This is a genomic window from Aridibaculum aurantiacum, assembly GCF_017355875.1.
Classification (GTDB): domain Bacteria; phylum Bacteroidota; class Bacteroidia; order Chitinophagales; family Chitinophagaceae; genus Segetibacter; species Segetibacter aurantiacus.
The window spans coordinates 2,075,556-2,133,226 of record NZ_JAFEWC010000001.1 but is presented as its reverse complement, the minus strand read 5'-3'; the positions used below and the strand labels follow the sequence as shown (position 1 = coordinate 2,133,226).

Below are 57,671 nucleotides of genomic sequence, written 5' to 3'. Positions count from 1 at the left end.
TGCATATTTAAAAGAAACCACTGCGAGCATGGCAGTAACAGCCCAAATTATACAGAAGTGAATCAAGGGAGAAAATCCGCCTGAAACAGCAAGGGTACCGATGATTGCTCCGGCAAATCCACCTACGCTCCAAAGCCCATGAAAAGAAGCCATGATAGATCTGCCATACATGCGCTCTATACTTACTGCCTGTGTATTCATGGCAATATTCAATAGGTTAGAACTGGCTCCAAAAAAGAACAATCCTATAGCCAAAAGCCAAACAGATGAAGCTATCCCTAAAGGCACCAGCAACATCGGGTAAAGTATAGCGGCTATTATAAGTATTGTTCTGCTGCTAAATTTTGAAACAAGCCATCCTGAAATTGGCAGACTGATTAACAGCCCTGCCGGCAGTGCAAATAAAATTGCACCCAGCCCGGCTTCTGACAATTGCAGCTTTACCTGTATAGCAGGAATGCGGCTTGCCCAGGTAGAAAAAGTTAAACCGGCTACGAAAAAGTAAACACTAATGGCTATGCGGTATGCACGCATAGGCAACGGAAGTGCTATATCCATCATAATGATTTTATGGTTTCTAAGCATGTATAACTATAACATGCTTACCATAATTCCCGCTGCTAATGCATGCAAGAAAATGGTAGTTAATAATTGATTTTGAAGTACAGGAACAGCTATTGGTTCCCTTTGTTTCTCTTCATTTTCGACAATCTTCTCAAGGCTTTGATCTTAATTGGAAGCAAAGTGATAGATTGATAACATTCCAAGTTGTAGACGCCTGAATATATACTGTACATAATGATCCTTTTTTAGTTAAACAATTAAAGTCATATCCACATTAGCAAACAAATCGTGTTCTATCAATGACTATTGTTCATTAATTAATCATTAAGCAAGCGCTCGTTACGAGATGGAGAATTCCTGTTCTTTGTATGGCTTCATCACTTAATCGTAAAGTGATGAGGTGATTACCTGTTAGTGCAGGTACCGGGCATAGGGCAAACGCTCGGCAGTTTCATGTGTGGGTGTCGCAATGTCAGCAACTCCTGTGCTAATTGTCAAAAGATCAATAGCATATTTGTCAGGATTGATAATTTTCCTGCGCAATGTGCAGGTTGTGCAAACTCCCTGCCAAGAATATATATAATATCAAGAATAGAGAATTATTGCAGAATTTATTATATCCATGTTTAATGATCAAGATCCGTATGACTATGAAAATGAAATAACAATTCATAATCCCTTCCTGTGAATACTAAAACTAATGGATTGATATTAACAAAAGAAGCCTGTGACAAAGCACAGGCTCCAAGCTTTTTATTTCATATTAGAAGGAAATGTAGCTGCAGTTATTAAATGCCGCCGCCAAACTTCCCCTGGTTGTAATCTTCATAAGCCTGCATAATCTCTTCTTGTGTATTCATTACAAAAGGACCATAGGCCACAAATGGTTCATGAAAAGGAGTAGCATGACCAAAAAGTATCATAGCATCTTCCGTTGCTTTCAGCTCTATCACCTTTCCATCATGGCTAAACTCCACAATGTGATGCTTCTCTGTAGGCTCACCATTAACTTTTACTACTCCACGTACCACATATAAGAAGACAGTTTTACCAGCATCTATATTCAAGGTTAGTTTGCCGCCTTCAGAAAAATCTATACGTGTAAGATGAATATCGGTTAGTGGTTCTATAGCACCTTTTGTTCCTTCAAACTCCCCGGAAATAACCTGTGCCCGTACTTTACCATCATCCACAGTGGCTACAGGAATTTCGTTCTGCTGCAGGCCTGTATATTTAGGTGCGGTCATCTTGTGTGCGGCAGGTAAGTTCACCCACAACTGTAATATTTCTAAAGGCCCGCCTTTTTGTTTGAATTCATCCGAGGATATTTCTGCATGCACCAATCCGCTACCGGCGGTCATCCATTGCACGCCGCCTTCTTTTATAATACTACTGGCGCCACTACTATCCTTATGTGTAAGATCGCCTTCTATGATAAAGGTTACTGTTTCAAAACCACGATGCGGATGTGGGCCAAAAGGCAATCCATTGTTATTTGGTTTGTACTCCTGCCAACCATGATGATTTAAAAAAATAAAAGGATCAAGGTGGTTCATAGGTACATGTTCGGTAGGCATAGCGCGATAAGTAACCAGGTCGGCTATAGGCTCGTATACTGCTTTGTAATTTGCTTTAACGGTTTTCATTTTAATAACAAGTTTAAGTCTTGATTATTCACATTAATAACAGAAGAATTCCATTGATTAGTTAGCTACTGCATCACCAGTTTTACAACAAAAAGATAAATCACTTTTTTTCATTTGAAGAAAGGCTAGTGGTAAAGGATGCACAACTCCAACAACTGCTAAGATGAATAGTTTGGATGAATCAATGCTACCAGAGAAGTAAATTATACTTAAGTAGAACAACTAATAGCTTTAGCAACATTGAAAGTCAACATTGCATCATCAAACAGCCTCCGCTACTCCAGCTAAAGCTTCTTTTATACGGCCTAGCCCCTTCTCAATTTTCTCCAGGCTGTTAGCAAAGCTCAACCGTATACAGTTGCTCTCACCAAAAGCATAACCAGTAACAGTAGATACGTGTGCAGAAGTAAGCAGGAACATGCTCAGGTCCTCAGCATTTTTTATCAGGTTACCATTGATGGTCTTTCCGAACAATGAACTCACTTTGGGGAATACATAAAAAGCACCATCGGGTTCAGCACATTCAAAGCCTGGGATATCTTGAAGTAATTCAATAGTTCGATGCTTGCGTATTTCGAATTGTTTTACCATTTCCCAGGTAGTATCCAAACTGCTGGTAAGTGCAGTTATGGCAGCACGTTGTGTTACTGAATTTGTACCGCTGGTAAACTGCCCTTGCAATTTTTCGCAGGCTTTAATTATGTCTGAAGCACCTGCCATATATCCAAGCCTGTAGCCTGTCATTGCAAAGCCTTTGCTTAGCCCGTTGATAATGATAACACGCTCTTTCAATTCATCAAACTGTGCTATACTCTCGTGCCCTCCTACATAATTGATATACTCATATATCTCATCACTCATTATATATATATGAGGATACTTCATAAAAACATCAGCCAATGCTTTTAGTTCTTCTTTACTATAAACAGCGCCTGTAGGATTACACGGAGAAGAGAACATGAACAGCTTGGTAGCTGGCGTAATTGCTTCTTCCAGTTCAGCTGGAGTGATCTTATACCCATTTGCCATCTTCGTAGCTACAAAACTTACAGTCCCTCCTGCCAGCTTTACTATTTCAGAATATGTAACCCAATAAGGTGTTGGAATAATTACTTCATCACCGGCTTCAACCATGGCGAGCACCAGGTTTGCAATGCTTTGTTTGGCACCGGTAGATACCATTACATTCTCCGGCTTGTAGTCAAGATTATTATCACGTTTGAATTTTGTACAGATTGCTTCGCGCAGATCCATGAAACCAGCTACCGGTGTATAGTGACTCCAATTTTCATTGATGGCTTTTATAGCTGCTTCTTTTATATGTACGGGCGTATCAAAATCAGGTTCTCCCAAACTTAGATCTACTATATCCAATCCTTGCGACCTGAGTTCACGGCCTAGTTTAGCCATTCGCAGTGTTGCAGGTTCATTAAACTTTTCTAGCAGCGATGATAAATGCATAGCAATCAATATAGGTTAGCGACAAAAGTAGGGAAATAGCATTGACTTGCAGATGTTGCAGCCATCCCATATATGAATGACATATAATATTGAATAAGACCATTACTCCAACTTTTACCGGCGCATTTACTGAAATACCTAGGTAAAAGGCGGTAAAAAAGCATGTGAAAAAATTATAAGTTTATTTTAAGTACAGTCCCCTGAATTTTTTGAAAAGTGAAACTTAAAGCAGCAGTACATATTATATATGTAGCATACAAGTAGCAGGTAAAAAAAATACCTTCCTTATTATCAATGGCATAGCTATTTTGCTTGCTGCCAAAATGATAGTTTAAAGCGCTTTTCTTAATCAAATATTTTAGTGGAGAGATATTAAAACCAGCCTGTGAATAAGCCAATTTATCCACTTGTTATACCTTGATTAACTGCTGTTTAAACCAGCGTTATTGCCTCATTTTTTACTGTCATATTTTCATTTCCATTCCCCTATCTTTGCCGCTCTAAAAAATTTTGTAAACCCTTACACGTATGCAACTGAAAGGTTTGGTGAAGATTTTTGCGGTAGCATTGATCTTGATTTGTTTGTACCAACTAAGCTTTACATGGTTTGTCCGCAGCCATGAAAGTTCGATGGCTGAAAGAGCGGAAAAGTGGGTGAAAGCCATGTACCCACAATCCCCCGAGCAAAAATACCCTGGCAACAAAGAACTGCAGGCATTATATGCTGACACATTACTCCAGGCTAAGAAGTCCCGTCTTCAACGTTTGCTTGACAGTACAAAAAATGAAAAGATCGTTTTAGGAGTTGGTACCTATCAGTATGCAAAAGACCAGGAGTTAATGCTGGGTCTTGATCTGCAAGGTGGTATGAATGTGACGATGGAAGTTGGTTTGGATGGCTTGATCAAATCTCTTGCTAACAACACCAAAGATCCTGCATTCAATAAAGCAATTGAGGAAGCTGCACGTCGCAAAGCAAACAGTGGTGCAGATTTCATCAGCCTATTTGAAGACGAATACAAGAAAGCAAATCCAAATGGCAAACTAGCTTCTTTGTTTGCTATGGGTAGCAATCGTAGGATCACCTATGAAAGCACTGATGGAGAAGTTCTAAACTACATCCGCACTGAAGCAAAAAGCGCGGTTAACAATACCTATAACATCTTACGTACACGTATAGATAAATTTGGTGTTGCACAGCCTACTATTAATCTTGATGAGAACAAAGGTATCATCACCATTGAACTTGCTGGTGTTACCGATCCTGAAAGAGTTCGTAAATACCTTCAGTCTACTGCAAACCTGCAGTTCTTCGAAGTATATAATCTTGGTGAGATTGCAGAAAGCTACCAGAATGCAGAAAAAGCATTAGCAGCTTATTTAACTGGTACATCTGCTACTCCTGCTGCTGATACTACAGCTAACGCTCCAGTTGCAGCAAATACTGACACAGCCAGCAAAGGAACATTGAGTGCTTTGGATAGCAATACTGCAAAGGCAACACCTGCTGATGCAAAAAGTCAGGCTCCTATCTCATCTATTCTTGGAATATTACAACCTCAACAAGGCCAGGATGGACAGGTTCAATTTCCTGCTGCTCTTGGATATGTACGTGTTGTAGATACAGGTTTGCTTAGCAGCTACCTAAGAATGGACCTTGTAAGAAGCAAGTTTCCAAACAACCTGCAATTCATGTATGGTAAAGCAGAAGGAAATGATGCTAAAGCAAGAGAATTCCTGCCTCTTTACGCAGTAAAAACTGTTGATGGTAAAGCAAAATTAGAAGGTGAGAATGTTAGCGATGCATCACAAGATTATGATGAGCGTGGAAGAGTTGCTATCAAAATGAACATGGATGGCACAGGTACACGTATCTGGGCTAAAATGACAAGAGAGAATGTAGGTAAGCCTATTGCCATTGTTATGGATGAGATCGTTTACAGTGCTCCTTTTGTAAATGGTGAAATTCCTAATGGTAGCTCACAGATCACAGGTAGCTTTTCTGTAGTAGAAGCGCAAGACCTTGCACAAATACTAAAGAGTGGTAAACTTCCTGCGCCTGCTAAAATTGTACAAGAGCAAGTAGTAGGACCTACACTTGGCCAGGATGCGATCGAAGGTGGTGCATTAGCATTCCTTCTTGCTTTCACTGGAATCTTCGTTCTGATGCTGGTGTTCTATAGCACATCAGGATGGATTGCCAACATCGCCTTGTTCTTCAACTTACTATTTACAATAGGTATTCTAAGTGCACTGGGCGCTACCCTTACTGCACCTGGTATTGCTGGTCTTATCCTGACCATCGGTATCGCTGTAGATACTAACGTTATCATCTTTGAAAGGATTAAAGAAGAACTGGAAAAAGGACGCACTTACTCAGCTGCCGTAGCTGAAGGTTATAAAAAGTCATTAGCACCAGTATTAGATGCCAACGTCACTGGTTTGATCACTGCATGTATACTTTTCTACTATGGACTTGGGCCGGTACTAGGATTTGCTACCACGCAGATCATCGGTATCCTGCTTTCTATGTTCTGCGGAATATTGCTTTCAAGACTTGTTACTGACTGGTGGACAAACAAAAAGCGTCACTTCAATTACGATACAGCATTTAGCCGTAAACTCTTCAGGGAGACAAAGCTGAAATTTGTTGAGTACCGCAAGTACGCCTACATAATGTCAGCACTTGTACTGATCTTAGGTATCGGTACTTATTTCAATGGCTTTGACCAGGGTGTGGAATTCGTCGGTGGACGTAGCTACACTATCAAATTTGCAAAGCCACAGGATCTGAATACTGTAAGAAATAGCTTACAAACAACTTTCGGAGAGTTCCCTGTAGTGAAAACCATTGGCAACAACAGCCAGTTGAACATCACTACTTCTTATATGATCAAAGAGGGAGGTAATAATGTTGACTCACTGGTTGAATACAAACTTTACCAGGGTCTGCAGAGCTTTTTACCTGCCGGAACATCTTTCCAGGAATTCTCTAACAACTATAAGCAGAGCAGCCAGACAGTTCTTCCAACTATCTCTGATGACCTGAAAGCTGGTGCATTAAGAGCAACGATCATCGCTCTTTTTGCCATCTTCCTTTACATCTTTATCCGTTTCCGCGACTGGAGATACTCTTTGGGAGCGACACTTGCGCTATTCCACGATGCATTGGTTGTATTGATCATTTTCAGCTACTTCAGAAACATCGTTCCTTTCCCTCTTGAGATCGACCAGCACTTTATAGCTGCGTTGCTAACAGTGATTGGTTTCTCTATCAACGATACGGTGATCATCTTCGATCGTATTCGTGAAGAGAGTGGAATAATGAAAGGTGCTGACAGACCAACGATCATCAACAAAGCAGTGAACAGCACGCTAAGCCGTACGATCATGACTTCTGTGACCGTATTCTTAACCCTGTTATGCTTGTTCATTTTCGGTGGTGAAGTAACAAGAGGTTTTGCTTTTGCAATGATGATAGGTGTATTGGTAGGTATCTACTCTACAGTATTTGTGGCTGCACCAATCTTAGTTGATATGGGTAAGAAAAAACCACTTGGATCTTCATCTGTTGATGTTGCAGCTGGTACAAAACCATCTACAGCAACTACAGCTCGTCCAGCTAAAGTTTAATTATTTACTATAGTATTAGAAGCCTGCACCACCCGGTGCAGGCTTTTTGTTTATTACAAGCTTAGCGTTTCCTTCCATTTTGCTTGACCATTCCTTAACATGCTCCTTCGTAACTTTTGATGACTTGAAAAAGTATAAAAACGAAAGGAGCTATCATGAAAAACTTATTCAATAAACTGATCGTTGGAGCCTTCATCATTACGATGTTATCCGCTTGTGGTACATCATCGTTTATGATGGATGACTACGATGACTATAGCTACCGCCAAAACAGGCAGGTGAGCTACAATATGTTCTATGATCAACTAAGCCCTTATGGCAACTGGGTAAACTACCCGGGCTATGGTCAGGTTTGGATTGTGAATGAACTAGGTTTCAGACCTTATTATACCAACGGCCGTTGGGTCTACACCAACATGGGCTGGACGTGGGCATCAAACTACAACTGGGGATGGGCACCGTTCCATTATGGCCGTTGGGGACACGATCCACGTATGGGTTGGTTCTGGGTTCCCGGGTTAGAATGGGGTCCAGCATGGGTTAACTGGAGAGGTAACAACAGTTTCTATGGTTGGTCGCCGATGGCACCAAACAACTGGAACAGAGGCTACCATAACGACCCATGGGTGTTTGTAAATAGCCAGTATATCAACCACCATAATCTGTCGCAGTTTTATGTACCACAAACGCGTAACCAGCAATTATTAGGAAGTACAGATGTAGTAAGGCCGCCACGTACTGGTACAGGCTACCATCCCGGCCCAGACAGAACGGAGGTGGAAAGGCATACAAGGCAGCAGATAAGGCCGATAAGAATAACAGATGCTGACCGCGCAGATAGAAGCGAAATCTCTAATGATGAGATCAGGATTTACAGGCCAAAGGTCGAAAAGATCAAAGAGCCGGTAAATCAGCAGGCAGAGAGGCAGCCAACCCAACAAAGGCCAGGAAGAATTTATCTTGATAACCAAGAAGGAAGAAATCAAAGATTTCCAGGAAATAATCCTTCTATGGAAAGAAGAGAATTTCCGAATGAAAGGCCCACCAGGCAATTCCCTACAGAAAGACCAGTAAGGGAGCGGCAGCCACAACAGGAAAGGCCAATTGAAAGAAACAATTTTCCTATGGAAAGAAGAGTGCCTGTGGAGCGTGAAAATAACCACCAACCACAGCGACCAATCTATGAAAGACCGCGCCAGGAGAGTCCTTCTTTCGAACGTCCATCAAGACCTGCATTTGAAAGGCCAGCACCTGCAACAGGACCTTCTACTTTCGAAAGACCTTCAAGAGCTGAAGTTCCTGCAACTATGCCTGCAGCACAACCTTCGACCAATAGACCTATGAGGCAAAACAAAGAAGTGGAATAAACTTAATAATCAATCAAAAAAAAGGGCTGTCACCGATAAAGTGACAGCCCTTCTTTTTGATATGTTTATTTAGAAACTATACAGCAAAGCTAGATCCGCATCCGCAGGTCTTACTAGCATTAGGATTAGTGAAAGTAAATCCACGGCTATTCAAGCCATCCTGGAAATCTACTTCCATTCCCATTAAATAAATACCGTGTGACTTATTGATGATGCAAGGAATACCTTCTACTTCAAAAGTTTCATCAGAATCTTCCTTTTTATCAAAACCAAGAATATAACTCATACCACTACAACCGCCGCCTTTTACTCCCACACGCAAGTACTGTGTGTTATCAAATCCTGGTTCAGCCATCAGTCTTTTGATTTCTGCTATAGCACCGGCAGTTAGTGTAACCGGTACATTCATTACTTCTGCCATGTCTTTTTGTTTGATACAAAGTTACAGCTTCTACTTTTTGCTATCACTGCGTATAGTTGCGAATGAAGGAAAACGTTTTACATTTTCTGTTTCAGTTAACGAAAGCTATTCCTTTACATTTGTAAAAACTGATTGAATGGATAATACGAGCATCATTTTAAGTGGCGTAATTGCAATACTAGTAGCTACATTTCTTAGTTATCTTTTTTACCAACAAAGAAGAGGTGCTAAAGACGCAGAGGAAACTGCAAACATGAACGAAAGCAGCCGCGGATTGCGTTTGCAGGCATATGAAAGACTTACCTTATTGGTGGACCGAATAGCATTACCAAACCTGATAGCGCGTGTAAACCAACAAGGAGTTAGTGCCCGCGAGATGCAGATGCTGTTAACGCACCAGATAAAAGAAGAATTTGATTACAACATCACCCAGCAGATTTATGTAACTGCAGAAGCATGGAATGCGGTAAAAAACCTGAAAGAACAAAATATGCTGGTGGTGAATCAACTGGCGAGTGCACTACCACCACATGCTACCGGTTTAGATCTAAATAAATTGCTTCTTGAATATTTAATGAAAGACAGGAAAGGTCAATTGCACGAAGTAGTGAGCGAAGTGCTGAGCTACGAGGCTAAAAAAGTGATGTGATCTTTTTGAACTTACCTCTAACCATTTGCTATGAGCCATGATCAAAAGTTTACCGATAGCAATATTGGTATCAATACCGTATATACAGCCGAGGATGTAAAGGACCTGAGTCCTGAACTTCCCGGCTCATTTCCTTTTACCCGTGGTGTACAACCCGATATGTACCGCGGCCGCTTGTGGACCATGCGGCAATATGCTGGTTTTTCCACCGCTGAAGAAAGTAACAAGCGCTACCACTACCTCCTTTCGCAGGGCGTAAGTGGGTTAAGCGTTGCCTTCGATCTGCCTACACAAATTGGCTACGACAGCGACCACGCCCTCAGCGAAGGCGAAGTGGGTAAAGTAGGCGTTGCTATTGATAGCATAGAAGACATGCAGACGCTGTTTCAAGGTATACAACTACAGGATGTAAGCACGTCGATGACGATCAATGCTACAGGATACATCCTGCTGAGTTTTTATGTGGCACTGGCTAAACAGCAAGGTGCAGATCTAACCAAAGTCTCGGGTACTATACAAAATGATATTTTGAAAGAGTATGCGGCGCGTGGTACTTACATCTACCCTCCCAAGCCGAGCATGCGGATCATTACCGACATCTTTGAATGGTGCAGCCAGTCGCTACCAAAATGGAATACGATATCTATTTCCGGCTACCATATACGGGAAGCAGGCAGTACAGCGGTACAGGAAATAGCTTTTACATTAAGCAATGGAAAAGCATACGTACAGGCTGCTCTGGAAAAAGGCTTGGATATAAATGTTTTTGGTAAACGCCTCTCCTTCTTCTTCAATGCGCACAACAACCTGTTTGAAGAAGTAGCAAAATTCAGGGCTGCCCGGAGAATGTGGGCAACCATCATGAAAGAACTGGGTGCAACAGATCCTAAGGCAATGATGCTGCGCTTTCACACCCAAACCGGCGGCAGCACGCTTACAGCACAGCAGCCCATGAATAACATCAGCAGGGTGACTATACAAACACTTGCAGCTGTTTTAGGTGGTACGCAAAGCTTGCATACCAATGGCTACGACGAAGCGCTTAGCCTGCCTACAGAGGAGGCTGCGCGTATTGCATTGCGCACGCAGCAAATTGTTGGATTTGAAAGTGGCGTAGCAGATACTGCTGATCCTTTAGCGGGAAGTTATTTTGTAGAAACATTGACCAATGAAGTAGAAGCGAAAGCATGGGAACTGATAGCAACCATTGATGCTATGGGTGGCAGTGTAAGCGCCATAGAACAAGGATTTATACAGGATGAAATAGCACGCAGTGCATATACTTACCAAAAGCAAATTGAAGCCGGAGAAAAGATCATAGTAGGTGTAAACAAGTTCCAGGTAAAAGAAGAGAATAAAGTTGCTGGCTTTAAAATTGATGATAGCATAAGACAGGTTCAGGCGGCAAAACTGCAGGAGCTACGAGCCAGGCGTGATGCTACAAAGGCTAGCAATTGTTTGCACCAGCTTCGTGATGCAGCAGTACAAGGAAATAACATAATGCCAGTGGTGATAGATGCAGTAGAAAATTTTTGTACACTTGGTGAGATAGCAGATACTTTACGCGATGTTTTTGGAGAGTATAAATAGTTTCTATGAGGGTTGATAAGAATAAAGATTACAAGTTTGAAGAAGATCAATATCTATATAAATACATGGACCTGCACAGGCTCATGTATTTTCTTTTAACGGGTAAACTTTTCTTTTCTCCCCTTAGTTATTTTGATGATCCGCTGGAAGGCATTTCAGAAAATCTACTTTACCAAAAAAGACGATCAGCAGAAACCGGTGGAGGTGCGAATGACGAAAAGGATCAACTTGATACAAAGAACCTATACAATAATTACCTGCAGGAAGTGCAACAAACGCTTTTTGCCAGTTGCTGGTTTTTAGGTGTAAGAGAGTCGCAGGCTATGTGGGAAACCTATAGTAACAGCGATAGTGTTGCATTGCGATTCAAACCACATCACTTGTGCGATGTGATGATCAACAACTTCAGGAATATTGAAGACAGTGAATTTGAAGCTATGGTACATGGGCCTGTAGAATATTACAAAATCTCACCTTTCGATCCTGCAGATGAAGGATTGAAAAATTGTGGTCATAAGTATACCGGCTTCTTAAAAGATATCAGCTACAAGCATGAAGAAGAATTTCGTTTCCTGCTGATGCGCACAGAGGATACGCGCCACTGCGAGTTCTTCGAATTTTGTCCCGGTGCCTTGAAAGACCTGGAATTTGATGTTATCAGCCATCCCAACATGCAAGGCTGGAAGTACAACAATATCTACAATATACTGGAGACAAAAGGACTGGAAGATCGCCTGCTTAAAAGCCAGGTACCTACTCGGAGACAGATGCGGTAACTAAACCAGAATTTTGGGAGCACAAAAACGAAGAGATAATAAGAAAGGATAGCATCAAACGGCTATCCTTCCTAATATACAGTCACATCAATTTAATCATGCTCACTTGTTACTGTCTCATTAGACAGTTTGTATTTACTCCTCCAAAACCATTTGAACAATTCCATAACCACTAACAAGCTCATTGCTGTTGGTAGTAGCAGCAACCACTCATTAAGCGCAATAGGATCCAGTTGAAGTGCTGTATTCAAACCTGGAATGTACGATGCACAGATATGAACGATCTGCGCCAATATAATTCCGATTACCAGGATGTAGTTGTTTTTCACCGGCACTTTAAATGCTGACTTGATCTCAGACCTACAGTTCAAGGTCTGGAAGTTTTGCATCAATACCATCAACATTACTGTTAGTGTCCGTGCATGCACCTCTTCCATCTCTAAAGTATACAGCAGGTAATACCACACGCTAAAAGTAACAGCAGCCATCCACAGAGAAGAAACCACTACCTGGCTTATCATCAGTTTGTCAAAGATAGTCTCCTCAGGTTTACGCGGAGGACGTTGCATAACTGTGATATCACCTTTTTCGAATGCCAGACCTATGTCCTGTATACCATTGGTGACAAGGTTTAACCACAACAGTTGCACGGCTATAAAAGGCAGTGGTATGTTGAGGAAAATAGCAAGTGCAACAGTGATAAATGACGCAGCACCAGTAGATATTAATAAATAAATAATCTTACGAAGATTATCAAAAGTGAACCTACCCTCCTCTACACCAGCGGCTATGGAAGCAAAATTATCATCAGTAACAATGATGGAAGCGGCTTCTTTGGCAAGGTCGGTACCTGCACCCATGGCTACACCTATATGTGCGGATTTAAGCGCCGGGGCATCATTGGCTCCATCTCCCGTAACTGCCACAAAATGCCCTAGCGATTTCATTGCTTCTACAATGCGTTGCTTCTGCAATGGTGTCACCCGCGCACAAACATTTATATTCTTTACCTTTTCTGCAAACTCCTGTATAGACAGGTTTTCATATTCTGAAAGTTCGGCGCCTGTGGCTACCTGCTCTTTGGATTCTGCAATACCCATTTCCTGTGCTATAGCAAGTGCAGTAGACGGATGATCTCCTGTGATCATCATTACCTTGATACCTGCGTTTTTACATTCTTCTACCGCTTCCTTAGCCTCAGGCCTTAAGGGGTCCATCATCCCAATCAGTCCCAGCAAGTTTAGCTCCCCTACTTTCTCCAGCTCAGTATCCTGTACTTTACCACCAGCCATTGCCAATACCCTAAATCCTTCTTCAGCCAGTCGTTCGGAATGTTCTGAAATTTCATTAATGGCATCTGCTTTTATTTTCTTTTCTACAACTTCCATGGCTCCTTTCATGGCGAAGAAAAGCTCGTTGTTGTATTTATAAAATACAGCACTATACTTAATCTCCGATTCATAAGGTACCATCTTTACCACCTCTACCCCTTCCATGAAGTATTCCGGATCTTTTCCTGCTTTGAAAGCAATGGCACGCAATGCTACATCCACCGCATCACCTGAATGCTCCCATTCACCATCTCCTTTTTTACGCAGTACACCTTCATTAGAAAGTATGTTGGCTTGTATAAAACGATGTAGCTCTTCATTTATCTCTTGAATAGGAGCATCACCATCCAGTATCTCACCTTCACCATTATAACCCTGGCCGCTAACGGTGTACGATTTTCCTGAAGGCAGGTAGATCTTTTTGACCGATTGCTGGTCCATAGTAAGTGTACCCGTTTTATCAGAGGCAATAAGGGTACAACTTCCCAATCCTTCAACAGCAGGTAATTTACGGACAATTACGTTTCGTTTAGCCATGCGGCGCGTACCGATTGATAAAGCAACGGTCATGGCAACAGGCAAACCTTCAGGAATGGCAGCAACACCCAAAGCCACCATCATGAAGAATATCTCTGTTACAGGGCGTCCTTCCATATATCCAACGGCACCCAGTATTACACATGCCCCCAGTATTATAAAGCTGATCTTTTTAGAAAAGGAATCCATTCGATTAACCAGTGGCGGCTTCTCAGCTTCTGTTGTTTTAAGCGACTCAGCTATCTTTCCTATCTGCGTGTGTTCACCTGTTGATACTACTACGCCAGTGCCCCTACCTTTTTGAACTGCGGTAGCAGCAAATAGCATGTTGGTTCGATCACCAAGGGATATCTCATTACCGCCTTCTACTACATCTTTATGTTTTACAACTGCAATAGATTCTCCTGTAAGTAATGCTTCCTCTACACTCAGGTCTTGGGCTTCTAACACCCGCAGATCTGCTGGAATTTTATGACCAGATTCAAGGAGCACTATATCACCCGGAACCAACTCGTCCGCAACCACATTATGCACATCACCGTTTCTCTTTACCCGCGACTGTACCTTTACCATGTTGCGCAAGGCAGCTGCACTATTCTCAGCACGCCACTCCTGGTATGCCCCTAGCACCGCATTCAAACCAATAATACAAGCAATAAATATTGCATCTACATAATCACCAATTACAATAGAAATGATAGCTGCAATAATGAGAATGTAGATAAGCGGGTTTAAAAACTGGCTGATGAATATGAAGAACAACGATTTCCCTTTAGGCTCGGGAATTTTATTCAGTCCATATTTCTGCTGCCTTTGTTTTACTTCTTCATCAGTTAAACCCTTATCGGATACTTCCAGTTTTTTTAAAATCTCCTCTACAGAAAGTTGATGATATATATCCATATGCAGGTTTTAATTATCAGGTGAGAAGTGTTACAACAAAACTATTCCATCAACTTCCTCATTATCATGAGCATGATCAGCATCATGAGCAGCTAGATAAAGCTGCTTACCCATTGCCGAACTTTATAGATCACTCAATTCTTTAATGAATAGATGAAACTTTGGTAATAGATAATCAGTATTTTTATTTCCTCTCAACCTCTCCTTTAAAAAACTTGTTATTGGGAAGTGGCACTGGCTTTGTGCTAGTTACACCCACACATCTTGAATTAATAAACACGTTTAAAAGATGATACAAGAAGAAAATCAAAACCAGCCTGGCAATGGCCAAACTTCCAGTAATGGAAAAGAACAGGACACCACACTTACCACCCGCCAGGGACATCCTGTTACCGACAACCAGAACATCAGAACAGTGGGCAACCGCGGTCCTGCAACCATGGAGAACTACCACTTCCTGGAGAAAATGAGTCATTTTGATAGAGAGCGAATTCCAGAGAGAGTGGTGCATGCACGCGGTGCCGGCGCACATGGCGTGTTCGAAGCTTACGGTACCGTAGGTGGCGAACCTGCATCAAAATATACACGTGCTAAACTGTTCCAGGAGAAAGGCAAGCAGACACCTGTTTTCGTACGTTTCTCATCTGTAATTCATGGTGGACATTCACCTGAAACGCTACGCGATCCACGTGGTTTTGCAACTAAGTTTTATACAGAAGATGGCAACTGGGATCTTGTTGGTAACAACCTAAAGGTTTTCTTTATACGTGATGCAATGAAGTTTCCTGACCTGGTGCATGCATTTAAGCCAGACCCTGTTACTAATATACAAGATGGTGAAAGGATCTTCGACTTTATCAGCAATACACCTGAGGCTATGCACATGATCACTTTCTTATTTTCACCTTATGGCATTCCTGCTAACTACAGGCAAATGCAAGGTTCGGGTGTAAATACATACAAATGGGTAAATGCAGAAGGTGAAGCTGTTTTAGTGAAATACCATTGGGAGCCCGTGCAAGGAATAAAAAACCTGACACAGGAACAGGCGCAGGAGATACAGGGAAAAAATTTCAACCACGCTACACAAGATCTGTATGAAGCGATAGAACGTGGCGATCATCCGAAATGGGAGCTGCTGGTGCAGATCATGAGCGATGATGAACATCCTGAACTGGATTTTGATCCTTTGGATGACACTAAGCTTTGGCCTGAGGACCAGTTTCCATGGCTGCCGGTAGGTATGATGACGTTGAACCGAAATCCTGTAAATTATTTTGCCGAAGTAGAACAATCTGCTTTTGGTACAGGTGTATTGGTTGATGGACTTGATTTTTCGGATGATAAGATGTTGCAGGGACGCACATTCTCGTACAGCGATACACAGCGTTATCGTGTAGGTCCAAATTATTTACAACTACCTATCAATTCGCCACGTAGGCCTGTAGCTACCAACCAGCGTGATGGCCAGATGGCTTACCACCAGGACATTGCACCGGGGACCAATCCACATGTGAATTATGAACCTTCCACACTTGGTGGTTTAAAAGAAGCACCTAAACCAGGTAAGGATTATACGCCGCAGTACAATGCCAAACTGGTAAGGCAAAAGATAGATCGCCAGAACAACTTTAAGCAGGCAGGCGAACGTTACCGCATGTTTGAAGATTGGGAAAGAGATGACCTGATCAACAACCTGGTGAATACACTGGCGCCAGCTGCTAAACATATACAAGATAAAATGGTGGAGCTGTTTACGCAGTGCGATGAGGATTACGGTCGCCGTGTAAGAGAAGGATTGGCTAAAGCTAGTTCTGAAATGAGTAAAGGTCCTATTGGCAGCACTCAATCAGCCGAAGCAGTGAAGCAGGCAGAAGAACAGTCAACAGAATCGAAGCCATATTAAGTTGAAGTATATCATTAGTATTAGAAAAGAGCAGTTTGAACTGCTCTTTTCTTTTATCTGTTCTGCCAGTTATTGAAGAATAAGTTTTATTGGCGATACCTATCAGTGCTGCGATAGCATAAATCTTTCAAGGCATGCTATAGCTTGTTTTACAACAGGATCAGGTGAGGTTTGAGGTACCCAGTCATTATGTTCGCGCCTAACATCAAATGAAGAAATGGAATCATCTGCATCTTGTGGTTCAAAAGTATAAAGCTCATCATGAAAATTTACCCGGAATAAAACATCCTTTCCATTTACGGGTACAGTGATATCTGTTACATGTTCCATTTGATAGATTTTCAAATAGTTGATGCAAATATTTTACCACCTGGAAAATTGTTTTTGCTAACTATGTCCGCCTCACCAGGTTAATATGATGTTACAGCTCAATCCAGCTTGTCTTTCACTTTTTCATTAACCAGCTTCATCATTACCTGGTCTATATCCAGCATCACTTTTCCTGCTTCTACTCCTACAGGAAAAGTAGTTATGCCTTCTTCAGATGGTCCTGCTGTAACTGCACCAGATTTCACACTGAACTGTGAGCCATGCCACGGACATTGAACGGTTCCGCACATCAAACTTCCACCGGCTAATGAACCTCCCTTGTGTGGGCAGCGATCATCAAAGGCGACATAACCTTCCTCCGTCCGTGCCAGCACCACCCGTTTACCATTTACATGAAGCAGTTTCATTTGGTTGGGCTTCAGTCCATCTTCATTTGCTACAGCTACTTTTCCTTTCTCATTTTCAATTTTCAGTTCCGTCCATTTACCTGCTCCGGCATACCGAACATCTACCCCAACCTGGTTCCTGTACACAAGTGTACCGCCCATCCAACCAGCAGCCGTAAGTAAAACAACGCCCACAAGATCAATTACCAGCAGCAGGTACTGTGACATGTCCGGCAACTGCCGGTATAGCAGTGCAATCCCAAACACAATCATCATGGTGATATTGGTAAGAGCATGTTTGGTAGCGCGGTCTTTAGCTGAACTATTAGGTGGAACAGTATGTAAATAATCGATCAATCCAGGAACTGCAGCAAGCAAACCGCCACCAAGTCCTGCAATATTTAAATAAAAAGCAGTCTGCAACATTGCCGTTTTGCCAAGCAAAATAGAAAGCAAGTCGAATAAGAAAGTGCCTGCAAAAAATGCAATAGGAAAAACAACCAGTATCGGATGAATAGGATGAGATTTGATGTTTGCCTTACTCCGCATATAATTTTGATGCAATAGCAGCAAAACTTACGCCTTCGCAAAGCACTGTAATACCTTATTAACTAAAGAGGTATGCAATATCTTCTTCCGACAATGCTTTAATGAAGCCATCATCCTCTCCTACCAGTTCTTCTGCCAGCTTCTTTTTTCGCTGCTGCAGCTGTACGATCTTCTCCTCAATCGTGTCTTTGCAAATGATCTTGTATGCAAATACATTCTTAGTTTGACCAATGCGATGGGTTCGGTCAATCGCCTGCTGTTCTACAGCTGTATTCCACCATGGATCGAAAAGAAAAACATAATCAGCAGCAGTAAGTGTAAGACCACTGTTACCTGCTTTTAAACTAATGAGGAAAAGATTGGTGCTGTTACCTTCCTCCTGGAAAGCCTTCACCATTTCAGCACGTTTGGCCGGTGGTGTTTGCCCATCAAAATGATAATAAGAAATACCTTCTTTATCGGCTTCTTTAGCCAATAAGTCGAGCATGGTGCTGAACTGCGAAAACACCAGCGCCTTGTGGCTGCCAATGATATTCTTCAGTTCCCGCATCAGCACTTCTGTTTTGATGGATTCCTTGCAATCCTGCTGTTCTTCCTGCGGTAATAGCAGCGGTGAATTGCATACCTGCCTTAGTTTCATCATTCCCTGCAAAACCGCAAGCTTGCTTTTGTTCAAGCCTTCGTTCTTAATGTTCAGGAAGATGTTGCTCTTTATCTGGTCTTTTATTTCGTTATAGACCTCCTGCTGGCGCTGGTGCATTTTGCACCAAAGGATCATCTCGCTTTTCTCTGGAAGGTCTTTAGCTACCTGCTCTTTTGTACGTCGTAAAATGAAAGGTGCAGTTAGTTTTTGCAACGCCTGAATCTTCTCTTCATCGTGATAGCGATCTATGGCATCAGCATATTCTCTTTTAAAGAATTCGCGGCTGCCAAACATTCCCGGCAAAGAGAAATTCAGTTGAGCATACAGATCAAACGTATTGTTCACAACTGGTGTACCACTGAGTGCAATGCGTGTCACTGCATCCAGCGCATTTACCATAGTAGTTATCTGTGCCGAAGGATTTTTGATGTTGTGGCTCTCGTCTATCACAGCTACACCATACACCTTCTTTAAGAATAGATCTGAGTCTGCCCGCAATGTGCCATAGCTGGTAATGATCACCTGGTGATTTTGCTCAAGCAAATCATTGCTTCTGCCAGCACCATGAAATACAACCGATGAAATACCAGGTGTGAATTTTTGTAGTTCCTGTTGCCAATTATAAATAAGCGAAGAAGGACAAACAATGATATTTTCTGAATTAGGGTGGTGGTGAATATGATGTGCAAGAAAACATATGGTTTGAAGCGTTTTACCCAGTCCCATATCATCAGCCAGACAACCTCCTGCACCTGCTTCGGCTAATAAGGTAAGCCACTCAAACCCCTTCTGCTGGTAAGGACGAAGGCTGGCTTTTACAGACGCCGGAACTTCGTACACCTTTTCATCAGTTCGCTGCCATTGCTGCCATTTTTGCCACCAACCTTGTTTTATCAGCGGCTGAAGTACCTGCTCCTCGCCTTCTTTTTGTTCGCTACTCAGTGCAAGGAATTTTGCAACTTCAACCTCGTTCTTTTGCACTTTACCATGCTTTATAATGGCAGCATATTGCTGTAGCCATTCATCGCCCAAGATGCCAAGTGTTCCATCTTTCAGCATCACTGCTTTCTGACCACTTAGCAGCATCTTCTGTAGTACGTTCAGCGGTATTTCTTCTTTTCCAAAAGCCACACTTACCTGCAGCGTTGCCATATTTCCTTCTTCCTTTTTAACCACCATTTTTGTTTCTGGTTTAAAAGAAGAATACCTGAAATGATGAAGCAGATCCATTCCTGCGAGCTCGATGTTCAGGTCCAGGAGCTTATGAAAAGTTTTTAGAAACCACTGCTTCTTTTGAGCATCGGCAAAAGAAAGATAATAGTAGCCATTCCGCTGCTTGCTGAAGTTAGGATGCAACGAGGCAAGCATCTGGTGAAATTCCTCTTCCAGTTGCTTGTCACGTTTTATCACGTACTCCTCTCCTTCTACTACCGTTTCATACATTTCTTTATAAGGTCCATCTACCACAAAACCATCGTACAAGTATTGTGGCGTAAGCATCAGGAATGAGTTATTCAGCTCACTTAGCAGCACCCGTTTTACAGGTACTGTTTCTAATGCTTTTTTTATGAAATGATCATTACGGTTGACACTATAATCCAACTCAAGTCGGCTGAGAATATTCTGTGAGAAAGCCGTTACATCAGAGGCAAATTGGTTCCATTGCACGCCATCCAGCCATTCCAATGTCTGGTAATCCTTATACGACAGAAGAAAGTATTCATTACTGCTTTCAAGCAAAAACTGGTAACGGTTGAAGGAAGAAAGTGGGTAAATACATGCATTTAACTCTACAAATGCACGAAGCTCCAGGACGCCGCTATCCTTTACTACATCAAATGACAGTACAGGTTTGTACTTATTGAAAACACAAGGTGAAGTTTTGTATTTCTGCCCATCTTCAGTAGTTCGATGATACCATTTACTCAATTCCGCAAAAGGCTTCAGCGCCTGGAAAAGCTGGAATAAATGCCGCGTCATGGCGCTGCGGATCACTTGGTCCTTATCTATGCCGGCTTTTTGATTGTTTACCTTTTGCTTTATATTCTGCTTCGCGTAATCCAGGCTCATTGGCGAAAACTGCAATAGGTTCTGGTTGCACTCTTTGCCAAGGTTACTAAAAAACTTCTTGAGTTCGCCACTATCCAACTCATCCATGGTATACTCCACGCCTTTCGCAGATTTGATGATATGCAAAGAATTTAGCACCCTATAATCCGTCATGATCCGCTGCGGCGACAACAATAACACTACCTTTTTCTCTTCTTTCAATACCGGCATCTTCATTCACTTTTTGGAAGTTTGCAAACATAGGATTTGAGGTATGAACAGCAGGAGGATTTTACGTGGGTATGGAAAATTGACTTGGTTATGTTGATAAGTTGATTGGTTGATTGGTAGAACAGTGATTTGTGATTTGTGATTATTATACGCAGATTATCCCGTTGATGGTATTATACATCATCGACTATTTAAATTGTTAAACCATACTTTTTGACTTTGGACTTTTGAATTTTGAATTTTGACTTTCCTAACAACTAACGCAGAGGACTAACTACCTCCACCTCCAGCATGCTATTTTACCTTTTGTAAAATTTTAATTTCTTCCATACGAACAGTATCGTATATTGCTTACGAAACAAATCGTATTATGAGCAATAAACAAGTAAAACCTACCGAAGGTGAGTTAGAAATTTTGCAGGTATTATGGGAAAAAGGCAAGGCAACTGTGAGAGAGGTGCATGAAACCATCATCCAAACAAAAGAGGCCGGTTATACCACCACGCTCAAGCTGATGCAGATCATGTTTGAAAAAGGATTGGTGAAACGCGATGATTCCAGCAAGACACATATTTACCAGCCTAATGTAAGCAAGGAAAAGACACAGAACCAGTTTGTAGGCAAAATGATCAATACGCTCTTTGGCGGATCATCTTCTCAATTAGTGATGCAGGCGCTGGGTAACCAAACACCCAGCAAAGAGGAACTTGATGAAATTCAACAATTACTCGACAATCTGAAAAATCAGTAACATGATACAGGTCACCCAGTCTCCGTTTTTGCAGGCTTTGGGACACGCCATTATTAACAGCTTATGGCAATTTGCCCTCCTCTGGCTTTTGTACATCATCATAACCGGCATTAGCCGAATGAAATCGCATGGCAGGTTTGTAACTGCCATGCTTTTCCAGTTTAGTGGGTTCGCCTGGTTCCTGTTTACATTCATATTTTATTACCAGCAGTGCCTGCAGTACCCTTCTATGGCCATTTTGCCCGGCCATTTGCATGATGCAGTTGCATCCACTACCAACCTACGGCAGCAGTTGTTCCTGTTCATGGTGAAGGCAGAGCTTGTTCTTCCTTACCTATCGATTGCCTACCTATCACTGCTTTTATTTTTGTCGGTAAAATGGGTGCAGGCGTACAGGTACACCAACAGGATAAAAACAACAGGCCTTCAAAAAATAGATGTAGACTGGAGGCTGTTTGTACAGAAAGTGGCTGAGCAGATGGGCATTAAGAAGACTGTGAAGGTTTATCTTTCTACTCTTGTTTCCTCGCCACTTACCATCGGGTTTCTAAAGCCGGTGATCTTAATTCCTCTTGCCAGCATTAATCATCTTTCGCCTCAGCAAATGGAGGCTGTTCTGCTTCATGAGATTGCACACATAAAGCGGATGGATTACCTGCTGAACATACTGTTGTCAATTGTTGAAGCCATTCTTTTCTTTAACCCATTCATGCAGCTGATAAGCAAGCAGATAAAACGCGAAAGGGAAAATTGCTGCGACGACTGGGTACTGCAGTACGAGTACAATGCAGCCACATACGCCAAAGCGCTTCTGAAATTAGCAACCTGTCATACAAATACCCCTGCATTTGCCATGCACGCTATAGATGAAAAGCGAGTACTGCTGAACCGTGTAAAGCGTATGATAGAAAAGAACGAAAAAATTTTTAATTACCGCCACCAGTTGCTGGCGTTATTGCTCATGACAGGTATCCTCAGTTCCATAGCATGGCTTTCGCCTGACAAAGGAACAGGAGGCTCAATTGCCAGTTCATCCACTCCAACTACAGCTGAAATAGCTAAACCATTTGTAGCGAAAGTCTCCAATCCTTTGTTCAATCCTATGTTTTTCCTGGCTTCCACTTACGAACAACCGTTACAGTTAGCAGTTGCACCGCAACCTCAAGAGAAGAAAAAACAAAAAGCACTTAAAGTGATGCCTGAGCTGATTGCTCGTAATAAAGTTGAAAAAGACCAGGATATAGAACCACCGTTAGTAATAAATGCAGGTTTAACTGCAAAAAGGATCATCAATACTCCCAGCCGAGTTTATGTAGATACTACTTTTCGTAGCGAAATGAGACGCTTTTTGGCCGCTGCCTTTTGGAAAGAGCTGGAGAAAACAGAAAGGGAAATGAAGCAGGCTCAACTGATCATGGCAAAGCTGCAACAGGATAAAGTAGAGCAACTGCAACTTGCTGTACTAAATGATGTAGAAGAAGGATTGGAAGTAGTAAAACGAACCAAAGCAGAGTTACTTGAACTGTCGACAAAACTGAAACCCGGAAAGGAACAGGAAGAGATAAAACAACAGCTACGATCATTTGCAGTTCATTCTATAAACATGAAGAAGATAGCAGATGAATGGAATAAGGAACTTCGGCAGGTAAATAAGGACCTGCTGCTTGCCAAGACTGAATTTGAGAAACAGGTTCTGCTAAATAATAATTATGTAGTGCTTACTTCAGCTGATGCTTCAGAGGTCAGAGGTATGAGCAAAATGAACGTACGACCTGCCGTTGCTGCCGAAGGTTGTAGTGCACGTAGCGCTCATGTTTACCAGAAAGCAAAGTTGGAAAAAGAGCAGGAAGTGAAGGATGAAACTCCTACTCCACCTCAATCTACAGGTCCTGAAAGAATCATCATTAACCGCAAAGGCAAAGTGATAAAGATCATCAATATATAATTTTCATTGTGCGCTGTATATAAAGCCGTACTGGAGGGTACGGTTTTTTTTTGTGCAGTAGTGCTAGTGAGTTTATTCTTTCAGATATTCAACAAAGTTATTTATAGCGGGTATCTATTATTCATCTAAAGGATGAGATGAAGCTGCCGGTCAATCTTCAAGAACATAATCTGCAATGATGATAAGCCTGGTTATTCGTTTTACTACTTTTGGAATTTGATGATTTCATTGGCTGTACTGCATAAAAAAACACAGCTCATAAAGCTGTGTTCCCTTTTTAAATCTATAGAAGAAATTCTACCAAAGATTACGCGGACACCAGTCGCCATACCTGTTACCAAGTAAGAAGCCGACTACTATTTCATGCGTACCGCGGCTTACAGTATTCAATCTTGATGTTGTAAAATCATGTGCATAGCCTATGTTGAAGGTACTGTTCACATTCAATCCCACCATAGCCGCATACCCATCCTGGTGCCTGTAGCTCATTCCAGCCCACAGCAATTCACGAAACTGCAGCTTTGCATTTACATCTATACCAATTGGCGCCGGGTTAGCATAGCGAACCGTAACAGATGGAAGTAAAGAGAAATCATCATTCAGGAACATCCTGTAACCAGCCTGTAAAAACATGTGTGGGATGATCCTTCCATCAGACAAGCGAACGGTATCTTCTGCAAAACGTAGTTTGGAAGGAATGATGTTTTGAGCTGCAAGTCCAACAAAATAATCCGCTGAATACAGCCATACACCCGCATTCACATCAGGACGTAGTCTGTTCAAATAACCGCTTCCAGCTACTGCAGGATCTACAGGGCTAGCTGCGCCAAAGTCTAGTTTGCTTGCATTCAATGTCCAGTTTTGGACACCTGCAGAAACACCTAATGAGATACTGGTTCTTTCTGCAATACCTAAGTGATATGCATAAGTACCATAAGCAGCAAAACGGTTCAACGGGCCGGTGCGGTCATTGATCATTGTGAAACCTACACCATGATGTGGTTCAGCTTTGGTATAATCAGCCCAATAAGCACGACCTCTTGGATTTTCATTTGAAGGGCCTACAGTTGTAGCAGTTGTTCTGTCAACATCACTCTTACTCAGCGGTCCATGTATAGTAAGATAAGTGGTAACTGGTGCATCCTGCAGCCCCACCCACTGGTGACGGTGGCTGATCTTAATGTCAGTATAATTTTCAATACCAGCAACAGCAGGATTGATGATGTAGTTGTTGAGAATGTACTGGGTGTAATGCGGACGTTGTTGAGCAGTAGCAGCTCCTCCTACACATAAACAAACCAAGGCTAAGAGTAAACTTCTTTTCATTAGAACTAATAATTAGGGGGAAGAGTATAAATGTAAAGGTTTTCCTAATGCCACAGCTGCAACTGTTGAAAAAATCCTTCTTGTAAACAATTTAAATACTGCATTATACGTTGCAATTGGTTCACATTCACCTATTTTAAAAGTGTCACGGAACCTGTGTACCGCTGCCTGCCGTTCTTTGGATCTATTATATAATAGTAGGTACCTACCGGTAAAGCATTATTGTTGAAACTTCCATCCCATGGTTTTTTATAGCCATAGCTCATGAACACCTGGCGGCCGTAACGATCAAAAACCTCTACCGTAGCACCAGGATATGTTTCAAGATGCTCAATGATCCAGGTATCATTTATGCCATCGGCATTAGGAGAAAAAGCAGAAGGAATGCGAAGGGCTTTCAGCAGCTTCACAAATACTTCATCATCGGCTTTACAACCACCCGCACCTGTTACAGTTAGTTTATAAGCAATATCACGCAATGGACGTGTTACAGCATTTTTCACTGTGTCATTAATTAAATAAGTGGATGGTGTCCACAGATAACTTAGAATGTTTCCTGTCACCTGCGGTTGTATTACCAGGTCATCTCCTTCCAATACAAATAGATCCGGCCCGGCATTTACAACAGGGAAAGGATGAACTGTAACAGAACGAACAGCTGTATCGCTTACGCATCCTTGCTGGTTGGTGATGAACAACGAAACATTAAATCTTCCTGCACCTGCATAACGATGAGATGGATCAGGAACGGAGGCTGTGCTGCCATTGCCAAACTTCCAGTTCCAGGTGCTGATGGCAGAGGTGCGACCATCACTGTTGTCGATAAACCAAAATGTACCACCTACGCATGTATCAATTGGTGTAAACGTAAAATCTGCCTTTGGCTGTGGGTAAACGGAATTCAGTTGTTGTGAAAGCGAATCCGTACAACCATGTACAGAAGTAGCTTTCAATTTTACAGTGAAAGGACCCGTAGATGAATAATAATGTATAGGATCTTTCAAAGTAGACGGAGTGGCATTAAGCGGATTTCCGAACTGCCAGTGGTAGGTGAATACGCTTGGTGCACCACCTGCAATAGTAGTTTGATCGAAAAATTGCGCTTTACCTGCAGGTAAACAAACAACAGGCAGAGAAAATCCAACTTGTGGTTTTGGATGAACAGTTACTTGCTGTACGTATTCCGCACGGCATCCACTGTCAGTTATTACCTGCAATTGTACAGGATAGGTGCCGGTGCTATTGAAGGTAAATCCAAATGGATCGGCTGAGGTTTTAGGAACTACTATACCATCAAAATTCCAATTCCATTGGGTGATATTGCCAAAGTTGGCTACTGAAGAGTCTGCAAATGTAATTGCGTCTGCCACACAGGTAGTAGTGCTGGTTTTCCAAAATGCTGTAGGCGATGGCCAAGCAGTAATAGTTGCAGTAGATGAATCCCGGCAACCTTTGTCAGACACATAGGTATACCTGATGGTACTATTTCCTGCACCGGTTATAGTAGGTGTAAAGATGCCAGCGGCAGTGATTCCGTTTCCGCTAAATGCACCAGTACCTACTACTCCACCGTTTGCTGGAATATCTAATTGTCTTGGATTCGCATCAAGGCAAATTCCCGGAATGGTGGCAAAAGAAACTTTAGGACTAGCATTAACTGTTATAGTTTTTATTTCTTCATCCACACAGGTGCCTCCAGAAAAAGCACGAAGCTTTACCTGGTATGTACGGGTAACCTGTAAAGAAGGATAATTGTGGCTGTAAACCTTGTTAAAAGAAGGCGCATCATCTACTTGCATAACAGTAGGCGTGTTGGCATTATCCCAAATGATCTCTACCCTGCTGATCGCACCAAAATCTACGACAGAAGTATTTCGTATCTGCACTTCCTTATTGCTGCAAAGGCTATTGCTATTCAGCACTTCAAAGCGCGCATCAGGCACAGCTCCATTAACAGTAAACTGTTTTGATAATGTTGCTGTACAACCTTTATTGGATGTTACCGTAAGGCTGACATTGTAAACCTGTGCAGCTGAATATTTATGCTGGGGGTTCTTTACATTAGAAGTGTTAGGATTAGCAGCTGAAGCATTAGGATCTCCAAAATTCCATGCGTAGGTAAATGCACCGGCACTTCCATCGCTTATTTGGCTGCTGTCGGTAAACTGAGCAAATGCATCGCTCAAGCAAACAATAGGTAGTCCAAAATTCACAACAGGCAATGCATTCACCTCAACCGTCTTTACCAGCGTATCGCTTTTACATCCTTTGCTGTTCACAAGACTAAGCTTTATACTATAGCTTCCCAATGCATAGGTGTGGGTGAATGAACTTGCCGAAGTAGTGGATGTAGTGCCATCACCCAAATTCCAATAATAAGAACTGATGGTACCTGAGTTAGCCTGGGATTGATTGAGTATGGTTACTTCCTTCGCTTCGCAGACTGGTGGAGAAACCACGAATGCAGGAGTAGGCAACGCATTGACAATAAGTAGTTTTTCGAAAACTGCAGACTCGCATCCGGCAGCAGATTTTATGTAAAGCTTCACCGGGTAGTTACCTGCCGTTACATATTTCTTTACCGGGTGCTGCAGGTTGCTGGAAGTGCCATCGCCAAAATCCCAAAACCATTCTGCCACACTACTATTGGCGGTTGTACTGGCATCGCTTAAACTGAAACTATCCTTGACACATATTTCAGCAGGCGTGGTTGTGAAGTTTGCTATGGGTTGAGCAAAAATATTAGTGAAGGTTTTGGTTGAATCCTTTTTACAGCCAAAAGCAGACGTAGCAGTAAGCTGAACACTATATGGACCAGGAGCTGTATAAGTATGAACAGGATTAATAGCCGTGCTGGTTCCCCCATCACCAAAATTCCAAACGTAAGAATTGGCTCCACCTCCTGGTGTAGTAGTCAAATTTTGAAACTGTGCGACGCCAGAAGGAAGGCAGACACCAGGCAGGTTGAAATCTACAACAGGTAATGAATGGATGGTTATAAGCTTTGTTGCGAGTACGCTTTTGCAACCTGTGTTACTTTTTACTTCCAGCGTTACTGTGTAAACACCTGGCGCAGGATAGGTTTGCACAGGAGGAGCAATATTAGTAGTCGAATTGAAAGTGTTGCCGTTTCCAAAGTTCCATGTCCATTCTACTATGGTTCCTGTTTCTATGCTCGAAGAGTCGGAGAAAGTAAAATTGCTGCCGGGGCAGAAGGTTCCGGTTGCACCAAATGCCGCCACAGGTTTGGAAGAAAGCGTTATAGCTTTTACAGTATCTGCCACACAGCCTATATCGCTGATGGAGCGTAAGCTGACGTTATAGGTGCCTGCAGCCTGGTATAATTTAGCAGGCGTACGTACGGTGTCAGTGGTATTGTCGCCAAAGTTCCAGAGCCACTTGTTCATTGGCCTGCCGTTGCTGGCTGTGCTCCCTGCAAAGCGGATACTATCTGTGAAACAACCGGAATGTGTGACAGTAAAATCGGAAACAGGAGGATCGTAAACTTCCACATCATAATTAATTTCCTGCACGCCGCTACATCCATCAGGAGAAGGATTATTCGCCAGCACCTTTACATTATAAGTTCCTGTTGCGGAAAAATGATAGGTGGTAGAAGGAAGTTTATAAACATACAATGTTCTGCCATCGCGTACGAAAGAGCTATCCGGTACCGGGGCATTATTAACCACATTGTTATTTGGCGCCAGGTTTGGGTTGTTGTTGAAATCCCAGGTGAGGCTGGTAGCTAGGTAAGGCAGCGTTATTGAGAAATTGAAAGGAGTATTTTTACACGTAGCCGGGAAATTTACAGTAGCGTATTGATTTTGGAGCGTCACATACTGGTACAGATCCCGCACATTTGTTCCTCCATTATAGCCATACGATTCTACGTTTCCATAACCATAAACTATAGCGGAGAAACTGGTATCAGCAGTTATCCGGTGCACAGGGTTGGTGGCAGACGACGCGGAAACATCATACTGCAGGTAAGCATATGGAGTATTAAGGATATCAATAAACTGAAAAGCTGGTACAGGAACATTATCAATTTTTACGGTTGATTTATATGCTTTGTTGATGATAACATTTACAAAGTGCTGCGTTACCTGTGTTTGATTCGGCGGCACATAAGACTGGTGCGCAGAGAAAAAAGTAATATCGCTGAGTGTCTGTTCAATCGGGTTCAGCATTACCATTTCCGGATCGGCCATACAACTGGATGTGGTACCACTACCTGTACTACAACCAGATTTACAAGTCTGCGAAACAATGTATTGAACCACCGAAATAGGCTTATCAGCTTCTATATATATAGGATAAGGCGTTTTTACCTGGTAATAACCACCACTTGCTACATAATTAGATGCATTCAGTGGAAACGGAACACCTTGAATGGTCGCACTTACTGCTGTAGTAGGATCGGAAACAAATATCCTGTAGATATCGTAAGGCCGGTTGATAAATGGTGCGGTAATGAACTTTTTGCCCCAAGTCCTAACCGGGAAAAGCTGCTGGTACAGGTTGTCGCCTCCAGCTGCATTGGTACAATCAAACGCTGACCATGTGGTTGCAGAAAAAACAGCTATAGGTTTACATCCCGCACTGCCAGTAGAAATAGATTTTACTCTTGTACCTGATATATCGGCATTATTGATACCCTGGAACTGGTACACATCACCCACTGAAGCCAGTGTAACCTGGAAAGGAACATTGGCTGCCCTACCACCTCTTCCGGTTACAGTTGGTGTAACCTCTATTACAGTACCTGGTTGAGTGGCTACAACTGCTATTTCGCCGTAGCCGGCAGATGAACCTAGATTCTGGTAACTGGGTGCAATGTATTCTGTACCTAAAACGGTAGTAGGAAGCGCAAGTGTAGCAGCCGACCGGGCAGAACGAATGATATGCGTATATGCTACCACTGGTTTATCTGCTGTGATGCGTATGGCCGCATTTCCCTTAATACCGTCAACCTGCGACAAGTAAACATAGCTGTTGCTTGCATCCACCACTCCACTTGAACCTAAAAATTTTCGTGTTACCTGGTTTGCTGTAACTGTAAATGGAATAGTAGCAGTTGGTCCAACCTGGATAGTACCGGAGGTATTTACATCAGAAGTAATGTAGATACCCATTACCGAACTGGTGCCGTCAATATGCGCGGGATAGGCAATGAAGAAGTCTTTTCCTTTGTTTGAAAAATCCTGTGCAATAACAGGCAGGAAAAAGAGCATACACAAGCAGGCGACCAAAAGTTTGGGCATAGTTTGGGTGGAGTTGTCACGTGCAAGTTATGTTAATTGCTACCGCTACTTTCCCGCTTATTGTGCAGGCAGATTAAAATAAGCTGAAAATTCCTTGTTGTTACTTAGGTGATTGAAGTAAACGAGTGGCAGCAGGCCCTTCATTGAACAGCAAATCAATAATGCTTAGGTTGGGTTGAAAGCCAAACCTGTCCTGGAAGACCTGGTAATATTCAAGACTTCGTTCTGAAGAAGCCAACCGGTTGCGGGGCAAAAACTTATTCCGCAGGTCTAAAACATCCGTTGGTTCATGTTCATAGGTGGTTGATAATTCTATTGTACAATTTAGCTTCAACACCTTCACCAGCCATTTTAGAACCTGCAGATTAAACTCAAATAATTTGGAAGTTGGGTTTCGAATGAGTCCTTCAATGGCATCAAAATAATATTCAAAAAATGGGGCTTTGGCGTAAGATGACTGGATGCTGCGTAAATGTCTTGTCCGCCAATCAGTCGAATTATCTATTTCCACCTGCGTTATCAGCTTCCGCTGCTCCCTTCCGCGAACCAGGGGAATGGAAAGATCTATAGGGCCGTTACTGCCAAAAATGGTACACCTGTTCCTGTAGCTCATTTTTTGGAAGCTTTCATATTGTTCTAAAATTATACATGTTGCTCCTGCAGAAGCTATAAAGTAGTCAACACGTGGAAAATATTGATTTTCAGATAGAACATGAGTTAAATCTTTTTGATCTTTCATTGACAGTATTTCTTTATTTCAAAGGTGTTTTTATTCTTAATTAGGTGCCACATAAGCTGATAATATTACTAAGCAAATTCTGTAAATTGTTAATTAATAACTTCTTATAAGCTTTAACTAGTATGAAACATCTTTAGCAAAAGCATCTTGATAAAATTTATTATTTATCTCAGGTAAAATACTAAAGGCTTTAGCATCCCTTTGAATTGTAAAAAGCAACTTCTGCTGCTGCAAGATGTGACTTTATGCTATATTGCCATAAAAGTTTTCCATGCGTTTGCTATTACCCCTACTCCTATTGACCTTCCTAAGTTTTACAGCTTGTAAAAAGCCACAAGGATTTGATTACCGTGACATCAAGAATTTCAGGGTCTCCAACTGGGGCTTTAATAAGTTAACTGTAGCTATGGACCTGTTGTATTTCAATCCAAACAACTTTGGCGTAACGCTTAAAAAGGTAGACTGCGATATTTACCTGGACAATACTTATGTTGGGAAGTTCCTGCTGGACACCACTATGGTTATTCCACGTAACGCAGAATTTACCTTACCTGCATCAATGGATGTAGATATGAAGAATATTTTCAAGAATTCGCTGAACGTGTTATTCAGCAACGAAGTGTTGGTAGCAGCAAAAGGAACCACGCGTGTAGGCAAAAGCGGGGTCTTTATCAACGTTCCCTTCAACTATGAGGGAAGACACAAGGTGGATCTTTTTAACCCATAAAAAAAAGCTGCCCGGTTGGGACAGCTTCTGAATATTTTTAAATTAACTATTGGTATTGTGGATCCATATGGCAAGGTTTACCTTTTTTAGGGCCACCGCCTTCTTCTACTCTTTTGCACTGCGGAGGAAGCATCTTGTAACTATCTTCTGTCGCTTTCATATCATCTGCATCAAATCCTGCGTTGTTGAAGGATGTCTTAATGTTGTCAGCATTAGTTCTGTCTGTCCTGTACAATACCCTGGTAGTACCACTGAGCATATTGATGGTCATTTTCAGAACGCCAGACTGGTTGTTTTGAATTTCACGCGCCATGTAATCTTCCAACCGTTTTTTACACTCCCAGCAGCGAACATTAGGTGTTTTAATAGTCAGCCATTCTTGCTTAGCAGGCTGTACCTGGCAGAAAGAACTTGCACCAATAGCAAAAGATGCAATGAGCAATAAGAGAAGCTTTTTCATAAAGATTATTAGTTTAAACGTTACCCATTCCAGTTGGCAGGATCCTGCCGCCACTGCAATAATAAGTTTTCTGTCTGTGTTTGAACAAGCCCTTTTTCCAAAGCCGTGTTAATAAGCGTTTGATAATTGGTGAGCGAATGAAGAGGAACCGCGGCAGCTTCCATGTTTTTCACTGCTGCATCAAAACCATAATTGAAAATGGAGACCATTCCAATAACATCTAGTCCCTGCTGTTTTAGCACATCCACTACCTGCAGACTACTTTTTCCTGTAGAAACTAGATCTTCTATCACCACCGTCTTCTGCCCGTTTTCGTAGAAGCCCTCGACCTGGTTGCCCAATCCATGCTCTTTGGGTTTTGGACGTACGTATATGTAAGGCAGCTTCAACTGGTCGGCAGCCATTGCGCCCCAGGCTATACCTGCTGTAGCAACACCAGCCAACAAGTCAGCTTCAGGAAATGCTTCAAATACAACATTGCACATCTCGCTCTTAATGAAGTCACGGATGAACGGAAAAGAAAGAATTCGACGATTGTCGCAATAGATAGGGCTCTTCCAGCCGCTGGCCCAGGTGTATGGTTGTTCAGGCCTAAGTTGCACTGCTCCTATCTGAAGCAGTTTTTCGGCTACAGCTTTTTGATTGGTCATGCCGCGAAGATAAGTGAAGCAAAAGAGCTTCAACATTTGTTGTTTCTTTGCCTGTAAAAAGAACAGTATGCCAGAACAGATAATAGCAGCAGGTGGAATAGTTTCTAATGAAAAAGGAGAAATACTATTCCAGTTCAGGCGGGGAAAGTGGGATCTCCCAAAAGGGAAACTAGATGAAGGTGAAAGTATTCCGGAATGTGCAGTTCGCGAAGTGGAAGAAGAAACTGGGTTGAAGAATATCCAGTTAGGAGAATTGATTGGAGTTACAACTCATTTTTACATAGAGCGAAATATAGAAATAGAAAAGGAAACACATTGGTATGCTATGAAGGTTACGGGTGAACAGCAACTGGTGCCGCAGGTAGAGGAAGACATTGAAAAACTGGAATGGGTGAGTGAACACAAACTACAACCTTACCTGGCTGATACTTACCCGAACATCATAGAAATAGTAGAGCGCTATTTTGATGACCACAACCAATTGAACTAGCAACTTATAATCCTGCTTCCAGTTTTACCTTCTTTGGTAGCTTGGCCACCACCAGTTGGTATGACTGTAAAATGTATTGCTTCCATTCCTCTTTGGTAAGCGCGGTTGACATTTCTACCATCACCCATTTATGCCTCGCCATATACGGAGCTGGAATGATGCCTTCCCGCTCCTGCAGCAATTCGAAATTTTCATCCGTGCATTTGAAGGAAGTACCGCCTTTTCCATCGGCGCCTGTTACACAATACATTTTGCTGCATATTGTAAAGCAGAGGTCGTGCCCCCATTTTATATCTTCCTGCGTGCCTTTTAGAGAAAGGCAGAAATCTCTTAGTTCTTCTATGTTCATTGCTTACTACAGGTTTTGTATATTCTCCCAAACTTCCTTGTCTACGGGTATACCTTTTTCTAAGTTCTCCTTTCTTGTTCTCACAACACCTTCACCCGGGTAGCGTAAAGCTCCATCACCCAGTGCTGAAGCTGTTTTATAATCTTCCACAATAGAATGTAAAGCCGCTGCTATGGACGAATAGTTGTGCAGCTTCGATAGATCAATAGCAATAAAAACCTGTGAAACATTTGTTTCAACAGCTGAGGCAGAAATAGCTTTTGTAGCCTGTCCTGCAGAAAGTATGGCTGCAAAAACATCAAGCAATAACGCCAGTGCGGCTCCTTTCCAATAACCAATAGGCATTGGCCGTTTGGATGCCAGGATGGCTGCCGCATCAGTAGTAACATTTCCCTGCGCATCAAAACCTCCTGGCACCTCCAGGCTTTCGCCACGCATTGCTTTCATTTCCATTTTACCATACGAAAATTGCGACATGGCCATATCGAGCACGATTGCCTCATCGTGGTAAGGTATAGCGAATACTAGTGGATTATTCCCCAATTTAGCTTCAGTAGCTCCCCATGAAGGCATCACCGATATGGTGTTGGTCCAGCTGATGAGTGCAAAGCCTTTCTTAGCTGCATGCCACCCGTAAGTGCCACCCCTCATCCAGTGGTTGGTGTTAGCCAGACCAACCATTCCAATGCCGTTACCTGTAGCTATTGCCATTGCCCGTTCAGTGCATTGCAAAGCATTTAATATACCCGGACCTCCGTTGCCATTCCATTGCTCTATGACGCCAAATGCATGTACCAAAGAAGGTTCATTATCTTTTTGTACATGCCCTTGTTGCACATATTGGATAAAGCGTGAAAAACGATTTACACCATGCGTATACACACCATCTAAACTGTTCTCAGCAAAAACCTGAGATAGTGTTTCAGCTTTAACTGCCGTAAAACCATACTTCAGCAGTACAGTGGAAAACTGCTGCTGCATATCGTGCATTCTAACCCGTATCAGTTGCTCTTGTTCCATAGTTAAAACAAAAAAAACAGTAGAAATGCTCTACTGTTTTTACAATATTCAATTAGAAAATTCAGAACTATGACCAATCACTGATCACTGGTCTTTTATTACTTTTCCTTATCTGTCTTTTTCTTCTGGCTCTTAGGTGCGAAGATGACCAACATTCTTTTTCCTTCCATCTTAGGCATGCTTTCAAGCGCACCTACTTCACCTAGTCTTTCAGCAAACTTCAGAAGCAATAGCTCACCACGATCTTTAAACATAATCGCACGGCCTTTAAACTGAACGTATGCTTTTACTTTATTTCCTTCCTTAAGAAACTTTTCTGCGTGTTTGGTCTTGAATTCAAAATCGTGATCATCGGTACTAGGCGTGAAGCGGATCTCTTTCACCTCGCTTTGCTTAGAATTCGCCTTCATCTCCTTTTCCTTACGCTTCTTCTCATACAAAAACTTTTTGTAATCGATGATGCGGCAAACAGGCGGCGCTGCATTGGGTGAAATTTCTACAAGATCAAGTGCCTGGGCTTCCGCCATGGCAAGTGCCTTTTCTATGGGATATACTCCGGGTTCTATTCCTTCTCCAACCAATCTTACTTCCGGAACCCGTATCATTCGGTTCGTTCTATGTTCTTGTTGTTGTTCTCTACGAAAATTGGGATTTCTTCCCCTGAAATTCTGGTTAACTGCCATTAAATGGTTTTTAGTGAACGTGTTTTTTTGTTTGAAAAAAATATGCTTTTGAAACTGGCGCTGGTTAATTACAACCATAACCAATATTGTAAATATAGAGAATTATTCAAATGCTCTTTTACTATCAATCTCTTCCTGTAACAATTCTAATGCCTCGTTTATAGATTTTACGCCAATGTCACCTTTTGATTGTTTTCTCATGGCAACTTGTCTTTCGTTCATCTCCTTTTCTCCTACCACAAACATGTAAGGCACTTTATTCATTTCTGCTTCGCGGATCTTCTTGCCGATCTTCTCGTTGCGATCATCAGTTACTATGCGAATGTCTTTTTGCCTTAGCTGTTGCTCCACTTCTTTAGCATAAGGTATGTATTTATCGCTGATAGGTAAAACCATAACCTGCGTAGGTGCCAGCCAAAGCGGGAATTTTCCGGCACAGTGTTCTATCAGTACCGCAATGAAACGTTCCATAGAACCAAATGGCGCACGATGGATCATTACAGGACGATGTTTCGCATTGTCTTCTCCTATATAAGTAAGATCAAAACGTTCAGGTAGATTGTAATCAACCTGGATAGTTCCCAGTTGCCACTTACGACCTATAGCATCTTTCACCATGAAATCAAGCTTAGGTCCATAGAATGCAGCTTCACCATATTCAATCACAGTTGGCAAACCTTTTTCTTCCGCTGATTCAATGATAGCTCTTTCACTTATCTCCCAGTTCTCATCGCTGCCTATATACTTGCTCCTATCTTCTCTGCTACGCAATGAAATCTGTGCAGTATAATCAGTAAAGCTCAGGCTATTGAATACATACAATACCAGGTCAATCACTTTTTTGAATTCATCCTTTACCTGTTCAGGCATGCAGAACAAGTGAGCATCGTCTTGGGTAAATCCACGCACACGTGTAAGCCCGTGAAGTTCGCCATGTTGCTCGTAACGATACACGGTGCCGAACTCAGCAAGACGAAGCGGAAGATCTTTATAACTACGTGGACTTGCTTTGTATATTTCGCAGTGGTGTGGGCAGTTCATTGGTTTCAGAAAGAACTCCTCACCTTCCTGCGGTGTAGCTATCGGTTGAAAGCTATCCTTGCCATATTTCTCGTAGTGACCACTTGTAATGTATAAATTCTTATGGCCAATATGTGGAGTGATAACAGGTAAATAACCCGTTTCTATTTGTGCTTTTTGTAGAAACTGTTGCAGCCTTTCGCGAAGCATTGCTCCTTTAGGCAACCACAGCGGAAGCCCAAGACCTACCTTTTCTGAAAAAGTAAATAGCTCCAGTTCTTTACCCAACTTGCGATGGTCACGCAGCTTAGCTTCTTCCAGCAGTTTCAGGTATTCATCCAGCTCTTTCTGGTTGGGAAATGTAACGCCATAGATACGTGTAAGCATCTTACGTTTTTCATCACCACGCCAATAAGCACCCGCTATGTTTGTAAGCTTAATAGCTTTTATAAAACCAGTGTGCGGAATATGTGGTCCGCGGCACAGGTCTGTAAAATTTCCTTGCGTATAAAAAGTGATTTGGCCATCTTCAAGACCATCTATAAGTTCCAGTTTGTACTCATCACCTTTTTCGGTGAAATAAGAAACAGCATCATTCTTACTGATTTCTTTCCTTGTGTACTGGCTGTTTTGCTTAGCAAGTTCAACCATTTTCACTTCAAGTTTGCGCAGGTCTTCTTCTGTAATCTGCCTGTCGCCAAGGTCTACATCATAGTAAAAACCTTTTTCAATAGCAGGTCCAATACCCAGTTTCACACCAGGAAAAACAGCTTCCAGAGCTTCAGCCATCAGGTGGGCAGATGAATGCCAAAAAGTGGTTTTTCCATCTAAATCATCCCACGTTAGTAGTTTCAGCGAAACATCATTATTGATAGGCCTGGTCATATCCCAAACTTCATCATTCACTTTTGCTGCTAATACTTTGCGCGCCAGTCCTTCGCTTATAGATTTTGCAATATCCATTGCAGAAACCCCTTGCTCATACTGCCTTACCGCACCATCCGGAAAAGAAACATTGATCATATAAATAGTAAACCTTTATTAAGGATTGCAAATGTAAACAAACTAAGTACAGTCCGCTAAACTTAGTTATAATGAACAAGTTGGCCTTATTTTTTAAGAAACAGGGTGTGCAATTTTGCACTTTAAAAAATACGGAGGCAAAGCTTAAATCTTTACATTTGCGCTTAATTCAGAAGTTATTGATGGTATGAAGAAAATAGAACTGGAAATAGTTGCGTTGTCGCATAGCATTACTCAAACTCATTCCTATGCTGTGGTATTAGGAGAAGTAAATGGTCTTCGCCGTTTACCTATTGTGATCGGAGGTTTTGAAGCACAGGCAATAGCTGTAGCGCTCGAAAGAATGCAACCCAGCCGCCCTCTCACCCACGACCTTCTGAAGAACTTCATGAATGCCTTCAATGTTGACCTGCAAGAGATCATCATCAACGACCTGCAAGAAGGTATTTTCTATTCAAAATTGGTTTGCATCAGTGAACATGATACAGTAGAAATTGATAGCCGTACCAGCGATGCATTGGCGTTGGCTGTACGCTTTGGTTGCCCGGTATATACATATGATCATATACTTGAAAGTGCTGGTATATTAATGGACGACACCACCGGTGGAACCAAGAAAAAAGCAACCACTACTACCACTACCGAACAAGGCAGCCGCGACGATCTAAGTGGACTATCTTTAGATGAACTGGAAAACCTGCTGAACGAAGTACTGGAGCAAGAAGATTATATCAGGGCTATCTCCATCAGGGACGAGATCAATAAGCGCAAGTAGTTGTAAGACTATACCAGCATTTCGTTTTCATAGCATCATCGTTGCGTCGCAATCACTTCATCTTCAGTTATTCTATTGAGCCACTGGCAACAGGTTCCTATTAGGCAACTAGTTCCATTCAACATCTTTTACACTAATTTGTCGGCATGTTACTTTTTCCTAACTGCAAGATCAACCTGGGGCTGAATATTGTTGCCAAACGCCCGGATGGCTATCATGACCTCGAGACTGTCTTCTTCCCCATCCCGCTCACTGATGTATTAGAAGCAGTTCATGGTACCGGTCAATTTACATCTTCAGGTCTTGCCATCAATGGCGATCCATCTGATAATTTATGTATCAGGGCTTACAACCTTTTGAAGCAGGATTTCCCGCAACTACCACCATTAGATATTCATTTGCATAAGAACATTCCTATGGGTGCAGGACTAGGTGGAGGAAGTAGCGATGGCGCATTCATGTTGCAGCTGTTGAACAAGAAATTCAACCTGCAGATCCCGAACGAAAAGCTGATCGATTACGCTCTACAGTTAGGAAGCGACTGCCCATTTTTCATAATCAATAAACCATGTTTTGCTACAGGTCGTGGTGAAGTGATGACACCTATAGCTTTAGATTTACCCAACTTTCAACTTGTGGTTGTCAATCCTGGTATTCATGTTTCTACACGCGAAGCATTTGCAGGTCTTACACCAAAGCAACCAGTCAAATCAATTAATAAAATTATCCATCAACCAATCGAAACCTGGAAAGATGAATTGATGAATGATTTTGAAGAAACTATTTTTCGGATACACCCACACATACAAGCCATAAAAGAAGAACTCTATAATAAAGGTGCTGTATACGCATCTATGACAGGCACCGGAAGTACAGTTTATGGTATCTTTCCAAAAGGTGTTGCACCTGCCTTTTCTTTCAATAATCATTTTATACAATGGATACAATTGTAAATACCAACCTCGACAGTATCTATTGGGATAACAGGTATCTTGAACAACAAACAGGATGGGATATCGGCTATCCTTCTACTCCACTGAAAGAATATTTTGACCAATTAAAGGATAAAAGCAATTCTATTTTGATACCTGGCTGTGGCAATGCATACGAAGCAGCTTACCTACTTGAACAAGGTTTCACCAATGTAACTTTAGTTGATATCTCACCGGTAGTTACAGCTAAAGTGGCTGAGCAACTGCACCAGTATTTACACCAGCAATTGACAATTATCACTGGAGACTTTTTCCAACTAAAAGGCAATTATGACCTGGTGGTAGAGCAGACTTTTTTCTGTGCAATTGATCCTGCAATTCGTCCGCTTTATGTAAAGAAAGTGAAAGAACTTCTTGCACCAAAAGGTAAAATGGTTGGTGTTTTGTTCAATCGTGATTTTCCTGGAGGGCCACCTTTCGGTGGAAGTAAAGAAGAATACGAACTTCTTTTCAAGGCAGAATTCAGCAATGTGAAGATTGAGCCATGTTACAACTCAATCAAACCCCGACAAGGCTCAGAATTGTTCATTTCTATACAATAAAAAACATGTGACCTTGTGAGCCACATGTTTCAAATCTGATTGGGAATTTTAACCAGCTTACGCTGCTCTTCCTACATGCTTCAGGTACGATACGTGCGACTTGATAGCTGTAGTCATCCTTGGATATTCAACATACTGTATACCGAACTCCTGGCAAGCCTGCTTTATAATCTTGCTGATTTGTGGATAGTGAATATGCGAGATCTTAGGAAACAAGTGGTGCTCTATCTGGAAGTTCAATCCTCCGCAAAACCAGCTGATCACTTTATTTCGGGTAGCAAAATTTGCTGTTGTCTTGATCTGGTGGATAGCCCACTCATCTTCCATTTTACCAGTAGCCTCTGCAGGCATAGGAAAATGCGTATGCTCTACTGTATGTGCCAACTGGAATACAATGCTCAATACAAAACCTGTAACCAATCCCATAGTAAGAAAACCAACCAACCATGGCATGAAACCTACAAAATAAATAGGAATAGCAACAAACAGAACAGCATGAGCCAACTTGTACATCCAGAAAGAAACGTGCTCTGATGTGGTCATTTTACGCAGTGGAATGTTTCCGATCTTTCCAGAGAAGTACTTCTTATAGTCAGTTACGAAAACCCACCATAGGTAAAGTAGAGAATATGCAAATGGGAAATAATAATGCTGGTATTTGTGGATCTTATAATGCTCCTGCTCATCGCAAAGACGCAACAACGGACGCGCTTCAATATCATCATCCACACCAGCAATGTTGGTATAGGTATGGTGAATGATGTTGTGCTTGGTCTTCCACATGTGCTGGCTTGCACCAAGGAAGTTGGCAAAATTAGAAGCCATATCGTTTACCCACTTATAGCGGCTAAAGCTACCATGTGCTCCATCGTGCATAATATTGAACCCAATAGCGGAAATAACAAAACCAAAAAGAGCACTTTCAACTAATGCCAACCAAAGGACAGGCGTGAAAAATACAAGGTGTACATAAAAGCCAACGAACAATAAGAACAAAATGACAGCCTTCGTGTACAACTTAATATTACCTGTTGGCGCTTTGCCTTTTTGATCAAAATAATCTGCAATCCTTTTTTTTAACTCACCGTGAAATGAAACCGGTGTTTTAGGAAATTTTGGAGTAGCCATAGAACTAAGAAACTTGATTTTTTAAAAAACTGGTGATTAGCATGTGTCGTTAGGTTGTATGTTGAATAATTGCATCAAAACTGTTGATCCCAATCATTTTTGAACTGATGTAGCCCTCTGCAAATTTTACGCCTATGCGCTTACCCAGCATCATTGCCCGTGCCTTTACAGCATCCAGGAATTCAGGACTGGATATATAAGTCTGGGGTTCGTTTAAATCAGGATTATGGAACTGTGTTTTGTAACACAATACAGATTCAATCTTTTGGTCGTGGTATTCAGAAATATCGAAAACAAAATCGGGTTGCAGAAAACGATCTTGCAGGTAATGAAATACGTATTTGGGTCGCCAAGCTTCCTGCGGTTTTCCGTCTACAAAAGTTTCTATCTTCCGCAGTCCACTAAGGAATGCAGCGTCTGAAACTAATTGTGAACTTCGGCCATGATCCGGATGGCGATCCTCAGGAGCGTTGCATAATATGATCTCGGGTTGGTACTTGCGAATGATGGTAATTACCCTGCGTTGGTGAGCCTCGTCGTTTTGAAAAAAACCATCTGCCATTTGCAGATTCTCACGAACACTAACGCCTAAAACTTTAGCAGCATTATCAGCTTCTTCTTTCCTTGTATGGATTGTACCCCTGGTACCTAATTCACCTTGTGTAAGGTCTACTATGCCTGCTTTTTTTCCTTGAGCAATTGAAGAAAGTATTGTTCCAGCACAACCTAATTCTACATCATCGGGATGAACACCAAAAGCCAGGAGATCCAATTTTAAATCCATACTGCGAGCCGCTTATAAGAGAGTGCAATGTAATGGAATTAAGCGGTAGGATTTGTTAACTGAGATAAATAGGGGAAAACTTAATCACTTTTAACTTCATGAGTTTGAATGTTAAAAACTATCAAGTGTTAGCTTCTGTGGCCATACATGCGCTCCACATCCTGCACAATAAATTCTATCTCACGGTCTTTTTCTTGTGGCTCGTAATTCTGTTTAAGGCTACTGCCTAGCACAACAGCTATTGTTTGCCAAAAGCCGGCAGTGAAACCACCTTTATATTCCTGGATGATATTGTAGCAATTATTGCCAGTCTCACGGTAGATCAATTTCATTAGAACCTTTCCCTGGTAAACAGAAAGGTTGGTGATCTTATCAGCAAACTCTCTCTTCAGGTCTTTTTCTCTTGCCTTTATGATGGACCTCCGTTTATCCTTATCTGTTACACCCACCAGTTGAGCATTTACTTCATTCATTACCTTACCTGCCGCCTTAGCATATGGATAGGTAACATAAACAGCATTGCGTAACCTGGTCCACTCCCTCCAGTACTTGCGCCATTTTTCATGCATCTTGGTCATTACGTGCACATCGTACATACGGCCTCCAGGAATGGTGTCGCCATCTACAACAAATGCATATACTTGCAAAGTATCGTTAGGTGAACGTTGTGCCCGGGCAGTTAGAAATGCCAGGTGGAAGGCCAGGAGGAAAAATATGAAGGGTTTTATTTTCACGTCGGTAGCAACTGTAAATTATGGTATTCTCACTAATGTTTTATTCCAGCATGAGATATAAAGTAACCACAATCGTTGTTATGAGTTTTATAATGTTCATTGCCTGCAACGGACCCACAGAGCAGGTGGACGATATACAGTTTCAACAACAACTGGACTCGGCGGCTAGCGCTTCTATAGACTCAGCTTATAAAGTGATACAGGCAGAATGCCAGGAGAAAATACAATTGCAACTTCCGGTATTAATTGATTCTATTTTAAAAGCAGACAGCTTAAGCAAATGAGAAAGCTTCTACTGATAATGATCGTGTTCATGCAAGCTTGCTCCTTAGATGAAACGGCAAAAGAACGCGCTGAAGCGGTGAATGAAATGCATGAAAAAGTGGAACGTGTGATTGCTGATGTAAGGGAACACTGCGACAGCACTTTGTACCAAATGGCAAAGCATAAAGCAGACTCCATTAAAATCAGCAGGCAGAAAAAAAGGAACAGGTAAATTAACCTACCAACTCACTGGTTTTAGAAGCAGGCACAGTGCGTTTAGATGGATGTTTACCATGTTTAACCCTGTACACAATGCTCATAATAAAACCAATAAGCATTACCACTATTCCTAGCCACAGCACGTTAATGAAAGGGAACTCGTAAGCTTTCAGCGTTACAAAATCCAACACACCTGAAGTTTCGCGTACACCAATTTCTAATAAACCTTTTTCCTGGTCTTTAACCCCTGAAAAATTAACCACCAGGCTCTGGGCCATTACCGTATCAGGTACCAGGAACACCTGCCCATTTGATACTTGCAACAATGGCTGCGCAGTGAAACGATTACCTTCTTTTGAAATGATGGACATGTTCAAAGCCAGCGCTGTATCCTGTGGAGTAAATGCATATTTACCACTTGATGGATTTACCACCACTTTATCAATGATGATGATACCTTTTGAATAGAACAGCGTATCGCCTATGCGCACATTTGAACTCTTAAAAGTAGAAGTATCCTGTGCTTTGATTTTTGTAGGATCACCGAGGAAAGTGAGATAAGTGAATATATCCTTGTGCCAGTAATGGCGCGCATCAGGATTAGGCGTTACACCCTCCTGACCTTTATTATTTTCAATGATGTCAGGATAAAGGCTGAACTTCTCATCACTGTTTTTCTTTGCAAAATCGATTTGATAGTAGCGTTTTCTATCCCTGTTATTCAGGCTGTCACCAACATAGGTAACCATGTATTTTCCCATGTCTGTAGCCACACCTTTTATCAGGGTAATGTTTTCCAACGGGCTTTCTTTGTCACCCATCTTTAGCGGAGACATTCCCGTGGTATTGTAGCTAAGTACGGTTTTCTTACTGGAAGAAATAAGAATACCAACCAGTATCAATCCAAAACCAATATGTGCTACAGAAGCGCCTGCTGCCTTCATTTTACCTTTAAAACCAGCCCATATATAAGTAGTATTGGCAACTACTGCATATATAGCAGCAAATATTGCAAGGTGAATAGCTACTAAAAATCCAACTCCATTTTTCTCATAGCCAATACCGCCCCAAATGCTAATGCTTAAGCTGATTATCAGCGCAATAAGCGTTGGGATTGTCAGCCTTTTGAAGAAGTAGGCTTTAGGAGTGTCTTTGTACTTCAGGTATTGGGTGATAGCTGTTAGTAAGCCAATGATGATAGCAACAAAAATCTGCACCTGGTTGTGAAAACCTTCCGGATCCTCGCCCATGGCCCAATTGGTACCGATAATCTTATTGATAACAGGTAAAGAGGTAGTAACAATAATAACCATTGAAGAAAGGAACAATACCAAAGAACCGAGGAACATCCAGAACTCGCGGCTATAGGTATTTTCTTCTTTTACAATGGTTGGAATATCCTTTCTTCTTATAAAGTATAAAATCATTGCCGGAACAAAGAATACCAACATAAAAGCCACCAGCTGCACATTCATACCCAGGTCGGTAAAGGCATGCACAGAAGTATCGCCCAATACACCACTACGCGTAAGGAAGGTGGAGTACAATACAAAAACAAACGCCAGTATGTAAAAGATATAAGTGCTCTTTAACGAGTATCCACTGCTTCTGAATATCAGGTTGGTGTGAAAACCAGCGATCAAGATCAGCCATGGAACCAAAGAAGCATTTTCTACAGGATCCCATGCCCAGTAGCCTCCAAAGGTCAAACTTTCATAAGCCCATGCAGCTCCCATCATAATACCTACACCTAGTGTTGCTGCTGAGAACGCTGCCCAAGGAATAGCTGGTTTGGTCCATCCTTTATGATCTTTTAGCCATAAACCTGCCATTGCATAAGCAAAAGGAATAAGCGTGGAGGCAAAACCCAGGAACAAAACAGGAGGATGTATTACCATCCAATAGTTCTGCAGCAAAGCATTCAGGCCGTTTCCATCTTTTACAAATTCCAGGTAATTAGGCTGCGAGAATATAGGCGCATCCTGCATTTCGTTTCTCAGTAAAACATATGGGCTGCTTCCTACTTTGAACCCAAAGAAATAAATACCCAGCAGCATGGTAGCAAGCGTAAACTGCATGAAGCTCACAACAGTCATCACAGGTGCTTCCCACCTGCCCGCTTTCCAAATGATGATCCAGCCTAATACGCAATGCCAAAAGCTCCATAGCATGAAGCTACCTTCCTGCCCTTCCCAGAAACAACTTAGCAGGTACTCTACCTGCAGCGCACGGCTGCTATGTTGCCATGCATATTTGTATTCAAACAGATGATTGGAAATGATATAATACAGCGTAACAAAGAGCGCCAGCACAGATATTGTTTCCAATAAAAATGCAATGCGAGCTATTCTTAGCCAGCCGGTTCTTTCTTCAGTAGGCAAGCGATTGGTTGTCTTGAAGAAGGCAATAGTGGCAACAAGTGATGCCACCAAACTTAATATTGCAAAGAAGTGACCGAGCTTCCCCGGTAACAAATGTTCACCAACAAATTCCATTGTAAAAATTTAGTCTGTCTATGGTTGGGTAGATGCAGTTCCCAGTTCTTTTCCAGCTGCATTCATATCGTCCTTATACTTGCTAGGGCATTTCAGCAGAATGCTTTGACATTCAAAATGGTCTCCCTGAACTTTACCTTTTAGCACCAGCCTTTCGCTTTTCTCCATATCGGTAGGCTTGGTATTATTGTATATAACCTTAATGCTGTTGCCTAAAGAGTCTACAGCGGTAAAAGCAAGAAGATTTGGATTCTTAACAGGATCGTACTGCAAAGAATTAGGTTCCATTTTAGCAATCAGGTGTACAAACTTGCCGGGCTTTTCTTTAGCTGAAGTAACGGTATCGTATGTAGTGACATCGCCCATAAAACTGATAAGAACTGCGATGGCTATTGCAATGAAAACTAGTAAAATGATGTGGGTCTTCTTCATCAATGTTTGGTTTCGGCTGCAAATGTAGTTGAAAAACTGCTGGAAGAAGATGACCATTATCCTGTCAATTGTTAAAACCTATATAAGGGGCAGTATAGGCTTATCCACTCATTGTACTTATATGTTATACTTGATAAAGTGAGCTTAAATAATCTTCATTGACCATCGGCAATAGCCAAATGGCCTAACTTGCACCGCGTTTAAAAAACTCAAATGGCAGATCTATCTTCATTCGATCCCAATTTAGCAGGCAATCCCAACAACAACATTTTTGGGCTTCCATTTACGGAAGAGGAATCTCAACTTGTTTTACTTCCTGTTCCCTGGGAGGTAACGGTAAGTTTTGGTGCAGGTACAAGCCGTGCAGCTGACCAGATTTTCAAAGCTAGTCTACAGGTAGACCTTTACGACCCGGATGTAAAAGATGGTTGGAAAGCTGGTTTCTTCATGCGGCCGGTAGACAAGAAAATTCTATTGAAAAGCGATTACCTGCGTAAAGAAGCTGAACTGTACATTGATTACATATCAAAAGGTGATGATGTAAACCAGAACAAGTTCATGACCAAAAGCCTGAAGGAAATTAATGAAGGCAGCAAGTTCTTGAACAACTGGGTGTACGAGCAAACCAGCGAGCTGTTGAATAATGGCAAATTGGTAGGACTGATAGGTGGAGACCATAGCACGCCGCTGGGTTTCATGAAAGCTATCGCTGAAAAACATGGCGACTTTGGTGTTTTACAAATAGATGCTCACAATGACCTAAGGAAAGCATACGAAGATTTTACTTATAGCCATGCTTCCATCATGTACAATGCGCTGGAAGAAATACCTCAGCTAAAATCGCTGGTTCAAGTGGGTATCCGCGACTACTGCAGCGAAGAGTTTGACTACATTGGCAACAGCGACCAACGTGTTTACAGCTACTTCGATCAAACGATAAAAGAAAGGCAATACGAAGGAGAAACCTGGAAGAGCATAGTAGAAGAGATTGTATCACGCCTGCCACAAAAAGTGTATATCAGCTTTGATATTGATGGGTTAGATCCAAAGCTTTGCCCGAATACAGGCACACCGGTTGCTGGTGGTTTTGAAGCTGACCAGGTAAATTATCTTTTCAAAAAAGTAATAGAAAGCGGACGCAAGCTGGTTGGTTTTGACCTGGTAGAAGTAGGTGTAGGAGAAAATTCAATGGATGCAAACGTAGGTGCCCGTATGCTGTTCAAGCTGTGCAACCTAATGATAAAGAGTAATAGCTAAAGATGGTATACGATTTCGTAATAACACTTAAGCGACCAGATTACCGGTTAGCCGACCAGGTTAGCCAGCTGATGTATGTGTTTGCCATTGTAGTATTCAGCTATTTTTTTTACCTGCACCGTCAAGCGGGCATAGCTTACCTGGTAGCCGCTGTACTTATAGCAATTATTTGGATTTGGAAGAGATTCGAAAAACGAATAGATAAGTTGGCGTACTACAGGCTGGGACTATTTATAGCTGCACTGGCTTGGATTGGCATTGGCCCGGAGAGTAACTTTTGGATGTTTGGCTTGTATGTAGTGGCTGGGCTGCTTGAAAAGCAGGTCAAATTCCCCCAGGAGATCGGGTTTTCAAAAGAAGAGATTGCTTTCAATTCTTTTCCTAAAAAACAGACGATACAATGGAGCGAACTAAATAACGTGGTTTTAAAAGATGGACTGATAACCATTGACCATAAAAGCAACAAACTGGTACAAAAAGAAGTGGATGAAGATGTATTGCCGGAACTAGAAGCAGAATTCAACCAGTATTGCAGGGAGCAACTCGATAAAGATGCTGTTTCCATAAACCAAGGCGAGTAAGAATTCACCTCAGCCTCACCATTACCAACTGCAGAACAAGACCAGCTATTGAGCTCCGTCTATTCGTTTATAATTAGAAAGTAGAAAATGCTAGAACAGTCACCATATATTTTATACTCCGATGGCAACGGGAACATATTTGAGGATACTACCTTGTATGTTACCGGCCGCACCGGTTGGGATGCTTTACCAATACCTGAAGATGAATGGATAGAGTTGCCACAGGGCGGCCAGTTGTATGAATTGCCCGGCCGCCGCGGAATTGGTATAGATGTACTTACCGGCGAGATGCGTCTTTGTGAGAAAGGTTGGGCTGTAGCCGCATTCATTCCACCAGCACATACTGGCTTTTACCTGGCAGCTTACGAAACAGCGCCCGATGCTCCTACCCTTCCTTTATTCTGCTATACCGCCGCAGGATGGTTGAATGATAAAACATATGTTCCTGCAACTCGTATAGAAAATGATATCCGCCAGGACTGCGATGGTTATGATCAGAACCTGGTAGAAAGCGGTGTTCATGAAACGCTGAAGCACTTCCCGCACAACAGGCTGGTTCAGCATCTTGCTAACAACTGTGCGCTTACTTATCAATGTCCGGCAGCGCGTAATTTCTTTTTAGGCCGTTGGGAATGTCCCATTCCTTCTTCGCCTGCCTGTAATGCTAATTGCATTGGCTGTATCTCTTTCCAACCAGAAGATGAAACAATCGTGAGCACGCAGGATCGTTTAACTTTTAAACCTACTGCAGAAGAGATAGTGGAATATACCGTTCCGCACCTGGAAACAGCTCCTTATCCTATAGTAAGTTTTGGCCAGGGCTGCGAGGGCGAGCCGCTGTTGATGTGGCAAACCATTCGTGAGTCTATTATCGAGATCAGGAAGCATACCACAAAAGGCAGCATCAACATCAATACGAATGGATCGAAACCAGATGCCGTAAAAGCTCTATGTGAAGTGGGTCTTGACAGTATACGTGTAAGCCTGAACAGCGTGCGCAAGCATATTTACGAAAGCTACTACTGCCCCAACAATTACGCCTTTGAAGATATTATAGAAAGCCTACGTGTAGTGAATAGCTACGGAGGCTGGACGAGTATCAATTACTTTGTTTTTCCAGGTATGACCGACAGCGTAGAAGAATATGAAGCACTGCGTGAAGTGATCAGGAGTACCGGGTTGAAGATGATACAATGGCGGAATTTTAATATTGATCCTGATTGGTACCTCGGAAAAATTAAGGTGACAGATACTGGTGAATGTATTGGTGTAAAACAGATGCTGGAACTAATCCGCGAAGAATTTCCTGATCTGAAATACGGATACTTCAACCCGCCAATGGAGCGTATCAAAGGGAACTTTGAGTCAGATTTCGCACATCACTAATCACGCTTCGCTACGATTGCCTGCTATATAGAAGAAATCATCTGTAGACTCTCAAACGCATGTATGCAGGCTAACTGCAAATGAACTTTTATGTCGGAACTGTCGCGCAAGCAGTTATATATTGGTGCATCAATGGCATTACTTGCCGCTATTATATGGGCAGGTAATTTCTTAGTTTCAAAAGGAGTTGCTGATATCATTCCTCCGGTCAGCCTTGCTTTTTATCGCTGGTTTACAGCCAGCATTTTCATTATTCCCTTTGGCGCCGGCACACTAAAGAAGGAAGTGCCTGTAATAAGAAAGAACCTAAGGCTGTTACTTTTTGCTGCCCTTACAGGTGTAGCCGTCTTCAATACATTTATTTATATAGCTGGTCATTACACTTCAGCTATCAATATGGCTTTAATAGGAACCACTTCTTCACCTGTGTTTGTCATCATCATTTCTGCCATTTTTCTTAATGTAAAGATCAGGTTAATCCGGGTGTTTGGTCTGCTGTTTTGCATAGCAGGTATACTGGTTCTTTTATCAAAAGGAAGTTGGGAAACCCTTACCGCCTTTCGTTTTGCCGTAGGCGATCTGTGGGTTTTAGCGTCAGCGCTTTCTTTTGCCATATACAACATATTGGTAAAAAGAAAACCTGCTGGGTTATCATCTGTCAATTTCCTGAAGGCGATCTTCTGGTTAGGAACGCTAATGATCCTGCCGTTTTTTATAGCAGAAAGAAGTATGATGCCACCTATTCAATGGTCAACAGATCTGCTGCTGATTATTCTTTATCTCGGTCTCGGCACTTCCGTTACTTCTTTCCTTTTGTGGAATGCAGCCATACATAAACTTGGTTCAGTTCGTACTGCATTGTTCGGAAACCTGATACCCATTTTTGCAAGCATTGAAGCTATCTGGATATTAGGTGAAAGCCTCACCATCTTTCACTTCATTGCAGGCGGATGCGTGGTGATAGGACTTATACTGGCAAACTCACGCAAGGCCAATCAATCTCAACCCACTATAAAGCAATCATGAGTACGGACATAATCATTTTATTATGCATCGCAGCATTTGCAGCTGGTTTTATTGATGCAATAGTTGGTGGTGGCGGTTTAATACAAACACCTGCGGGGCTTGTTCTATTACCGGCACTTCCGGTAGCCACAGTTATTGGTACGCTTAAAATACCTGCTTTTAGCGGCACAGCGTTGGCCAGTTTACAATACATGCGTAAAGTGCCAATCAAGTGGAAGCTGATGGCGCTCATGTCGATAATTGCTTTTACAGCCGCTTACTTAGGCTCTACCCTACTTAGCAAAGTTCATAACGATTTTATGAAGCCTGTGCTGCTGGTAATACTAATTGTGGTAGCTGTTTATACTTATTCAAAAAAGAACTTTGGCACCCATACAGAAAAGGATCATTCTTTCATGGAGCAGATTTGGTTTTCTGTACTTATAGCAGTAGTAATCGGTTTCTACGATGGCTTTATTGGGCCCGGCGCCGGAAGTTTTTTAGTCCTTGCCTTCATCTCTTTATTGGGTTTTGATTTTCTTAAAGCCAGTGCACACGCTAAGCTGGTGAACCTTGCTACCAACTTAGGTTCTATTGTTTTCTTTCTCGGCAGCGGCAAAATCATTTTTGCGATAGCTATTCCAATGGCTATAAGTAATGCGGTAGGTGCAACTATTGGTGCCCGGCTGGCTATTATGAAAGGCAACAAGTTCATACGCGTCTTCTTCCTGGTGATCGTAATCGGCACGATCCTGCGTTTTGCATATGAAGTCTTTTTTAAATAAAATGTACCAAGCAGAAACTTAATGAGCGTGATTAGCAGGTGCAGCTTCTATTCTTAACCTTATTTTATGCGGCTATGTGCATAGCGGCGTTCTTATTCCACTAATTTTCAACATAGATACCTGCTGGGTTAGACACTCAATACATTTGTTATGTTGAATTACGGAAATATGCACACAGCTTTTGAAAAAGAAAAGAATATAAAGGCGCTGTCGTACACAGCTACTGTTTGTATCCTTGTGTTCATTATTTTCTTCTTTGCCCAATGGCAACTGCCCGCTATTCCTAAACCTGAATTTGAAGAAGGTATAGAAGTGAACCTTGGAAACAGTGACGAAGGTCTTGGTGATATAGCGCCTATGGTTCCTGGAGAACAATCAACAGAAACCGAAAATAATTATACGCCACCTCCTACTTCGCAGGCTGTACCGGAAGAACAGAATATACAGGGTGATGAGAACGAAGCTGAAGATGCGCCTGTAGTAAATAATACACCTAAGCCAGTTGTAAATAAACCTGTTGTTCCGCCTGCTAACCCGGTGATAAATAAACCAAGGCAACAGGCAACTCCGGTTTCTAATCCTACACCTGCACCACCATCACCCAAAGCTGTTTATAAAGGTGGCACATCAAACGGTCCGGGAGGAAACAATGCTGACTCATATAACGGCGTTCGCAACCAGGGTATAGCCGGTGGTAGCGGTGACCAGGGAAATCCAAATGGCAACCCCAACAGTGACAGCTATAAAGGCAATGCATCCAGCGGTAATAGCGGTGTTAGAATAAGAAGCGGTCTTAGCGGCAGAAGATTTACCAGGCTTCCATCGTTTGAAGATGAGTTTAATGAGAATGCGAAAGTTGCTGTAGATATTGTAGTAGACAAAGATGGTAATGTAGTTTCCGCTACTGTTAATCCTAGAGGAACAACAACTACGAACGCTAACATACGTTCTATTGCAACGCGCAAGGCCCGCCAGCTAAAACTTAATGCAGGTGCTGAAGACGAACAATCAGGAACTATTCTTTTCGACTTTAAACTAAGAGGATAACTTATAGAGGCTAATTAATAATAACCCACTCAACACAGCCGTAGCTTAGAAACTACGGCTGTTCTTTTTTAAAGCAGTATCAGGCATCGTATAAAAAACTTCCACCTTACGTTAGTGCTCTAAATCCTACTGCTGTCCAGAAATTTCCCCGAAAACAGCTTAAAAACCTCCACCAGCAAGGCTTTTACCAGCTTTTCTCCTGAAGAAGAAGAAGAAACCTGTGCCAAACTATAGGCATACAATTTTTACTATACCGTCCATACCTATATTCTTAGAACTAAACATTATACTATGGAGGTAACAAAAAGTTTCACTAACCAGGCAGCTAAACAGGAAAATAATCTTTCTACCGAAACACCATCTACTATTGTTTGCTTCTCCCATTTACGATGGGATTTTGTTTATCAGAGACCACAGCATCTGTTATCAAGGTTCGCAACCATGTATTCTGTGTACTATGTAGAGGAACCCGTCTTTGATGCCAAAGGTGAACCGACGGTTACTTTCACTTCTAAATCAGATAAGCTATGGGTGGTTGTTCCGCACCTTCCGGAAGGCACATCACCTGAAGATGCTATCCTATTACAAAAGCAGTTACTAGATAAATTTTTACGTAAGCGGAAGAGCCAGGATTTACTTTTCTGGTACTATACACCAATGGCGCTCAAGTTCTCAGGCCATTATAAAGCCGCCTTCACAGTTTACGATTGTATGGATGAGCTTAGCCACTTCAAATTTGCTCCGCCTGAACTTACACAATTAGAAGACCAACTTTTGGAGCGTGCAGACATAGTTTTCACCGGCGGACATTGCCTGTATGAGTATAAGAAAGACAGGCATAAAAACATCTTCCCTGTTCCAAGCAGTATTGATAAAAAACATTTTGAACAGGCTCGCACTACCAAAGAAGAACCTGAAGATCAGAAGAATATCCAAGGGCCTAAACTTGGATTTTACGGAGTAATAGATGAAAGGTTTGATATAGAACTGATAGGCGAAATGGCGGAAAAACGCCCTGAGTGGCAGTTTGTATTGTTAGGCCCGGTGGTTAAAATAGATCCTGCTACTCTTCCCAGAAATAAGAACATACACTACCTCGGCGGCAAAAGCTACGAGCAGTTACCACTGTATGTTTCAGGTTGGGATGTAGCCTTGATCCCTTTCATGCTAAATGATGCAACAAGGTTCATCAGTCCTACAAAAACACCAGAATACCTGGCTGCAGGAGTACCTGTAGTTTCTACCGGTATCCGCGATGTAATACGCCCATATGGCGAAGCAGGCATTGTAAAAATTGCCACAGGCGCCGATGAGTTTATAGAGGCAGCGGAAAATTACATCCAGATGGATCGAACAAACTGGCTTCCTGAAGTAGATGAATTCCTAAAAGATAATAGCTGGAGCAACACATTCATGGGCATGCACAAGAATATCATGGCTACCATCGAGGCTAATAATAAAAACTAAAAACAACAACTATGTACGACTTCTTAATAGTAGGTGCTGGCTTTGCAGGCAGTGTCCTTGCCGAAAGACTGGCATCTGTATCAAACAAAAAGGTTCTGATCATTGATAAAAGAAATCATATTGGTGGGAACGCCTATGATTACTACAATGAGGATGGGATTTTAATTCATAAATATGGTCCTCACATTTTCCACACGAATTCTGCCGAGGTATTTAATTACCTGAGCAAGTTTACTTCGTGGAGAAACTACCAGCACAAAGTGTTGGCCGTTGTAGATGGTCAGTTGCTACCTATTCCTATCAACCTGAATACTATTAATAAGTATTATGGGCTTAATCTTAATAGCCTGGAGGTAGAGGAGTTTTTAGCATCACGTGCTGAAAAAGTTTATCCTATTAAAACTTCTGAAGACGTAGTAGTTAGTAAGGTGGGAAGAGAATTGTATGAGAAGTTTTTCCGTGGGTATACACGCAAGCAATGGGATCTGGATCCATCTGAACTGGACGCATCTGTTACCGCAAGGGTACCAACCCGCACAAACAAAGACGACCGTTATTTTACTGATACATACCAGGCAATGCCACAACATGGCTATACAAAGATGTTTGAGAAGATGCTATCGCATCCAAACATTAAGATCATGCTTAACACCGACTACCAGGAGGTAATAAACGAGGTAAATTATAAGAAACTGATCTTCACAGGCCCAATTGATGAATATTTCGATTATCAATATGGTAAACTGCCTTACCGTTCTCTTCGGTTCAAGTTTGAAACACTTGAGGAAAAGCAGTTCCAGGAAACAGGCACCATTAACTATCCAAATGATTATGCATTTACCCGTATCACTGAATTCAAGCACTTAACCGGGCAAAAGCACGATAAAACAACTTTAGTATACGAATTCCCTGAAGCCACAGGCGATCCATATTATCCAGTACCACGTCCGGAGAATGACCTGTTGTACAAGAAATATGCAGCCCTGGCCAACAAGCTTACCAATACCTATTTTGTTGGAAGATTAGCTACCTACCGCTATTATAATATGGACCAGGTAGTAGCACAAGCCTTAACTACTTACAAGAAGATAATGCAACAAGAATTGTCAACGAAAGTAGCATCAGATGGTGAAGGATTACTGGAAAGGAATTGATATCTGGGGTGGAATTGAATGTTCTTTCAACCGGGTAGAAGACAACTATATGGATCAGCTACAATTGGCTGGTCATTATCATCGTAATGATGATATTGAAAGAATAGCTGAACTAGGTATTAAGGCTTTAAGGTATCCCGTATTATGGGAGAAACATCAACCAACAGAGGGTGGAACGATAGACTGGCGCTTTGCTGAAAAGCAATTGCATAAGATTCAACAGGCAGGAATAGAACCAATAGTAGGACTGGTACACCATGGCAGTGGTCCTCGATATGCCAGCTTTTACGATCAGACATTTGAAAAAGGACTTGCCACCTATGCAGCAGAAGTAGCGGCTCAGTTTCCCTGGGTTACTCATTATACCCCGGTAAATGAGCCGCTTACTACTGCTCGTTTCTGTGGCTTGTATGGCATCTGGTTCCCTCACGGCACAAATGACACCACTTTTCTAAAAGTACTTCTAGCTGAATGCAAAGGAACTGTACTGGCCATGCAAGCCATCAGAAAAATAAATCCTGCAGCTAAACTTGTACAAACAGAAGATTTAGGCAAAACACATAGCACTCCACTCTTAAAATACCAGGCAGATTTTGAGAACCATCGTAGGTGGTTGTCATTTGACCTGCTGTGTGGTAAGGTAAACCCGCAGCATCCACTATGGAATTACCTGATGAAGGCAGGAATAACTGCTAAAGAACTTGATTTTTTTATTGAAAATCCTTGTCCACCAGATGTAATGGGTATTAATCATTATATCACTTCTGAAAGATTTTTAGATGAACGTTTAGAACACTATCCGCAGCATACGCATGGTGGCAATGGCAAACATCAATATGCAGATGTAGAGGCAGTTCGTTTAAAAGAAGAATGTCTTGCAGGTCCTAAACAGTTGCTACTGGAAACATGGCAGCGATACCAACTACCCATAGCAGTTACAGAAGTACACCTACATTGTACACGCGAAGAACAATTACGCTGGTTCAACTATGTTTATTCTGCTGCCGGTGATGCAAAACAGGATGGTGCAGACATTAGAGCTGTTACGGCCTGGGCTGTATTAGGTTCTTTTGATTGGTGTAGCCTGCTAACAAAACCAAGCGGCGTTTACGAAGCAGGACTTTTTGATATTCGTGGTCCTCATCCACGCCCTACTGCACTTACAAAACTGGTAAGCAAATTAGCTAAAGGTGAAAGTTTTACTCACCCCACACTGGCAGAAAAAGGCTGGTGGAACAGGCCATGCAGGGTTATTTATTTTGGTGACAGTAAAGAAGAAACAATGACTACTATACCCCATGAACAGGACACCCGGCCATTGCTTATAATTGGAAAGGCAGGAACTTTAGCACAGGCATTCAGCAGGGTTTGTAAAGCTCGTGCTATACATCATGTAGCCATTGGTAGAAATGATGTGAACATTCTGGATCCGCAGGCACTGGAGCGTGTGATACAACAATACAATCCCTGGGCAGTTGTTAATACTGCAGGTTATGTACGTGTAGACGATGCGGAAGAAGAATGTGATAATTGCTTTGACATCAACACTCTGGCCCCGGAATATATGGCTGCCATCTGCCATAAATTAGGGATACATTTCACCACGTTTAGCAGCGATCTTGTCTTTGATGGTAAAAAGAATACGCCTTACCTGGAGAGTGATGTGGTAGGTCCACTAAACATTTATGGGCAGAGCAAAGCCTTGGCTGAAGAAAAAGTTATGAAAGCCAATCCTTCCGCTTTGGTGATCAGAACTAGTGCATTCTTTGGCCCGTGGGATCAATACAACTTTGTATACTTTGTTCTTAATTCTCTTAAGAATAACCAGGAAATGACGGTAGCAAAAGATCTCACCATTTCACCTACCTATGTTCCTGACCTGGTTAATACCACTCTAGATCTGCTGATAGATGAAGTAAGCGGCATATGGAATATCAGCAACCATGCTGAAGTAAGCTGGCTAGAACTGGCCGAGCAAGTAGCAGATCGTTCGGGGCATAAAAAGAATAAACTGGTAGGAATGCCGGTCTCTGAAATGGGCTGGAAAGCACCGCGTCCTGCATATACCGCCATGACCACTGAAAAAGGTTTTCTTCTTCCCTCCCTTGATGATGCACTAGGTAGGTTTATGAAAGAGCAGGAAACACTGGTGCTTTAAATGATAGATATCAAAGCCAACAATTTTTAAAACAAAAACAGCCGGTTCAGGCTGTTTTTACTTTTACAAAGAATGTAGTAGACTCTACTCCACAACCGCTTTACGGCGAGAAAAATAATGTATCTCTTCTTCAAGATTAATATGCGGGTATTTCAGTTGAAACTGTTTCGCCTTTTCTAAAAAGCTACGCAAGAAATTCTGGTGTGCCTCAGTACCAGGCTGAAAGGGTTTATGCTTATATGCTGTCACGATCTTTTTTATTTCCTCCATCATTGCCTGCGAATCCTCATCAATATAACTAGCTATAAACTTTTGAAACACGAACTCTGTTGCTGGATAATTTGGATGCACAAGATCAACATCATAGAACCTGTAGTCTCTTAAAACATCAATCACCAGTTCATAAGCAGGAAAATAATGCAGCCGATCGAATTTATTAACCATGTGATGCACCGCCTCTATCAGCCGCGCCTTGCTCCGGTTGTTTTCTACCACCCCATCGCGTATATGACGCACAGGACTGATGGTAAATATGATCTGTAGCTTATTGTTGAAATGAAACAGCCGGTGCATACAATTGTCCAATGCTGTCACTATCTCTTCTATAGTTAATAAATGCTTGCCGAAGTACTGCGCCGGAGCACGATGGCAATTGGCAACCGGTACACCAGATTCAGAAAGCCTGTAAGAAAAAGCAGAACCTAATGTGATGATGAGCCAATCAGCATCTTTTAGAAACTCATGTGCTTGCTGCTGAGCCTGGTTGATATTCATCAATACTTCAGCTGCATCCATTCCTGAAAAAATAGAATGATGGTTCCAGCTTTGCCAAAGCTCATTTAAGTAAAACAGGTCATCCTTGTTATATGGCTTGTTCTCAATATAATTTACCAGGTTCGTCGTAACGCTTACCGGGTCAAAAAGAATTCCGCTTGGATTTTGCTTCATGCAAAACTTAACATCTTCCAGCTTCTTACCTATCTGTTCAGTGAAACAAGAACCTACCAACATCAGCTTGTCACTGTAATTGATCTTTCGTCCTGG

General features: G+C 42.0%; 47 protein-coding genes (2 of these 47 cut by a window edge). 24 read left to right on the top strand and 23 right to left on the bottom strand.

Annotated features, from left to right (window positions below):
• The 3 genes from J4N22_RS08875 to J4N22_RS08865 all read right to left on the bottom strand — a co-directional run.
• A protein-coding gene (locus J4N22_RS08875) for an MFS transporter (RefSeq protein ID WP_242692104.1) crosses the window boundary here: on the bottom strand, window positions 1-561 show its beginning. 588 nt of this gene lie to the left of the window's left edge; only the first 561 of its 1,149 coding nucleotides appear in the window; the start codon lies at window positions 559-561; its stop codon lies beyond the left edge, outside the window.
• 791 nt (window positions 562-1,352) lie between these two features.
• Window positions 1,353-2,210, bottom strand: coding sequence for a pirin family protein (locus tag J4N22_RS08870; protein WP_207493566.1), 858 nt, complete (start codon window positions 2,208-2,210; stop codon window positions 1,353-1,355).
• 261 nt (window positions 2,211-2,471) lie between these two features.
• Window positions 2,472-3,620, bottom strand: coding sequence for a pyridoxal phosphate-dependent aminotransferase (locus tag J4N22_RS08865; protein WP_242692103.1), 1,149 nt, complete (start codon window positions 3,618-3,620; stop codon window positions 2,472-2,474).
• Window positions 3,621-4,199: 579 nt separating this feature from the next.
• On the opposite strand from J4N22_RS08865, the gene secDF reads away from it, so the two are divergent.
• Both secDF and J4N22_RS08855 read left to right on the top strand, forming a co-directional pair.
• Window positions 4,200-7,304 carry a protein translocase subunit SecDF gene (secDF, locus tag J4N22_RS08860; protein ID WP_207493564.1) on the top strand — a complete coding sequence of 1,035 codons (3,105 nt, stop codon included), beginning with the start codon at window positions 4,200-4,202 and terminating at the stop codon, window positions 7,302-7,304.
• A gap of 155 nt (window positions 7,305-7,459) precedes the next feature.
• Window positions 7,460-8,671 (top strand): DUF6600 domain-containing protein, encoded by a 1,212-nt coding sequence (locus tag J4N22_RS08855; RefSeq protein WP_207493563.1) that lies wholly within the window; start codon window positions 7,460-7,462, stop codon window positions 8,669-8,671.
• A 76-nt stretch (window positions 8,672-8,747) separates the two neighbouring features.
• On the opposite strand, the gene J4N22_RS08850 is transcribed toward J4N22_RS08855, so the two are convergent.
• Entirely contained in the window at window positions 8,748-9,092 is a 345-nt protein-coding gene (locus J4N22_RS08850; RefSeq protein ID WP_207493562.1) for a HesB/IscA family protein, read from the bottom strand.
• 136 nt (window positions 9,093-9,228) lie between these two features.
• Between J4N22_RS08850 and J4N22_RS08845 the strand changes: the two genes are divergently transcribed.
• From J4N22_RS08845 to J4N22_RS08835, 3 genes are read left to right on the top strand one after another with little or no spacing between them, the layout of a single operon-like run.
• Window positions 9,229-9,741: a DUF7935 family protein gene (locus tag J4N22_RS08845; RefSeq protein ID WP_207493561.1), complete on the top strand. Its 513-nt coding sequence runs from the start codon at window positions 9,229-9,231 to the stop codon at window positions 9,739-9,741.
• A 30-nt stretch (window positions 9,742-9,771) separates the two neighbouring features.
• A complete protein-coding gene (locus J4N22_RS08840) occupies window positions 9,772-11,331 on the top strand; it encodes an acyl-CoA mutase large subunit family protein (protein ID WP_207493560.1) in 1,560 nt (519 codons plus the stop codon).
• A gap of 5 nt (window positions 11,332-11,336) precedes the next feature.
• The gene (locus tag J4N22_RS08835) at window positions 11,337-12,107 is read left to right on the top strand and encodes a hypothetical protein (RefSeq protein WP_207493559.1); all 771 of its coding nucleotides are present in this window, start codon (window positions 11,337-11,339) and stop codon (window positions 12,105-12,107) included.
• 92 nt (window positions 12,108-12,199) lie between these two features.
• Here the strand turns inward: J4N22_RS08835 and J4N22_RS08830 are convergent, their stop codons facing one another.
• Window positions 12,200-14,878: a cation-translocating P-type ATPase gene (locus tag J4N22_RS08830; protein ID WP_207493558.1), complete on the bottom strand. Its 2,679-nt coding sequence runs from the start codon at window positions 14,876-14,878 to the stop codon at window positions 12,200-12,202.
• A 289-nt stretch (window positions 14,879-15,167) separates the two neighbouring features.
• Between J4N22_RS08830 and J4N22_RS08825 the strand changes: the two genes are divergently transcribed.
• The gene (locus tag J4N22_RS08825; RefSeq protein WP_207493557.1) at window positions 15,168-16,784 is read left to right on the top strand and encodes a catalase; all 1,617 of its coding nucleotides are present in this window, start codon (window positions 15,168-15,170) and stop codon (window positions 16,782-16,784) included.
• A 102-nt stretch (window positions 16,785-16,886) separates the two neighbouring features.
• Here J4N22_RS08825 and J4N22_RS08820 read toward each other — a convergent pair whose 3' ends face one another.
• From J4N22_RS08820 to J4N22_RS08810, 3 genes are all read right to left on the bottom strand, one after another.
• Entirely contained in the window at window positions 16,887-17,114 is a 228-nt protein-coding gene (locus J4N22_RS08820) for a hypothetical protein (protein WP_207493556.1), read from the bottom strand.
• 98 nt (window positions 17,115-17,212) lie between these two features.
• Entirely contained in the window at window positions 17,213-18,049 is an 837-nt protein-coding gene (locus J4N22_RS08815; RefSeq protein WP_207493555.1) for a Rieske (2Fe-2S) protein, read from the bottom strand.
• A gap of 58 nt (window positions 18,050-18,107) precedes the next feature.
• On the bottom strand, window positions 18,108-20,978 hold the full coding sequence (locus tag J4N22_RS08810; RefSeq protein ID WP_242692102.1) for a DEAD/DEAH box helicase: 2,871 nt from the start codon (window positions 20,976-20,978) through the stop codon (window positions 18,108-18,110).
• A gap of 364 nt (window positions 20,979-21,342) precedes the next feature.
• Here J4N22_RS08810 and J4N22_RS08805 point away from each other — a divergent pair, with 364 nt between their 5' ends.
• Complete coding sequence (locus J4N22_RS08805; protein ID WP_242692101.1) at window positions 21,343-21,723, top strand: BlaI/MecI/CopY family transcriptional regulator; 381 nt, start codon at window positions 21,343-21,345, stop codon at window positions 21,721-21,723.
• A 1-nt stretch (window position 21,724) separates the two neighbouring features.
• A complete protein-coding gene (locus J4N22_RS08800) occupies window positions 21,725-23,668 on the top strand; it encodes a M56 family metallopeptidase (RefSeq protein ID WP_207493554.1) in 1,944 nt (647 codons plus the stop codon).
• A gap of 297 nt (window positions 23,669-23,965) precedes the next feature.
• On the opposite strand, the gene J4N22_RS08795 is transcribed toward J4N22_RS08800, so the two are convergent.
• From J4N22_RS08795 to J4N22_RS08785, 3 genes are all read right to left on the bottom strand, one after another.
• Window positions 23,966-24,994, bottom strand: coding sequence for a PorP/SprF family type IX secretion system membrane protein (locus J4N22_RS08795; protein WP_207493553.1), 1,029 nt, complete (start codon window positions 24,992-24,994; stop codon window positions 23,966-23,968).
• 131 nt (window positions 24,995-25,125) lie between these two features.
• Entirely contained in the window at window positions 25,126-30,261 is a 5,136-nt protein-coding gene (locus tag J4N22_RS08790) for a PKD domain-containing protein (RefSeq protein WP_207493552.1), read from the bottom strand.
• A gap of 100 nt (window positions 30,262-30,361) precedes the next feature.
• A complete protein-coding gene (locus J4N22_RS08785) occupies window positions 30,362-31,000 on the bottom strand; it encodes a WbqC family protein (protein WP_207494712.1) in 639 nt (212 codons plus the stop codon).
• A gap of 271 nt (window positions 31,001-31,271) precedes the next feature.
• On the opposite strand from J4N22_RS08785, the gene J4N22_RS08780 reads away from it, so the two are divergent.
• Window positions 31,272-31,727 carry an LEA/WHy family protein gene (locus tag J4N22_RS08780; RefSeq protein WP_207493551.1) on the top strand — a complete coding sequence of 152 codons (456 nt, stop codon included), beginning with the start codon at window positions 31,272-31,274 and terminating at the stop codon, window positions 31,725-31,727.
• A gap of 46 nt (window positions 31,728-31,773) precedes the next feature.
• On the opposite strand, the gene J4N22_RS08775 is transcribed toward J4N22_RS08780, so the two are convergent.
• Complete coding sequence (locus J4N22_RS08775; RefSeq protein WP_207493550.1) at window positions 31,774-32,187, bottom strand: copper chaperone; 414 nt, start codon at window positions 32,185-32,187, stop codon at window positions 31,774-31,776.
• A gap of 20 nt (window positions 32,188-32,207) precedes the next feature.
• Window positions 32,208-32,873 carry an orotate phosphoribosyltransferase gene (pyrE, locus tag J4N22_RS08770; RefSeq protein ID WP_242692100.1) on the bottom strand — a complete coding sequence of 222 codons (666 nt, stop codon included), beginning with the start codon at window positions 32,871-32,873 and terminating at the stop codon, window positions 32,208-32,210.
• 31 nt (window positions 32,874-32,904) lie between these two features.
• Between pyrE and J4N22_RS08765 the strand changes: the two genes are divergently transcribed.
• Window positions 32,905-33,327, top strand: a complete 423-nt coding sequence (locus tag J4N22_RS08765) for an NUDIX hydrolase (protein ID WP_207493549.1) — start codon at window positions 32,905-32,907, stop codon at window positions 33,325-33,327.
• A 4-nt stretch (window positions 33,328-33,331) separates the two neighbouring features.
• Here J4N22_RS08765 and J4N22_RS08760 read toward each other — a convergent pair whose 3' ends face one another.
• The 4 genes from J4N22_RS08760 to thrS all read right to left on the bottom strand — a co-directional run bounded on the left by J4N22_RS08760 (window position 33,332) and on the right by thrS (window position 37,422).
• Window positions 33,332-33,676: an MmcQ/YjbR family DNA-binding protein gene (locus J4N22_RS08760; RefSeq protein ID WP_207493548.1), complete on the bottom strand. Its 345-nt coding sequence runs from the start codon at window positions 33,674-33,676 to the stop codon at window positions 33,332-33,334.
• Window positions 33,677-33,682: 6 nt separating this feature from the next.
• A complete protein-coding gene (gene yiaK / locus J4N22_RS08755; RefSeq protein ID WP_207493547.1) occupies window positions 33,683-34,696 on the bottom strand; it encodes a 3-dehydro-L-gulonate 2-dehydrogenase in 1,014 nt (337 codons plus the stop codon).
• A gap of 98 nt (window positions 34,697-34,794) precedes the next feature.
• On the bottom strand, window positions 34,795-35,379 hold the full coding sequence (gene infC, locus J4N22_RS08750) for a translation initiation factor IF-3 (protein WP_207493546.1): 585 nt from the start codon (window positions 35,377-35,379) through the stop codon (window positions 34,795-34,797).
• 102 nt (window positions 35,380-35,481) lie between these two features.
• Window positions 35,482-37,422: a threonine--tRNA ligase gene (thrS, locus tag J4N22_RS08745; protein ID WP_207493545.1), complete on the bottom strand. Its 1,941-nt coding sequence runs from the start codon at window positions 37,420-37,422 to the stop codon at window positions 35,482-35,484.
• A gap of 187 nt (window positions 37,423-37,609) precedes the next feature.
• Here thrS and J4N22_RS08740 point away from each other — a divergent pair, with 187 nt between their 5' ends.
• The 3 genes from J4N22_RS08740 to J4N22_RS08730 all read left to right on the top strand — a co-directional run bounded on the left by J4N22_RS08740 (window position 37,610) and on the right by J4N22_RS08730 (window position 39,731).
• Complete coding sequence (locus tag J4N22_RS08740; protein ID WP_207493544.1) at window positions 37,610-38,197, top strand: bifunctional nuclease family protein; 588 nt, start codon at window positions 37,610-37,612, stop codon at window positions 38,195-38,197.
• A gap of 146 nt (window positions 38,198-38,343) precedes the next feature.
• On the top strand, window positions 38,344-39,150 hold the full coding sequence (ispE, locus tag J4N22_RS08735) for a 4-(cytidine 5'-diphospho)-2-C-methyl-D-erythritol kinase (RefSeq protein ID WP_207493543.1): 807 nt from the start codon (window positions 38,344-38,346) through the stop codon (window positions 39,148-39,150).
• Window positions 39,135-39,731 (top strand): methyltransferase, encoded by a 597-nt coding sequence (locus tag J4N22_RS08730; protein WP_207493542.1) that lies wholly within the window; start codon window positions 39,135-39,137, stop codon window positions 39,729-39,731. The genes ispE and J4N22_RS08730 overlap by 16 nt, the downstream gene beginning before the upstream one ends.
• Window positions 39,732-39,788: 57 nt before the next feature.
• On the opposite strand, the gene J4N22_RS08725 is transcribed toward J4N22_RS08730, so the two are convergent.
• From J4N22_RS08725 to J4N22_RS08715, 3 genes are all read right to left on the bottom strand, one after another.
• Window positions 39,789-40,859 carry a fatty acid desaturase family protein gene (locus J4N22_RS08725; protein WP_207493541.1) on the bottom strand — a complete coding sequence of 357 codons (1,071 nt, stop codon included), beginning with the start codon at window positions 40,857-40,859 and terminating at the stop codon, window positions 39,789-39,791.
• 49 nt (window positions 40,860-40,908) lie between these two features.
• Window positions 40,909-41,643, bottom strand: a complete 735-nt coding sequence (bshB1, locus tag J4N22_RS08720) for a bacillithiol biosynthesis deacetylase BshB1 (RefSeq protein ID WP_207493540.1) — start codon at window positions 41,641-41,643, stop codon at window positions 40,909-40,911.
• A gap of 128 nt (window positions 41,644-41,771) precedes the next feature.
• The gene (locus J4N22_RS08715) at window positions 41,772-42,377 is read right to left on the bottom strand and encodes a DUF4294 domain-containing protein (RefSeq protein WP_207493539.1); all 606 of its coding nucleotides are present in this window, start codon (window positions 42,375-42,377) and stop codon (window positions 41,772-41,774) included.
• An 80-nt stretch (window positions 42,378-42,457) separates the two neighbouring features.
• Between J4N22_RS08715 and J4N22_RS08710 the strand changes: the two genes are divergently transcribed.
• The gene (locus J4N22_RS08710) at window positions 42,458-42,661 is read left to right on the top strand and encodes a hypothetical protein (protein WP_207493538.1); all 204 of its coding nucleotides are present in this window, start codon (window positions 42,458-42,460) and stop codon (window positions 42,659-42,661) included.
• Window positions 42,658-42,873, top strand: coding sequence for a hypothetical protein (locus J4N22_RS08705; RefSeq protein WP_207493537.1), 216 nt, complete (start codon window positions 42,658-42,660; stop codon window positions 42,871-42,873). Before J4N22_RS08710 ends, J4N22_RS08705 begins: the two co-directional genes overlap by 4 nt.
• Window position 42,874: 1 nt before the next feature.
• Here the strand turns inward: J4N22_RS08705 and ccsA are convergent, their stop codons facing one another.
• Both ccsA and J4N22_RS08695 read right to left on the bottom strand, forming a co-directional pair.
• Window positions 42,875-45,355, bottom strand: coding sequence for a cytochrome c biogenesis protein CcsA (gene ccsA, locus J4N22_RS08700; protein ID WP_207493536.1), 2,481 nt, complete (start codon window positions 45,353-45,355; stop codon window positions 42,875-42,877).
• 18 nt (window positions 45,356-45,373) lie between these two features.
• Window positions 45,374-45,787, bottom strand: coding sequence for a cytochrome c maturation protein CcmE domain-containing protein (locus J4N22_RS08695; RefSeq protein ID WP_207493535.1), 414 nt, complete (start codon window positions 45,785-45,787; stop codon window positions 45,374-45,376).
• Window positions 45,788-46,000: 213 nt separating this feature from the next.
• Here J4N22_RS08695 and J4N22_RS08690 point away from each other — a divergent pair, with 213 nt between their 5' ends.
• The 9 genes from J4N22_RS08690 (at window position 46,001) to J4N22_RS08650 (ending at window position 56,627) form a co-directional block, all read left to right on the top strand.
• Entirely contained in the window at window positions 46,001-47,044 is a 1,044-nt protein-coding gene (locus J4N22_RS08690) for an agmatinase family protein (RefSeq protein WP_207493534.1), read from the top strand.
• 2 nt (window positions 47,045-47,046) lie between these two features.
• A complete protein-coding gene (locus J4N22_RS08685; RefSeq protein ID WP_207493533.1) occupies window positions 47,047-47,625 on the top strand; it encodes a hypothetical protein in 579 nt (192 codons plus the stop codon).
• An 87-nt stretch (window positions 47,626-47,712) separates the two neighbouring features.
• On the top strand, window positions 47,713-49,011 hold the full coding sequence (locus J4N22_RS08680; protein WP_207493532.1) for a radical SAM family protein: 1,299 nt from the start codon (window positions 47,713-47,715) through the stop codon (window positions 49,009-49,011).
• Window positions 49,012-49,101: 90 nt separating this feature from the next.
• Window positions 49,102-50,037, top strand: a complete 936-nt coding sequence (locus J4N22_RS08675) for a DMT family transporter (RefSeq protein ID WP_207493531.1) — start codon at window positions 49,102-49,104, stop codon at window positions 50,035-50,037.
• On the top strand, window positions 50,034-50,801 hold the full coding sequence (locus J4N22_RS08670) for a TSUP family transporter (protein WP_207493530.1): 768 nt from the start codon (window positions 50,034-50,036) through the stop codon (window positions 50,799-50,801). The genes J4N22_RS08675 and J4N22_RS08670 overlap by 4 nt, the downstream gene beginning before the upstream one ends.
• Window positions 50,802-50,951: 150 nt before the next feature.
• Window positions 50,952-51,848: a hypothetical protein gene (locus J4N22_RS08665; RefSeq protein WP_207493529.1), complete on the top strand. Its 897-nt coding sequence runs from the start codon at window positions 50,952-50,954 to the stop codon at window positions 51,846-51,848.
• A gap of 291 nt (window positions 51,849-52,139) precedes the next feature.
• Window positions 52,140-53,315, top strand: a complete 1,176-nt coding sequence (locus tag J4N22_RS08660; RefSeq protein ID WP_207493528.1) for a glycosyltransferase family 1 protein — start codon at window positions 52,140-52,142, stop codon at window positions 53,313-53,315.
• 11 nt (window positions 53,316-53,326) lie between these two features.
• The gene (glf, locus tag J4N22_RS08655) at window positions 53,327-54,469 is read left to right on the top strand and encodes a UDP-galactopyranose mutase (protein ID WP_207493527.1); all 1,143 of its coding nucleotides are present in this window, start codon (window positions 53,327-53,329) and stop codon (window positions 54,467-54,469) included.
• The gene (locus J4N22_RS08650; protein WP_207493526.1) at window positions 54,441-56,627 is read left to right on the top strand and encodes a family 1 glycosylhydrolase; all 2,187 of its coding nucleotides are present in this window, start codon (window positions 54,441-54,443) and stop codon (window positions 56,625-56,627) included. The genes glf and J4N22_RS08650 overlap by 29 nt, the downstream gene beginning before the upstream one ends.
• Window positions 56,628-56,711: 84 nt before the next feature.
• Here J4N22_RS08650 and J4N22_RS08645 read toward each other — a convergent pair whose 3' ends face one another.
• Window positions 56,712-57,671, bottom strand: partial view of a GSCFA domain-containing protein gene (locus J4N22_RS08645; RefSeq protein ID WP_207493525.1) — the 3' portion only. Its footprint extends 33 nt past the window's final position; 960 of the gene's 993 nt are visible here — the last part of the coding sequence; its start codon lies beyond the right edge, outside the window; the stop codon is at window positions 56,712-56,714.

What these genes read in the sequence shown, in the direction of transcription:
- J4N22_RS08870 (WP_207493566.1), bottom strand. Translation starts at nt 2,210, where the DNA reads ATGAAAACCGTTAAAGCAAATTACAAAGCAGTATACGAGCCTATAGCC.
- J4N22_RS08865 (WP_242692103.1), bottom strand. Translation starts at nt 3,620, where the DNA reads ATGGCTAAACTAGGCCGTGAACTCAGGTCGCAAGGATTGGATATAGTA.
- secDF (WP_207493564.1), top strand. Translation starts at nt 4,200, where the DNA reads ATGCAACTGAAAGGTTTGGTGAAGATTTTTGCGGTAGCATTGATCTTG.
- J4N22_RS08855 (WP_207493563.1), top strand. Translation starts at nt 7,460, where the DNA reads ATGAAAAACTTATTCAATAAACTGATCGTTGGAGCCTTCATCATTACG.
- J4N22_RS08850 (WP_207493562.1), bottom strand. Translation starts at nt 9,092, where the DNA reads ATGGCAGAAGTAATGAATGTACCGGTTACACTAACTGCCGGTGCTATA.
- J4N22_RS08845 (WP_207493561.1), top strand. Translation starts at nt 9,229, where the DNA reads ATGGATAATACGAGCATCATTTTAAGTGGCGTAATTGCAATACTAGTA.
- J4N22_RS08840 (WP_207493560.1), top strand. Translation starts at nt 9,772, where the DNA reads ATGAGCCATGATCAAAAGTTTACCGATAGCAATATTGGTATCAATACC.
- J4N22_RS08835 (WP_207493559.1), top strand. Translation starts at nt 11,337, where the DNA reads ATGAGGGTTGATAAGAATAAAGATTACAAGTTTGAAGAAGATCAATAT.
- J4N22_RS08830 (WP_207493558.1), bottom strand. Translation starts at nt 14,878, where the DNA reads ATGGATATATATCATCAACTTTCTGTAGAGGAGATTTTAAAAAAACTG.
- J4N22_RS08825 (WP_207493557.1), top strand. Translation starts at nt 15,168, where the DNA reads ATGATACAAGAAGAAAATCAAAACCAGCCTGGCAATGGCCAAACTTCC.
- J4N22_RS08820 (WP_207493556.1), bottom strand. Translation starts at nt 17,114, where the DNA reads ATGGAACATGTAACAGATATCACTGTACCCGTAAATGGAAAGGATGTT.
- J4N22_RS08815 (WP_207493555.1), bottom strand. Translation starts at nt 18,049, where the DNA reads ATGCGGAGTAAGGCAAACATCAAATCTCATCCTATTCATCCGATACTG.
- J4N22_RS08810 (WP_242692102.1), bottom strand. Translation starts at nt 20,978, where the DNA reads ATGAAGATGCCGGTATTGAAAGAAGAGAAAAAGGTAGTGTTATTGTTG.
- J4N22_RS08805 (WP_242692101.1), top strand. Translation starts at nt 21,343, where the DNA reads ATGAGCAATAAACAAGTAAAACCTACCGAAGGTGAGTTAGAAATTTTG.
- J4N22_RS08800 (WP_207493554.1), top strand. Translation starts at nt 21,725, where the DNA reads ATGATACAGGTCACCCAGTCTCCGTTTTTGCAGGCTTTGGGACACGCC.
- J4N22_RS08795 (WP_207493553.1), bottom strand. Translation starts at nt 24,994, where the DNA reads ATGAAAAGAAGTTTACTCTTAGCCTTGGTTTGTTTATGTGTAGGAGGA.
- J4N22_RS08790 (WP_207493552.1), bottom strand. Translation starts at nt 30,261, where the DNA reads ATGCCCAAACTTTTGGTCGCCTGCTTGTGTATGCTCTTTTTCCTGCCT.
- J4N22_RS08785 (WP_207494712.1), bottom strand. Translation starts at nt 31,000, where the DNA reads ATGAAAGATCAAAAAGATTTAACTCATGTTCTATCTGAAAATCAATAT.
- J4N22_RS08780 (WP_207493551.1), top strand. Translation starts at nt 31,272, where the DNA reads ATGCGTTTGCTATTACCCCTACTCCTATTGACCTTCCTAAGTTTTACA.
- J4N22_RS08775 (WP_207493550.1), bottom strand. Translation starts at nt 32,187, where the DNA reads ATGAAAAAGCTTCTCTTATTGCTCATTGCATCTTTTGCTATTGGTGCA.
- pyrE (WP_242692100.1), bottom strand. Translation starts at nt 32,873, where the DNA reads ATGTTGAAGCTCTTTTGCTTCACTTATCTTCGCGGCATGACCAATCAA.
- J4N22_RS08765 (WP_207493549.1), top strand. Translation starts at nt 32,905, where the DNA reads ATGCCAGAACAGATAATAGCAGCAGGTGGAATAGTTTCTAATGAAAAA.
- J4N22_RS08760 (WP_207493548.1), bottom strand. Translation starts at nt 33,676, where the DNA reads ATGAACATAGAAGAACTAAGAGATTTCTGCCTTTCTCTAAAAGGCACG.
- yiaK (WP_207493547.1), bottom strand. Translation starts at nt 34,696, where the DNA reads ATGGAACAAGAGCAACTGATACGGGTTAGAATGCACGATATGCAGCAG.
- infC (WP_207493546.1), bottom strand. Translation starts at nt 35,379, where the DNA reads ATGGCAGTTAACCAGAATTTCAGGGGAAGAAATCCCAATTTTCGTAGA.
- thrS (WP_207493545.1), bottom strand. Translation starts at nt 37,422, where the DNA reads ATGATCAATGTTTCTTTTCCGGATGGTGCGGTAAGGCAGTATGAGCAA.
- J4N22_RS08740 (WP_207493544.1), top strand. Translation starts at nt 37,610, where the DNA reads ATGAAGAAAATAGAACTGGAAATAGTTGCGTTGTCGCATAGCATTACT.
- ispE (WP_207493543.1), top strand. Translation starts at nt 38,344, where the DNA reads ATGTTACTTTTTCCTAACTGCAAGATCAACCTGGGGCTGAATATTGTT.
- J4N22_RS08730 (WP_207493542.1), top strand. Translation starts at nt 39,135, where the DNA reads ATGGATACAATTGTAAATACCAACCTCGACAGTATCTATTGGGATAAC.
- J4N22_RS08725 (WP_207493541.1), bottom strand. Translation starts at nt 40,859, where the DNA reads ATGGCTACTCCAAAATTTCCTAAAACACCGGTTTCATTTCACGGTGAG.
- bshB1 (WP_207493540.1), bottom strand. Translation starts at nt 41,643, where the DNA reads ATGGATTTAAAATTGGATCTCCTGGCTTTTGGTGTTCATCCCGATGAT.
- J4N22_RS08710 (WP_207493538.1), top strand. Translation starts at nt 42,458, where the DNA reads ATGAGTTTTATAATGTTCATTGCCTGCAACGGACCCACAGAGCAGGTG.
- J4N22_RS08705 (WP_207493537.1), top strand. Translation starts at nt 42,658, where the DNA reads ATGAGAAAGCTTCTACTGATAATGATCGTGTTCATGCAAGCTTGCTCC.
- ccsA (WP_207493536.1), bottom strand. Translation starts at nt 45,355, where the DNA reads ATGGAATTTGTTGGTGAACATTTGTTACCGGGGAAGCTCGGTCACTTC.
- J4N22_RS08695 (WP_207493535.1), bottom strand. Translation starts at nt 45,787, where the DNA reads ATGAAGAAGACCCACATCATTTTACTAGTTTTCATTGCAATAGCCATC.
- J4N22_RS08690 (WP_207493534.1), top strand. Translation starts at nt 46,001, where the DNA reads ATGGCAGATCTATCTTCATTCGATCCCAATTTAGCAGGCAATCCCAAC.
- J4N22_RS08685 (WP_207493533.1), top strand. Translation starts at nt 47,047, where the DNA reads ATGGTATACGATTTCGTAATAACACTTAAGCGACCAGATTACCGGTTA.
- J4N22_RS08680 (WP_207493532.1), top strand. Translation starts at nt 47,713, where the DNA reads ATGCTAGAACAGTCACCATATATTTTATACTCCGATGGCAACGGGAAC.
- J4N22_RS08675 (WP_207493531.1), top strand. Translation starts at nt 49,102, where the DNA reads ATGTCGGAACTGTCGCGCAAGCAGTTATATATTGGTGCATCAATGGCA.
- J4N22_RS08670 (WP_207493530.1), top strand. Translation starts at nt 50,034, where the DNA reads ATGAGTACGGACATAATCATTTTATTATGCATCGCAGCATTTGCAGCT.
- J4N22_RS08665 (WP_207493529.1), top strand. Translation starts at nt 50,952, where the DNA reads ATGTTGAATTACGGAAATATGCACACAGCTTTTGAAAAAGAAAAGAAT.
- J4N22_RS08660 (WP_207493528.1), top strand. Translation starts at nt 52,140, where the DNA reads ATGGAGGTAACAAAAAGTTTCACTAACCAGGCAGCTAAACAGGAAAAT.
- glf (WP_207493527.1), top strand. Translation starts at nt 53,327, where the DNA reads ATGTACGACTTCTTAATAGTAGGTGCTGGCTTTGCAGGCAGTGTCCTT.
- J4N22_RS08650 (WP_207493526.1), top strand. Translation starts at nt 54,441, where the DNA reads ATGGTGAAGGATTACTGGAAAGGAATTGATATCTGGGGTGGAATTGAA.